At 39.8% G+C, this 57671-nt stretch carries 50 protein-coding genes (1 of these 50 running past the window's edge); 21 read left to right on the forward strand and 29 right to left on the reverse strand.

Going from position 1 to position 57671, the window contains the following annotated elements:
- Positions 1-603 precede the first annotated feature (603 nt).
- The 3 genes from RWN13_RS06220 to RWN13_RS06230 all read right to left on the reverse strand — a co-directional run bounded on the left by RWN13_RS06220 (position 604) and on the right by RWN13_RS06230 (position 5153).
- On the reverse strand, positions 604-2316 hold the full coding sequence (locus tag RWN13_RS06220; RefSeq protein ID WP_314061580.1) for a DNA-binding protein: 1713 nt from the start codon (positions 2314-2316) through the stop codon (positions 604-606).
- Between the two features lie 141 nt (positions 2317-2457).
- Positions 2458-2802: a hypothetical protein gene (locus RWN13_RS06225; RefSeq protein WP_314061582.1), complete on the reverse strand. Its 345-nt coding sequence runs from the start codon at positions 2800-2802 to the stop codon at positions 2458-2460.
- Between the two features lie 11 nt (positions 2803-2813).
- The gene (locus RWN13_RS06230; RefSeq protein WP_314061584.1) at positions 2814-5153 is read right to left on the reverse strand and encodes an ATP-binding cassette domain-containing protein; all 2340 of its coding nucleotides are present in this window, start codon (positions 5151-5153) and stop codon (positions 2814-2816) included.
- A gap of 121 nt (positions 5154-5274) precedes the next feature.
- Between RWN13_RS06230 and RWN13_RS06235 the strand changes: the two genes are divergently transcribed.
- From RWN13_RS06235 to RWN13_RS06260, 6 genes are all read left to right on the forward strand, one after another.
- Positions 5275-5949 (forward strand): response regulator transcription factor, encoded by a 675-nt coding sequence (locus tag RWN13_RS06235; protein WP_314061586.1) that lies wholly within the window; start codon positions 5275-5277, stop codon positions 5947-5949.
- On the forward strand, positions 5946-6995 hold the full coding sequence (locus RWN13_RS06240) for a HAMP domain-containing sensor histidine kinase (protein WP_314061587.1): 1050 nt from the start codon (positions 5946-5948) through the stop codon (positions 6993-6995). Before RWN13_RS06235 ends, RWN13_RS06240 begins: the two co-directional genes overlap by 4 nt.
- 94 nt (positions 6996-7089) lie before the next feature.
- Positions 7090-7476, forward strand: coding sequence for an NUDIX domain-containing protein (locus RWN13_RS06245; RefSeq protein ID WP_314061588.1), 387 nt, complete (start codon positions 7090-7092; stop codon positions 7474-7476).
- A gap of 136 nt (positions 7477-7612) precedes the next feature.
- On the forward strand, positions 7613-9013 hold the full coding sequence (locus RWN13_RS06250) for a potassium transporter TrkG (RefSeq protein WP_314061589.1): 1401 nt from the start codon (positions 7613-7615) through the stop codon (positions 9011-9013).
- Between the two features lie 201 nt (positions 9014-9214).
- On the forward strand, positions 9215-10558 hold the full coding sequence (locus RWN13_RS06255) for a Mur ligase family protein (protein ID WP_314061591.1): 1344 nt from the start codon (positions 9215-9217) through the stop codon (positions 10556-10558).
- A 1-nt stretch (position 10559) separates the two neighbouring features.
- Positions 10560-11234 carry an adenosylcobyric acid synthase gene (locus tag RWN13_RS06260; RefSeq protein ID WP_314061592.1) on the forward strand — a complete coding sequence of 225 codons (675 nt, stop codon included), beginning with the start codon at positions 10560-10562 and terminating at the stop codon, positions 11232-11234.
- A 109-nt stretch (positions 11235-11343) separates the two neighbouring features.
- Here the strand turns inward: RWN13_RS06260 and RWN13_RS06265 are convergent, their stop codons facing one another.
- Entirely contained in the window at positions 11344-12219 is an 876-nt protein-coding gene (locus RWN13_RS06265) for a YitT family protein (protein WP_314061594.1), read from the reverse strand.
- Between the two features lie 181 nt (positions 12220-12400).
- Between RWN13_RS06265 and RWN13_RS06270 the strand changes: the two genes are divergently transcribed.
- Positions 12401-13090 carry a YdeI/OmpD-associated family protein gene (locus RWN13_RS06270; RefSeq protein WP_314061596.1) on the forward strand — a complete coding sequence of 230 codons (690 nt, stop codon included), beginning with the start codon at positions 12401-12403 and terminating at the stop codon, positions 13088-13090.
- A 53-nt stretch (positions 13091-13143) separates the two neighbouring features.
- Here the strand turns inward: RWN13_RS06270 and wrbA are convergent, their stop codons facing one another.
- From wrbA to RWN13_RS06295, 5 genes are all read right to left on the reverse strand, one after another.
- Positions 13144-13755 carry an NAD(P)H:quinone oxidoreductase type IV gene (wrbA, locus tag RWN13_RS06275; RefSeq protein WP_314061597.1) on the reverse strand — a complete coding sequence of 204 codons (612 nt, stop codon included), beginning with the start codon at positions 13753-13755 and terminating at the stop codon, positions 13144-13146.
- Positions 13756-13944: 189 nt separating this feature from the next.
- Positions 13945-15150, reverse strand: a complete 1206-nt coding sequence (locus tag RWN13_RS06280; protein WP_314061598.1) for an NAD(P)/FAD-dependent oxidoreductase — start codon at positions 15148-15150, stop codon at positions 13945-13947.
- A gap of 366 nt (positions 15151-15516) precedes the next feature.
- The gene (locus tag RWN13_RS06285) at positions 15517-16692 is read right to left on the reverse strand and encodes an MFS transporter (protein ID WP_314061600.1); all 1176 of its coding nucleotides are present in this window, start codon (positions 16690-16692) and stop codon (positions 15517-15519) included.
- A gap of 90 nt (positions 16693-16782) precedes the next feature.
- Entirely contained in the window at positions 16783-17376 is a 594-nt protein-coding gene (locus RWN13_RS06290) for a GNAT family protein (RefSeq protein WP_314061601.1), read from the reverse strand.
- 153 nt (positions 17377-17529) lie between these two features.
- A complete protein-coding gene (locus RWN13_RS06295; protein ID WP_314061602.1) occupies positions 17530-18105 on the reverse strand; it encodes a hypothetical protein in 576 nt (191 codons plus the stop codon).
- A 345-nt stretch (positions 18106-18450) separates the two neighbouring features.
- On the opposite strand from RWN13_RS06295, the gene RWN13_RS06300 reads away from it, so the two are divergent.
- On the forward strand, positions 18451-19479 hold the full coding sequence (locus RWN13_RS06300; RefSeq protein ID WP_314061604.1) for a serine hydrolase domain-containing protein: 1029 nt from the start codon (positions 18451-18453) through the stop codon (positions 19477-19479).
- 108 nt (positions 19480-19587) lie between these two features.
- Positions 19588-20565, forward strand: a complete 978-nt coding sequence (gene manA, locus RWN13_RS06305) for a mannose-6-phosphate isomerase, class I (protein WP_314061606.1) — start codon at positions 19588-19590, stop codon at positions 20563-20565.
- 408 nt (positions 20566-20973) lie between these two features.
- Here manA and RWN13_RS06310 read toward each other — a convergent pair whose 3' ends face one another.
- The gene (locus RWN13_RS06310) at positions 20974-23061 is read right to left on the reverse strand and encodes a KUP/HAK/KT family potassium transporter (RefSeq protein WP_399553640.1); all 2088 of its coding nucleotides are present in this window, start codon (positions 23059-23061) and stop codon (positions 20974-20976) included.
- 489 nt (positions 23062-23550) lie between these two features.
- Between RWN13_RS06310 and serC the strand changes: the two genes are divergently transcribed.
- The 6 genes from serC to RWN13_RS06340 all read left to right on the forward strand — a co-directional run bounded on the left by serC (position 23551) and on the right by RWN13_RS06340 (position 32367).
- Positions 23551-24636 carry a 3-phosphoserine/phosphohydroxythreonine transaminase gene (gene serC, locus RWN13_RS06315; protein WP_314061608.1) on the forward strand — a complete coding sequence of 362 codons (1086 nt, stop codon included), beginning with the start codon at positions 23551-23553 and terminating at the stop codon, positions 24634-24636.
- Position 24637: 1 nt separating this feature from the next.
- Positions 24638-25819 carry a 3-phosphoglycerate dehydrogenase family protein gene (locus RWN13_RS06320; RefSeq protein WP_314061609.1) on the forward strand — a complete coding sequence of 394 codons (1182 nt, stop codon included), beginning with the start codon at positions 24638-24640 and terminating at the stop codon, positions 25817-25819.
- Between the two features lie 2 nt (positions 25820-25821).
- The gene (locus RWN13_RS06325) at positions 25822-27066 is read left to right on the forward strand and encodes a DUF1015 family protein (RefSeq protein ID WP_314061611.1); all 1245 of its coding nucleotides are present in this window, start codon (positions 25822-25824) and stop codon (positions 27064-27066) included.
- 89 nt (positions 27067-27155) lie between these two features.
- A complete protein-coding gene (gene proB / locus RWN13_RS06330; protein WP_314061612.1) occupies positions 27156-27965 on the forward strand; it encodes a glutamate 5-kinase in 810 nt (269 codons plus the stop codon).
- Positions 27966-27983: 18 nt separating this feature from the next.
- Positions 27984-29228: a glutamate-5-semialdehyde dehydrogenase gene (locus tag RWN13_RS06335; protein WP_314061614.1), complete on the forward strand. Its 1245-nt coding sequence runs from the start codon at positions 27984-27986 to the stop codon at positions 29226-29228.
- Between the two features lie 451 nt (positions 29229-29679).
- Positions 29680-32367, forward strand: coding sequence for a YfhO family protein (locus tag RWN13_RS06340; RefSeq protein WP_314061615.1), 2688 nt, complete (start codon positions 29680-29682; stop codon positions 32365-32367).
- 62 nt (positions 32368-32429) lie between these two features.
- Here RWN13_RS06340 and RWN13_RS06345 read toward each other — a convergent pair whose 3' ends face one another.
- From RWN13_RS06345 to mprF, 4 genes are all read right to left on the reverse strand, one after another.
- The gene (locus RWN13_RS06345; RefSeq protein WP_314061616.1) at positions 32430-33188 is read right to left on the reverse strand and encodes an ABC transporter permease; all 759 of its coding nucleotides are present in this window, start codon (positions 33186-33188) and stop codon (positions 32430-32432) included.
- Positions 33185-33952, reverse strand: a complete 768-nt coding sequence (locus RWN13_RS06350) for an ABC transporter ATP-binding protein (RefSeq protein WP_314061617.1) — start codon at positions 33950-33952, stop codon at positions 33185-33187. Before RWN13_RS06350 ends, RWN13_RS06345 begins: the two co-directional genes overlap by 4 nt.
- The gene (locus tag RWN13_RS06355) at positions 33936-34883 is read right to left on the reverse strand and encodes a MetQ/NlpA family ABC transporter substrate-binding protein (RefSeq protein ID WP_314061619.1); all 948 of its coding nucleotides are present in this window, start codon (positions 34881-34883) and stop codon (positions 33936-33938) included. Before RWN13_RS06355 ends, RWN13_RS06350 begins: the two co-directional genes overlap by 17 nt.
- Positions 34884-34958: 75 nt before the next feature.
- Positions 34959-37535 carry a bifunctional lysylphosphatidylglycerol flippase/synthetase MprF gene (gene mprF, locus RWN13_RS06360; RefSeq protein ID WP_314061620.1) on the reverse strand — a complete coding sequence of 859 codons (2577 nt, stop codon included), beginning with the start codon at positions 37533-37535 and terminating at the stop codon, positions 34959-34961.
- Positions 37536-37770: 235 nt separating this feature from the next.
- Here mprF and proC point away from each other — a divergent pair, with 235 nt between their 5' ends.
- Complete coding sequence (proC, locus tag RWN13_RS06365) at positions 37771-38577, forward strand: pyrroline-5-carboxylate reductase (RefSeq protein ID WP_314061621.1); 807 nt, start codon at positions 37771-37773, stop codon at positions 38575-38577.
- A 167-nt stretch (positions 38578-38744) separates the two neighbouring features.
- Positions 38745-39512: a helix-turn-helix transcriptional regulator gene (locus tag RWN13_RS06370; RefSeq protein WP_314061622.1), complete on the forward strand. Its 768-nt coding sequence runs from the start codon at positions 38745-38747 to the stop codon at positions 39510-39512.
- Between the two features lie 17 nt (positions 39513-39529).
- On the opposite strand, the gene RWN13_RS06375 is transcribed toward RWN13_RS06370, so the two are convergent.
- Positions 39530-39754 (reverse strand): hypothetical protein, encoded by a 225-nt coding sequence (locus tag RWN13_RS06375; protein ID WP_314061623.1) that lies wholly within the window; start codon positions 39752-39754, stop codon positions 39530-39532.
- Positions 39755-39886: 132 nt separating this feature from the next.
- Here RWN13_RS06375 and RWN13_RS06380 point away from each other — a divergent pair, with 132 nt between their 5' ends.
- From RWN13_RS06380 to RWN13_RS06390, 3 genes are read left to right on the forward strand one after another with little or no spacing between them, the layout of a single operon-like run.
- Positions 39887-40615: an ATP-binding cassette domain-containing protein gene (locus RWN13_RS06380; RefSeq protein WP_314061624.1), complete on the forward strand. Its 729-nt coding sequence runs from the start codon at positions 39887-39889 to the stop codon at positions 40613-40615.
- Entirely contained in the window at positions 40615-41292 is a 678-nt protein-coding gene (locus tag RWN13_RS06385; protein ID WP_314061625.1) for a methionine ABC transporter permease, read from the forward strand. The genes RWN13_RS06380 and RWN13_RS06385 overlap by 1 nt, the downstream gene beginning before the upstream one ends.
- A 12-nt stretch (positions 41293-41304) precedes the next feature.
- A complete protein-coding gene (locus RWN13_RS06390; RefSeq protein ID WP_314061626.1) occupies positions 41305-42120 on the forward strand; it encodes a MetQ/NlpA family ABC transporter substrate-binding protein in 816 nt (271 codons plus the stop codon).
- 48 nt (positions 42121-42168) lie between these two features.
- Here RWN13_RS06390 and RWN13_RS06395 read toward each other — a convergent pair whose 3' ends face one another.
- From RWN13_RS06395 to RWN13_RS06440, 10 genes are all read right to left on the reverse strand, one after another.
- Positions 42169-42654: a Dps family protein gene (locus tag RWN13_RS06395; protein ID WP_314061627.1), complete on the reverse strand. Its 486-nt coding sequence runs from the start codon at positions 42652-42654 to the stop codon at positions 42169-42171.
- Between the two features lie 152 nt (positions 42655-42806).
- The gene (locus tag RWN13_RS06400; RefSeq protein ID WP_314061628.1) at positions 42807-43745 is read right to left on the reverse strand and encodes a metal ABC transporter substrate-binding protein; all 939 of its coding nucleotides are present in this window, start codon (positions 43743-43745) and stop codon (positions 42807-42809) included.
- Positions 43732-44589 carry a metal ABC transporter permease gene (locus RWN13_RS06405; protein ID WP_314061629.1) on the reverse strand — a complete coding sequence of 286 codons (858 nt, stop codon included), beginning with the start codon at positions 44587-44589 and terminating at the stop codon, positions 43732-43734. The genes RWN13_RS06400 and RWN13_RS06405 overlap by 14 nt, the downstream gene beginning before the upstream one ends.
- Positions 44589-45380: a metal ABC transporter ATP-binding protein gene (locus RWN13_RS06410; RefSeq protein ID WP_314061630.1), complete on the reverse strand. Its 792-nt coding sequence runs from the start codon at positions 45378-45380 to the stop codon at positions 44589-44591. The genes RWN13_RS06405 and RWN13_RS06410 overlap by 1 nt, the downstream gene beginning before the upstream one ends.
- A gap of 128 nt (positions 45381-45508) precedes the next feature.
- Positions 45509-46540 carry an aldose epimerase family protein gene (locus RWN13_RS06415; RefSeq protein WP_314061632.1) on the reverse strand — a complete coding sequence of 344 codons (1032 nt, stop codon included), beginning with the start codon at positions 46538-46540 and terminating at the stop codon, positions 45509-45511.
- Positions 46537-48345, reverse strand: a complete 1809-nt coding sequence (locus RWN13_RS06420) for a sugar-binding domain-containing protein (protein ID WP_314061633.1) — start codon at positions 48343-48345, stop codon at positions 46537-46539. The genes RWN13_RS06415 and RWN13_RS06420 overlap by 4 nt, the downstream gene beginning before the upstream one ends.
- 24 nt (positions 48346-48369) lie before the next feature.
- Positions 48370-48795: a hypothetical protein gene (locus tag RWN13_RS06425; protein ID WP_314061635.1), complete on the reverse strand. Its 426-nt coding sequence runs from the start codon at positions 48793-48795 to the stop codon at positions 48370-48372.
- 4 nt (positions 48796-48799) lie between these two features.
- Entirely contained in the window at positions 48800-49645 is an 846-nt protein-coding gene (locus RWN13_RS06430) for a carbohydrate ABC transporter permease (RefSeq protein WP_314061637.1), read from the reverse strand.
- Between the two features lie 12 nt (positions 49646-49657).
- A complete protein-coding gene (locus tag RWN13_RS06435) occupies positions 49658-50557 on the reverse strand; it encodes a sugar ABC transporter permease (RefSeq protein WP_314061639.1) in 900 nt (299 codons plus the stop codon).
- 135 nt (positions 50558-50692) lie between these two features.
- The gene (locus tag RWN13_RS06440) at positions 50693-51967 is read right to left on the reverse strand and encodes an extracellular solute-binding protein (RefSeq protein ID WP_314061641.1); all 1275 of its coding nucleotides are present in this window, start codon (positions 51965-51967) and stop codon (positions 50693-50695) included.
- 176 nt (positions 51968-52143) lie between these two features.
- Here RWN13_RS06440 and RWN13_RS06445 point away from each other — a divergent pair, with 176 nt between their 5' ends.
- Positions 52144-53055, forward strand: a complete 912-nt coding sequence (locus tag RWN13_RS06445; protein WP_314061643.1) for an ArsR family transcriptional regulator — start codon at positions 52144-52146, stop codon at positions 53053-53055.
- Between the two features lie 144 nt (positions 53056-53199).
- On the opposite strand, the gene RWN13_RS06450 is transcribed toward RWN13_RS06445, so the two are convergent.
- The 4 genes from RWN13_RS06450 to RWN13_RS06465 all read right to left on the reverse strand — a co-directional run.
- Positions 53200-54945: a glycoside hydrolase family 2 TIM barrel-domain containing protein gene (locus RWN13_RS06450; protein WP_314061645.1), complete on the reverse strand. Its 1746-nt coding sequence runs from the start codon at positions 54943-54945 to the stop codon at positions 53200-53202.
- 242 nt (positions 54946-55187) lie between these two features.
- The gene (locus RWN13_RS06455; RefSeq protein WP_314061646.1) at positions 55188-55817 is read right to left on the reverse strand and encodes a fumarylacetoacetate hydrolase family protein; all 630 of its coding nucleotides are present in this window, start codon (positions 55815-55817) and stop codon (positions 55188-55190) included.
- Between the two features lie 93 nt (positions 55818-55910).
- Positions 55911-56219 (reverse strand): thioredoxin, encoded by a 309-nt coding sequence (gene trxA, locus RWN13_RS06460; protein WP_314061647.1) that lies wholly within the window; start codon positions 56217-56219, stop codon positions 55911-55913.
- Between the two features lie 184 nt (positions 56220-56403).
- On the reverse strand, positions 56404-57671 hold the 3' portion of the coding sequence (locus RWN13_RS06465) for an endonuclease MutS2 (protein ID WP_314061648.1). It continues 1096 nt past the right edge of the window; the window shows 1268 of its 2364 coding nt (coding positions 1097-2364); its start codon lies off the right edge, out of view; the stop codon is at positions 56404-56406.

Genomic DNA, 57671 nt, shown 5'->3' on the forward strand with positions numbered 1-57671 from the left:
GTTCTGCTACATTTTAGTCTTTAGATTGGCAACGAACTCACTTGTTGTCACTGATTGATAGCATTTAACTCAGCTAATTTCTTCATCAAAAAATTTGAGCTATGTTGCAAGTTTTGCTACATTTTCAGCCCCATTTAACTATGCCTTGACCCGTTAATATTGATGAGATCACTGATTGTCAGCTTTTAACTCAGCTAATTCCTTCATTCAAAATATTGAGGGATGTTGCAGGTTCTGCTACATTTCATTCCCATTTAACTATGGGTTGACCAGTTAATATCGATAACATGATACATTGACAACGTTTAAGTCAGCCAATTCTTTCATTCAAAATATTGAGGGATGTTGCAGGTTCTGCTACATTCTCTTATCCCATCTAACTATGACATATTGATAACATGATACGTTGACAACGTTTAAGTCAGCCAATTCTTTCATTTTAAAAATTAAGCTATGTTGCAGGTTCTGCTACATTTCTGGTTCGCAAGATATCTTGAAAAATCAGACAGCTAACTGTTTCCCCTATAGTTTTACCCCTTTTCTCCTCATCTTTCTAACATAAAAAAGAAGTGATTGGAATTTCTCAATCACTTCTTTTGGTTCTTATTTTAGTTCAAATCCTTCAATCACAAATTTTTCCACATACCCTTGGACTTGATCATCCACCATCTTAGCAGTAAAACTAACTTGATCGCCTTTTTCTAAAAATCCAGCAACTTCATAATCACTTTCATTAACGATATACAGGGTCCCATCATCTAATACAAATTTGATGATTGTTGCCTCAGTTGTAACCATCGGAGCAGTTATTCGAGCTACCTTTCCACTTACTTCTACTTCCTTAACTTCAGAAGTCGCACTAACGTTGGTTTTCTTTTCACCTAGTTTCAGACGGTAGGTCTGCAAGGTCTTTTCAACATTATCTTCCATGGCTAAAATATCACTGTCTGTGGCATTAACATACGCAATCTTTTTAAAGATGCCGTTTTTATCTAACATTGACACTACCCAAGTTGGCACACCATCAATATTATAAAGCAAGGGCATGTTGCCTTCTAATTTTTTCTCGGGAAAAACAAGGTCAACCAAATTAATCAAGCCTTCGCTATCCATCATGTTTTTCTTACTGTAATAAGTAATCTCGCCGGTACGGGCATTGATAAAAGAATACCCGATAGCCGAATCGTCAGAACTTGAGGGGGAGGTAAAATCTGTAAAATACAACATCTCTCCTTTTTCATTGAAGATCGGTGTCACTTCATCCTCTGTTCCATTCTCTGTTGCTAATTTAACGCCTTTTTTCGCCATCCGACTGTTTAACCAGCCATTTTCATATTTGCCGTAAACACTGTTCATTTCGCTAGCCATCTCTGGAGAAATTGGTGCATCAATAAATGCTGGCACATTGTTTAAATCGTAAACGTCTACTTTCCCACTTACAGTATCTAAGACAGCAATTTTCATCTTACGATAATTGGGATTTTCTGAAATCCCCCGTGGTTTATAGAGGGTTTGAACGTAATAAGCATGGCCATCATCAGCTATTTCCAACTGAGGTTCGCCGATTGATTTATATGTGGCTGTTGCAAAATAGATTTTCCGTTCCACATCTTTGAAGAAATAAGCACTAGGGATATACGTCATATCTGTTTTAACTGGCTCAGGTTGAGCATAAACATCGGTTGCTGACATCTTCAAATAACCTTCCGATGCCCCTCCTTTTAACCAACGCCAAAAGCCTTTGAACTCAAGAGGTGCAATATAGACTACTTCATCCTTCACTTTTTGGACTTGTAAATTTCCTAAGTTGTAAAATTGTTGATTTTCAAATTGGTTCATTGATTTTTTCATTTTATTCCGCACGGTTTTCGGTGGAATCGTCACCGGCGTGTCTTGTTTATCAAGTTCTGGCGTATCTGTTCCTTCAACGAGATTTAAGGTGCCATAAACTTGTTTTTTACTGTAAATATCATAACCTATTGAGGCTCCTATTAATAAAACAAAGCCGGCAATTAAAATGGCCATTTGCTTACCCAAGCTTTTCTTGCGATCAAGGACTAAGTCATCTACTTGATTGACTAAAAAGACAATGCCAAGACCCAGTAATCCCAACACAATATTTGTCATTAAATAATTAAATAAAGATTTACTTGGTAAAACAATCCAAATATAAACGCTGTTTACCAGTGTTATTGTCACAAGTAACCCGATTAGGAGTTGCCATTGCCGCTTGTTTAGTGAGCCTTTCTTTCTAACTACATAGCTCCCAACAATGATCACCAATAATATGCTGCTTATTCCTAACTGACTTAACATAATAAGTCTCCTCCTCCTAAAATTCTGCCAAACGGTTTACAGATAAACCCCAAAAAATCAAGTAGCTAAAGTAGCTACTTGATACCATTCTAGCGGTTTTTAGGACAGAACACAATCAGTCTCAAGTCTATATTTTCAGAGTCATACAAAAACTAATGACAGTTCTTCCTTTAATCTAACTAAAATTTCGGCTTTTTCCATGACTATCGCCACCGGATCTCCCCAATCATAGAAGATCAACAATCCTCGCTCCCTCTCTTTCATCATGAGTTGCAAGCGTTCAATCAAGAGACTAGCTTCCGATTTTCTCGCTCCCATTGGCGGGTAGTAATCAAATAGTTGATCCTTAATCGTCTCTAGCACATCTTCCTGTTCATAATAATACCGAATAAAAGTAACAGGCTCATCCATCATGATGCTTTCGACCTCTGGAATCGCTGAAACAGTGGTATTTAATTCTTGCAACAACTGCTTTTCATTAATCACACGACTTCCTCCTAATCGGCACCTAAGGCCTCTACTGGATCCTTTTTAGCTGCCATTCTAGCTGGCAACATGCCCCCTAGCATTGTCAGCAGAATGCTAACCAGTCCTAATAAAAGAGCATGAATCGGGTTCAATTGAGCAATATTACTCATTTCAGTCATATTTTCTAATACCAGGTTCACTGGAATGGTTAGTAAATAAGCCACGCCAATCCCCAAAAGTCCAGAACAAGTCCCTATAATAAAGGTCTCTGCATTGAATACTCGCGTTATATCCTTTTTCCGAGCTCCTAAAGCCCGCAGAACGCCTATTTCTCGAGTCCGTTCCATCACTGAAATATAAGTGATAATCCCAATCATAATCAGAGAGACCACTAAAGATATAGCAGCGAAGGCTACTAGCACAATCGTAATGCCATCTAGCACACTGCCCATTAATGACGTCACAGTTGCTGCCATATCACTGTATTCTATTTGTTCAGACTCTGGCTTACCATTGTTCCAATCAGTCAAATAACTTAAGACCTCTTCCTTGGCAGCAAAATCTTTTGGGTAAATGGTGATTAGGTCAGGACTGTCACCTTCCCCTAGTTTGGTCAATAACTGCTCTTTCGTAAGAGCACTGACAGCCGATGGCATGGTCCCAACGTTGCTCATGCGCCGACTAGGTTCCGGCAGGGCTACTGCCACAAAAGCTTCTCCCGTCATGACGTTATAATCAGCTTCACGCTGAGCCTTAAGAATCGCTGAATCTCTATTCAGATTAATTACCTCAGCGGCGAATTCTTGAGAATACTTTAGACCTTCACTTACTCCAGAAATCTCCAAACCTTCCTTTACGCGAATGATACCTGCTACCGTTAATGGGATGACTCCTTCTTTTTGAAAAGCAATCTGCTCATCAATCGCTTTAAAATAAGCCCCTTCCTGCTGGTAGTAGTCATCATTTGGAATGACGTTAATTTCATAACCAATTACCGTGTCAAAGGTCAGATCATCAGCCGACAGTCCTAAGGCCAGTAGTAATTCACTGCTTAATTGATTGTTCTCCCCAATGACTAATACTAGTTCATGTTTATTTGTCGGATAATTTCCTGCCAGCAAATCAAAATTCTCTTTTAAAAAATCACTTTGAGGGCCTTCATTAGGACTAGGATAACTGGTAAAGCCAATGGTTTCCTGATTAACAGCCTTTACTTCGCCTTGCTGACTAATTAAATTAAAGCCACTATTATACACTCGATTAACCCCAGCCACTTCTCCAGTCAATTTACTTAAATAAGTCAAAAACTCATCGCTTAGCTGATTGTCATGAGGGATTTCCTCCTCCGTGGATTTGTCAGCATAGATTAACTGACCGTCCCGTTGCTTCTTTAACGATTGAGACGGCTCATCCCCAAACTGAGGCGGGCCAAAATTAGCTGTTGTTGCTACTTTTGAAATCGTAATTGGGTAGCCGGATAGCGTATCGTTTTCCACAGAACTGATCTGTTTATCAAAGCCATTGGACAGTGATAAAACTAAGGCGATGCCAATAATTCCTATACTGGAGGCAAAGGCAATCAAACCTGTCCGCCATTTTTTAGTCGTAATATTTTTTCCTGACAGCTTTAATGCGTTCCAAAAACTCATGCTCGTTCGCCGCATCTGATAATCATGAGACGGCTGTATGGCTTCAACTGGAGCGGAGTCATGAACCACCTGACCATCGCGAAACTCGATTGTTCGCGTCGCATATGTAGCTGCCAATTCCGGATTATGGGTGACCATAATTACCAGCTTATCTTGTGCAATTTCAGCAATTAAGGTCATAATTTGTTCACTGGTTTTCGTATCCAAGGCTCCCGTTGGCTCATCTGCTAAAATAATGTCTGGATCGTTCACCAAAGAACGAGCAATCGCTACACGCTGCATTTGCCCACCTGATAATTGGTTAGGCTTTTTATGGACATGATCTGACAAGCCAACTCGCCCTAGAACAGCCAAGGCGCGACTCTTTTGCATCTCTTTGGGTACCCCGCTCAATGTCATCCCCATCATGACGTTATCCATAACAGACAGGTGAGTGATTAGGTTATAACTCTGAAAAATAAACCCAACACTGTTATTTCGATAAGCATCCCAATCTCTATCTTTAAACGTCTTGGTTGATTGTCCATTAATCTTTAAGTCTCCTTCATCATACTGAGCCAATCCACCAGCAATATTAAGTAGCGTCGTTTTTCCTGAACCACTAGGACCAAGAATCGCTGCAAACTCATTTTGGCGAAATTTTAGATTAACACCAGCCAAGGCTGTTTGTGTAAACTCACCAGTGGTATAATGTTTGTATATATTATTCAATTCTAACATCGCGATCACCCTTCCAAAAGTTGTTAATCATGAGTTTACTTTTCCAAGGTAAACTCAAGGTTAACAAATGAAGAAAAACTCAAAGTTCAGACTTAAGTCTGACTTTCGCAAGGAGATACTTATGGAAACTATTTTAATTGTTGAAGACGATCCTCATACTCAGGAACTCATGAGCATTTATCTGCGAAACAACGGCTTCCAGACAATGATCGCTCACAATGGCACACAAGCTCTGACTATTATCGATCAACAAACTATCGCCTTGGCCTTAGTCGATATTATGATGCCTGAAATGGACGGGTACCAATTGACGGAAGCCCTACGCCAAGCCAATTATCAGCTGCCGATTTTGATGGTTACTGCTAAAGAGACCCCAAGTGAAAAGAAAAAAGGATTTTTAGTGGGGACCGATGACTACATGACCAAACCTGTTGATCAGGAGGAGATGTTATTGCGGATTAGAGCCTTATTGCGCCGCTCAAAAATCATGGCTAAAAATCGGATTACTTTAGGGGAGGTGACAATTGATGCCGACTACTTGCAAATCCGCAAAGGTCAGGAGATTATTCATTTGCCCCAAAAAGAATTTTTCTTACTCTTTAAATTATTGTCTTATCCAGGAAAAATCTTTACCCGTTTACAATTAATGGATGATATCTGGGGATATGACAGTCAGACAGACGCTAAAACCGTCAATGTTCATATCAATCGACTACGGGAAAAGTTGGCCCACTTTACAGAATTTACGATTATTACGGTTCGTGGTCTAGGCTATAAGGCGGAGCGGCATCTATGAAAAAAAAGAATCGTTTTTCTTTAACCCTCGGTCTCGTCTTTTTTGTCTTTTTTATGTTGATTGCCAGCTTTATCATCATAGGCAGTTTTATTCTTATCTTAGTTAAAACAAACTTAATCGGATATATTCCACGTTTCTCTAATCGCTATCGCTTTTTTGGCCCCTTTATCATTATTTTTGTTTTTAGTATTATCATGGGAACAACCTTGACAGCTTTATTTAGTCATAAAATCTTGCATCCATTTAAGCGTGCCATCAATGCCATTAACCAAGTAGCTAATGGTGATTTAGAGACCACCCTTCACTATGAGCGGGGCCCTTATGAGTTAATTGAATTGAGCCATAGCTTTAATCGAATGACCAAAGAATTAAGCGGCATTGATACCTTGCGAAGTGATTTTATCAATCATTTTTCCCATGAGTTTAAAACGCCCATCGTGTCCATTCAAGGGTTTGCCAAACTGCTAAAGGATCCTGCTATTACGGAGCAGGATCGCCAGAGGTACATCGATATTATTATTCAGGAATCGACTCGTTTAACAAGTTTGTCTGCTAATGTCCTAAATTTGACAAAAGTTGAAACCATTGAAATATTGCCCGAGAAAAGCAACATTCAACTGGATGAACAATTGCGTCAAGTAATTTTGCTGCTAGAGCCAAAATGGCAAGTAAAACAAATCAGCTTTCATCTTGAGTTGGTAGAGTGTCAAATCAACTCAAATGATGAGCTCCTGCAACAGATGTGGATTAACTTGATCGATAATGCCATCAAGTTTTCCTCAAAAAACAGCCTGATCACGATCACACTAAGGAGTGACACTCAGGAAGTAATGATCAGTATTCAGGATCAAGGACTTGGGATGGATTGCGAAACCCAAGGCCAAGTCTTTAATAAGTTTTATCAAGGCGATCGATCTCACACCATTGAAGGAAATGGTCTTGGACTTTCCTTAGTTAAACGCATCATCACCTTGTGCCAAGGGCGGATTGAACTCGAAAGTACCCCACATCAAGGCAGTACTTTTACTGTCTATCTGCCGAAATAAAAAGGAGGTCTTTATGTCAATCGATGAAACTGAAATCTGGGATTTATATAATTAAAATCGCTCTAAAACAGGTGAGTCACATCTGCGGGAAGTCTTGCCTAAAGATCGTTATCACTTAGTCGTTCATGTTTGTGTATTTAACCAACTGAATCAATTACTAATTCAGCGACGTCAAGTCGATAAAATTGCCTATCCCGATATGTGGGACCTCTCTGGGGCAGGCTCAGCTCTTCAAGGAGAGACAAGTCAAGAAGCGGCTGAACGTGAGATTGCTGAAGAGCTTGGACTTGTGATTAATTTGGCGGGCAAACGACCTCGCCTTACCCTTAATTTTCCTGAAGGTTTTGACGACTATTGGATGATTTATCAGGAAGTCGACCTCGCCAGCTTACATCTACAAACCAGTGAAGTTCAGGATGCGCGTCGGGCAATAAAAGAAGAAGTCTTAGCATTAGCCAAAGCCGGAAAATTCATTCCTTAGTTTTTCTTAAGCAGTCTTTTCGACTTAAAGGATTACCCTTTGCTTAAATCATGAGTCTTCATTTTTTTAGAGGTGATTGCCATTTTGACCGCAAATGATATACTTAGTAGACCAACTATTGAAAGGGACCTAAAACATGGCCAAACGTCGTTTTTTTTACGGGTATAAGCGTGATTTTGCTCGCTTTCTTTCTACCCATCTGTCCAGTATCCAGTTAATTGTCATTTATTATCTTATTTTAACGGTTATTTCATTTATCCTATTAAAATTGCCTTTTTTCCGTCATACAGATGTTCACACGAGTTTACTAGATGATCTTTTTATGGCCATTAGTACGGTTAGTGTGACTGGTTTAAGTACGTTTAATATTAATGAGGTCTTTAATGACCGGGGAGTTATCTTACTTGAAGTCCTTTTCCAAGTCGGTGGCTTGGGAATCATGATGGTCTCAACCTTCTTTTTTATTGTCTCAAGGCGAAAGATTTCCCTGAAACAGCGCCAATTGATCATGACTGATATGAATCAACCTAAATTAAGTGGAATCGTCCGCTTAATTCGAACGACTTTAGGGATTTTATTATGGATTCAATTGATATTTGGCGGAATTTTCTCCGTTCATTTTTATCTATCTAATCACCATGCCACTATTCGAGACGCGATTTTTTATGGCTTTTATCAATCCATTTCTGCAGTCACCAACTCTGGTTTTGATGTAACTGGGGCTTCCTTGACCCCTTATGCTAATGATTATTTCTTTATTATCTGTATCATTATTCTGATTATCATTGGCGGGATCGGCTTCCCGGTTATTATGGAAATAAAAGAATGGTTATTTTTCAAAAAGAAACGCCGTGGTTATCCTTTTCGCTTTTCTTTATTTAGTAAATTAGCCATTGGGGCCTTCTTGATTCTGTTTATTGTCGGCACTCTATTAATTTACTTATTGGAACGCCAACACTTATTTGCAGATATGGGAGAAAGCCAACGGTGGATCACTTCCATGTTTTATTCCATGACCACCCGGAATGCCGGCTTACAGATGAATGATCTAACTACCTTTCAAACTCCAACCTTATTGGTTTTTTCAACTTTGATGTTTATTGGTTGTAGCCCCAGTTCTGTTGGTGGGGGTGTCCGGACCACGACTGTGGCGATTGTCGTTTTATACATGTTCTCCTTTATTAAAAGTGAGGAAAATATTAGTATTTTTGGTCGACGAATTTCAGAAGAAGATATAAAAAAAGCCATTGTGGTTTTTAATTTGTCACTGTTAATGTGTTTTTTCTCGGTGATGACCCTAGCTGCAACTGAAAAACATTCTCTGATTTCAATCGTTGTGGAAGTCGCTTCAGCTTTCGGAACAACCGGTCTTTCAATGGGGATTACGGGAGATCTATCTGTCATTGGAAAAATCATCATCGCAGCCTTGATGTTTATCGGGCGAGTCGGCATGCTTTACACCTTAATGCTTTTTGTGCCAAAGGAAATGCAAGATAAAGGGTATCTTTATCCGACTGAAAAAATTATCATTGGCTAATTTAAGGAGATGATTCACAGAATTAATGTGAGTCATCTCCTTGATTGCTTGAAGCAAAACGCTAAAAAATAGTCTTTTTCTTAAGACTGCTCGCCTTGGTTGCAAAAGCATTAAAAAACAACAAAATTTATGGTATGATGAACTGGATATAAAATTAAGTTTTCAATGAAGATGATTCATTGTTAGCAGGAGGAATAATGAATGACCTTACGAAGTCAGTTAGCCACGTTTGTGGGAAAATCAAGTCAATGGTTTTTACAAACCTTTCTGAAAGGTGGCAGTAGTTTACCTGGAAAGCTTGCCTTAAAAATTGACCCCAATATTTTAGATAGTTTAGCCAAAGATTTTGAGGTCATTGTCGTCACTGGAACGAATGGAAAAACTCTGACAACGGCTTTAACCGTCAATATTTTAAAACAGGAATTTGATAATGTTCTGACCAATCCAACGGGTGCCAATATGGCCCAAGGTATTGTCTCGACTTTTCTTTCTGCCAAAAATAAACGGGGACAGAAAAAATTTGCTGTCTTGGAAATAGATGAAGCCAGCTTGAGCAAAGTGACCGAACATATTAAGCCTAAACTCTTTTTATTTACAAATATTTTCCGCGATCAAATGGATCGTTACGGGGAAATTTATACCACTTATAAATTGATTGTCGATGGCGCTGCAAAAGCTCCAGATGCTACTATTTTAGCCAATGGGGACCTGCCAATTTTTAATTCTGTCGAGACAGTAAATAAACATGAATATTTTGGCTTTAATCATGAAAATGACGGCGAGCTTATGGCTCATTACAATACTGATGGCGTTGTTTGTCCCAACTGTCACCATATTCTCCACTACAAAATGATTACGTACAGCAATCTTGGCAACTATTATTGCCCGAATTGCGACTTTAAACGGCCTGAGCTGGATTACCAGTTGACCTTACTCGATAACATGACTAATACATCTGCTGAATTTGTGATTGATAATGAGCGCTACAACATTGAAGTCGGAGGATTATATAACGTCTATAATGCCTTGGCCGCTACAGCTGTTGCTGAACATTACCGTGTGGCCCCAGAAAAAATCCGAGCTGGTTTGGCTTATGATGAAAAAATCTTCGGCCGTCAAGAAGTCATCAACATTGATGGTAAAAAATGTACACTTGTATTAGTAAAAAATCCTGTTGGCCTTAATCAAGTCATAGATATGATTGACCTGGCACCAAAACCATTTTCACTTGTCAGTTTACTCAATGACAATTCGGCTGACGGCATTGACATCAGCTGGATTTGGGATGGGAATCATGAAGCCTTTGCGGAGATGGGCATCCCCCAAGTGCTGACAGGCGGTATTCGCCGCAAAGATATGACTTTGCGAATGAAAGTAGCTGGCATCCCTGAGTCGCAAATTAAAGAAGTGGACAGCTTGATCCATGTCATTGACGAAATCAAACAGTTACCAACTGAGCAAGTCTTTATTTTAGCCACCTACACTGCGGTGCTTCAACTCCGCAAAGAATTAGCCAATCAGGGCTATATCAAAGGAGGAATGTAAGATGAGCTTAGAAATTAGAGCCTGTCATCTTTATGGCAACTTGCTTAATACTTATGGGGATAACGGTAATATGCTCATGATGGCCTACCAGGCCAAGCAACTTGGCGTCACTTTCACTTCAGAAATTATTAGTGTTTATGAAGAGTTTGATCCAGACAGTTATGATTTTGTCTTTTTTGGTGGTGGCCAAGACTTTGAGCAACTGATTGTCTCAAAAGATTTGCAGACCAAAAAAGAGCCACTTACTCGTTACATTGAAGAAAATGGCGTCATGCTTGCTATTTGTGGTGGTTATCAAATGTTGGGGCACTATTATATGGGAGCCCATGGTGAAAAAATTCCCGGGATTAGTGCCTTGGATCACTACACCTTAAGCCAAGACAACAATCGTTTTATTGGGGATGTGGAAATTTACAATGAGGAATTCAAAGAGGCCTATGAAGGATTTGAAAATCATAATGGAAAAACCTATCTCGGCAAAGGTGAACGTCCTTTAGGCGTTGTAAAGGAAGGATACGGCAACAATGGCGAAGATAAGACAGAGGGAGCTATCTATAAAAATACCTACTGTAGTTATTTCCACGGACCCCTTCTAGCAAGAAATGAGCATCTGGCTAAACGCTTGATTCAATTAATCTTAGTCAAAAAATACGGTGAAGATTACTTAACGAAATAGCTATTTTTTAGTCAGTTAAGCCCTTAAGAACTCTTTTTTCTATTTAACTTGATCACCATATTTGATCAAATAAAAAAAGACTGGCGTTTGCTAGCCAGTCTTTTTTGCTCTATATTTCATTTGGATTGTCTTCATGCTCAAAAAATTCCCTGGTAAACCCTTCGCCAATCACACTCTGGGCATCGTTAATGATGACAAAAGCCAGTGGGTCAATGTCGTCGATAATTTTTTGAATGGGTAATAACTGTTGGCGACTAATCACGACGTATAACATTTTTTTATCATTTTTTTTATAGTGTCCGGTCGCATTAATAATGGTGATGCCTCGCTCCAACTGGTTGCTGATGGCTTCGGCAATTTTTTCGTGTTTTTCGGAAATGATCGTCACCGTTTTCTTTGGGTTAGCACCTTCTAAAATGAAATCCAATAATTTAGTGGATACCGCTAAGGAAACAATGGTGAACATCATGCTTTCCAGGCCGATAACAAAAACAGAGGGAACTACCACAATCAAATCAAAAAATAGGAGGGCATAACTGGTATTCCAGCCTAAATACTTATTAGCTAACTTAGCCAAAATCGCACTTCCTGCTGTAGTTCCATTGCCTTTCATTATCAAGCCCATACCAACCCCCATCAAGGCACCAGCTGCCATTGAGGCAATAATAACTTCACTTGTTTGGACAACTAATTGATCAGTTAGTTTCAAGAAAAAAGACATGGCGATAACCGCATACAAGGTAAAAAAAATGGTTTCACGATCTAAAAACTTATAGCCAATTATTAATAATATTGTATTAAAAAAAACATTGGTTATGGCCGGTGAGATGCCATTGGTATAATAAAGAATCATCGTCAGACCGGTAACCCCGCCTTCACCCAAGTTATTTGGCAATGCAAATGAATTCACCGCAATCGCAAATATAAAGGACCCCACCGTAATTTTTATCAGATTAAATAATAGCGTTTGATAGTTTTTTTTCATTTTTAAGCCCGCCTCCCCGTAAAAAAAGACGCACTTTCACGTCCTCTTACACGATACTAAATCTTCAGGATTTTTGCAACTCATCCGGTTGAATTTTTATGCAAATTATCGACCTCTTTCGCTATCCACCAATCCCTAACTTATGCTAAAATGGAATCACTAACCTAGATGAGGTGTTCATATGGCTCAAACCATTGTTGAAAAATTAAAACTAAACAATTACCACAATAAAACTATTTTAAACGTCCCGGCTGATAGCGATTATTTTACTAGCCTAGAACCAACTAACCTGAGTGATCAATTGACGGGCAGAATGGAAGACTTGATGATTCTTTTTGTCTATTCAAAAGAAGAAATGTTTCAACAAATAAAAGAACTGACCCTTTCTCAATCCTTTAATAAAAATGGTTATTTCTTTATTGCCTATCCGAAAATCGGCAATTCTAAATACCCCAACACCGTTCATCGTGATGAGATTTTTCCTGCTTTGGGAATTGATCCAAGTGGTGATGGTTATCTTGCCGATACCGATTTCAAATTTTCGCGTATGGTCAAATTAGACGATTACTTTACAATCGTTGGCCTAAAGTACTTGCCTATTCGAAAAAAAAATACCGCAACTAGCCAAAAAGTTAAAGACTATGCTACATTTGTTCCTGAATTACAGCAACGCTTAGAAGCTAATCCAGATATTCTCAACCTTTTTAACGAATTAACTGTCGGATATCAACGTAATTGGGCACGCTATATTTATAGTGCAAAGCAACTTACCACTCAAGTGAAGCGTTTCGAAGAGATGCAAACAATCATTCCTTTAGGCTACAAAAGTAAAGACCTGTATCAGCAATCTCAAAGAGAGCAAACAAACTAAGGTCCCGTATCGTTTATTAAATAAGAAAAAGACGACAAAGTGTCGTCTTTTTCTTATTTTCCTGCTAGGTAAGCTTTAGTAACTGTTAGTAAGCGTGTGACCTGATCTGATGCTGCCGCTTTAACGTTGTCACCATTTTGCATCGCACCTTCACCATCGATCGTAGCACTAGTACCATAAGGATTACCACCTGCCGCAAATGTTGACGCATTAACATATCCAGCCGGTACGATAACGGCTCCCCAATGTTGCATCACCGTGTAAATACCTTGAATTACCTGTTCTTGCCCACCGTTAGGGTTTTGTGCAGAAGACATCGCCGTCACAAATTTATTGGCTAATTTTCCTTGAGCCCACAGACCACCTTGTAAATCCATAAATTGTTTCATCTGACTAGCCATCATACCAAAACGGGATGGTGAACTGAAGACAATTGCATCCGCCCATAATAAATCCTCTGATGTTGCTCCTGGGATATCACGGCTTTCTTCAACATTTTTTCGCCATAAGGGATTGGAATCAATGGCCACATCTGGCGCTAACTCCTGAGCTTGGCGGATTCTAACCTCAGCTCCAAAATTCTCTCCAGCTTCTTTTGACCATCTTGCTAATTGCGTATTGCTTCCTGTTGAACTATAAAAAACGACTAATAAATTTAATGACATATGATATGTCCTCCTTATATATACTTATTTTTTGTAAGTAACTTACACTTATTATACTAACATTTTGTAAGTAAGTTATCAAGTCTTTTGTCTCCCTTCTTTTTATTTGACAAAAATCCGTTGTTTTAGAGTGATTTCCACGAAAAAAAGCTTAAGACATTTGTCTTAAGCTTTGACTCTGTTCTAACATTAGTGCCAAAAATCGAAACGGCCTTTTTTCATCAATAGTGACGGCGTCCCAACTTGCAATAATGATTTATCAACAATTCCCTTTTTCATAACAGAGGCTGTCCAGCCTTTCCAATCTTTGTTAAAGGAATGACCAATCCCTTCGTTATTTCCAAGAGAGGCTACCGTCCCTAGGGATTTAAAGGTAAAATTCTTTAGCTCTTTGCCTTGAATGGCTAATTCCATATTTTCAACCACTTGATCCGCTTGACCAAGGGCAATTTGAGCCGTTGTTGGATAAGGACGACCGTTAGCTTCATCCATAACCGCACTCACGTCACCAATCATGAAAATTTCGGGATGACCTGGAACTGTTAAGTTAGGGGCAACCATTACCCGGCCACGTCGTTCTTCAAAGCCTGACTCACCAATTACGCTACTTCCACGAACACCAGTGGTCCAAATAATCGTGCTAGCTTCGACTTCTTTTAGTTCACCCGCTTCTTCATAAACAACTGAATCAGCTTTAATTTCTTTAATAGGAGTTCCAACGATAAAATTGACTCCTCGTTTTTTCAAAACTCCGACGCCATAATCGGACAAATTACTTGAAAACATTGGCAATAACGTTGGCATTGCTTCAATGCAGGTAATCTTAATTTTATCAATTGGAAATTTATAACTGTCAGCCAATTTTGGCAAACGATTAGTAATTTCACCTAAATATTCAATACTTGTAAAACCAGCACCACAAACGACGATACTTAAGTCTTTTTCATCTAAAGACTGTTGATAATTGCGAATGTTTTTATCTAATTGGGCTTTAGCAGCTTCTGCTGTTTTAATGTCAACAAGAGGCCAACCAAATTCGTCAACACCTTTGATGCCAAATGACTCCGACTCGAAGCCTAAGGCCACGACCAAATAATCGTATTCAACTGTTGCGCCTTTTTTCAACTGAACTTGCTTGTTTTCTTTGTCAATCAGTTTCACAGTGCCTTTAATAAATTTTACTTTGCTATCATTAATAACATCTTTTACATCAAAACTAATTTTTTTAGCTGGCTGAGTGCCAGCTGCCACCTCGTGTAACTGGGTTGCTTCATAATGATAGTCATTTTTGTTGATTAGGGTAATATCCGCGTTAAGATTTTTTTTCTGTAAGCCTTTAACCGTTCTTAGACCTGCGTAGCCTGCTCCTAAAACAACAATTTTTGTTTTACTCATTTCATCGGTTCCTCCCAAATGTTAGTGCTAAATTACAATTTAAAGACGGTTTTTCGAAACCACTTTTGTTCACACAATTACTATTAAAACATATTTCACAAAATAACCATAATAATCTGTTTGAGAATTTTTCACCATCCTCTTACATCCCTTGCTTTCCTTTTCATAATAACATAGCCATCGGCACTTTTGAATAAGAGTCAGATTTTTTCCGCCAAATCAATTCGTCCCATTTTCAACCGAAAAAACTTTGTGAAGTTTATTTCTTAATCTTCAATCGTTTCAGCCCAACAATTGAGAAAGTCGAGCTCATTTTTCACACAAAAAACTCTCTTCTGAGTAAAATAATCAGAAGAGAGGACCCATTTACAATTCATTGATCATCCGATCAGGTTGCTGTTTCCACAGTAGTGTTAAACCAAATGACACGGCTAAAATCACTATTACCACAAAATACGGATAGTGGCTGTCAACGTCTAATAAGGTCCCTGACAAAATAGGTCCTACAATATTGCCAACACTAGTTAAAGCCGAGTTGATACCACTGACCGTTCCTTGATTCTCACCAGCATTTTTGGATAAAAAAGTCGTGATTGCTGGTCTAATTAGATCAAAGGCTAAAAAAACCACAAATGTGGAAATCAAGACGGTCCAGTAACCTGTTGCAAAAACGATTCCTGCCACGAAAATCGCACTTAAGAGTAAACAAATACGGATCAATCCCACTTCACCCACCCGTTTAACCATGGCATCAAAGAAAACCAGTTGCGCAATTAATGCCAAAACACCACTGACGGTTATAACTACAGCAATATCGGTGACTGAAAAACCGAAATTTAAATCAACATAAATACTGTAAATCGACTCAAACGCCGCTAAACCGAAGGCATTGATTAAGATAATTAAAAAGGGAAACGCTAAAATAGGTGTTAGCATGACTTCTTTCATACTAGATTTTGGCTTATTGTGGACAGCTTCAACACGTGGCGGTTCCTTTAAGAACGCCCATGCAAAAACAAAACCAATCAGCCCTAAAAGACTGGCCACAAAAAAAGGCAGGCGAGTTGAAATGTCACCAAGAAATCCACCGATTCCAGGCCCGATAATAAAACCGCCACTAATCGCTCCCGATACCCATCCCATGGCTTTTGGCCGTTCTTCAATGGTCGTCACATCCGCCACGAAAGCCATAACTGACGGCATAATCAAGGCAGCACCCAAACCACCTAAGAGACGAGAGACATATAAAATCGTCACCTCTTGTCCGATACCATATAAAAATTCAGATACGGCATACACCAACATACCGATCACAATCATTTTTTTCCGACCAAATAAATCGGAAAAACGACCTGCAATTGGCGAACAGACTAATTGAGCAACTGCAAAGGCTGCAACTAAATAACCCATCGTTTGTCCAGATAACCCCATTTCACGCATAAAAGTTGGCATTACTGGAATAACCAAGCCGATTCCTAAAAAGACGACAAATAAATTGGCAATGACAATTAACAACATACTCATCGTTTGTTTGTTCTTCATTCAAACACTCCTAACAATAGTCTAATCTTACATATTATGCCTGTTTTCAATCTTCAGAGCAAGAAAAAAAGACCCATTTTCAGTCTTTTCTTAATTCCCTTCTGTTATTTTTAGATAATCACTGGCCAAAATAGCATAAAATTCACTGTTCACCCACTGATCATCAAATCTAAACACTTCTCGTTTTGTCCCTTCATAGACAAAACCACTTTTTTCATAAACATGACGGGCACGGGGATTAAACGAAAAAACTTCCAGTTCTAAGCGATTTAGCTGTAAAAAATCAAAGGCATATGCCACTATTAGTTTTGTGGCAACTTGACCAATCCCTTGATTACGTCCTTGTTCACCAATTAAGATGCGAAAATTAGCGCTATTACTATTTTCATCCCACTCATTGATTACCACTTCCCCTACCACTTTCGATAGTTCATGATAATAAATCGCTAAATCAAGACGGTCATCCTGCTGGTTGCGACTGTTGTACCAAGCCACCGTTCGTTCAATTTCCACAGTTGACATGGCTTCCTGAGCCTCTTGGCTAGTTACGGCGCTACCAGTTAAGCGATTAACTTCCGGTTCTTGTAAAATGTCTAATAACTCTTTTTGATCCCTTGCTTCAAAGGGTCTTAGCAAAACAGTGCCACTTTCTAAATAAGGCTTTGTTTTAAAATCTGGTTTCACTTAATTCATCTCCCTCTATTCCAACTTTATTTTATGATAGGCGACAGCTCTCCATTTGTCTACCAAAAAAACTCTTTTCATCTTGGCTGAAAAGAGTTGATCAGTTTCATTAATTGCTTTTATCCTGAGTCATTTCAAAAGCCACCCTAACGACTAATAGGCGATAGTTGTTGCGTCCCAAGTCATAGGATAGCCAAATTTCGCTAGCTCATTTAATTCCAAATAACTGGACAATGCTCCTTCGTAGATAAATTCCATCTCTGACAAACTCGTCATATCTTGAGGCGTCATAAAGCTAACCTTCTTTGGCAACACAATAGCTGTGGCTTCCTGTAAAACAGTTGCAGCAAATTCTGAACAAAAATAGTGATTAGGCCGATCCATTTCAAATCCCCATGATAAAAAAATCAAGCCAAGAAAATTGTATTTTAACTCATGGCGCCGCTCTTCAAACGCTTGCAGCATGGTCTTCATCTGATAATACTCGGCTTGCGTCACTGCCATGCGATAGATTTGACAGTTGGCAGTGGTAAATAAACCTGATCCCATGTCTTCCTTCACAAAACCGCCTACTAAGGGATTATGAATCTGCTTGCGTCCAAAACTATAAACTTCTGTTAACTCCTGATCGAATCCAATTGACACATGATTGTATTTATTTTTTGTGTAAATCCCAATTGACCGTGATAACAGTGATGTCGTTGATGAGTGAATAAAATAGATGTACATACGCTTCCCTAACCTTTCAAAACGTCCCCTAGTCGAACCTACTTGCTTCATCAGTTGCCGGTGACAGCTCCGTCTCTAATTGATACCTTTATTCTATTTTAAATCCAACAGAAAAACATCACACTTTGGTCTGATTTTTTTCTAAACTTTTTCCTATTTTAAATCCTACATTTTTTACATTAATTAACCTATGACAATAGTAACCGTTAGAATTAGTAACTACAACCTTTTTTTTCTTACATTTTTGTCAGTTGACGCTTTCAACTTTACTTCTAACTAACAACGTTGGCTTATTTTTGATACAATAGAGAAGAATAGACTACTTAATCAGCGGAAGGAGTTCCAATGTACCCAAAAACTAGACAATTAATCTTAAACTATCTACGAGAGGGTGTTTACCCTGGCGTCTCCTATGCCTTTATTAAAGACGGCCTCTCTGAACAAGCGACTTACGGCTATGCCCAACTTGAGCCCTCCCGCCCCTTAACATCTGAAACACTTTTTGACATGGCCTCACTTACAAAAGTAATCGCCACAAACTCCTTGATCTTACAGCTAATTGAATCTGGCTATCTAAAGCTAGATAGACCACTTCAAACTTATTTGCCTCAATTCAAAGATCCAATTGTAACTATTCGCCAGTTACTGACTCACACTTCGGCTATTAATGCCTATATTCATAATCGAGATGCCTTGAATCAAGAAGAGCTGAAAACAGCACTTATGTCCTTACAATCCAGCAGTGATATTGGTCAAAAGGTAGCTTATACAGATACTGGAACCTTGCTTCTTGGGTTTTTACTCGAAGAAATTTATGACCAACCCCTTCACCAACTCTTTCAGGAACGGGTGCTTGAGCCTTTACATATGGTTGAGAGTACCTTTACGCCACGGGGGCAAAATATTGCGGCAACGGAAGATCACCCAACTCGCGGCCTGATTTGTGGTCAAGTCCATGATCCCAAGGCCTTTGTCTTAGGAGAACACTGTGGCAGCGCTGGGCTCTTTTCAACAATAGGTGACAGTCTGATATTTGCACAAATGATCTTAGCTGGTGGCCAGACTTTGACCGGTGAGCCCTTTTTACAAGATGCTACCGTTGACTCTTTGTTTGCCGACTGGACTTTAGGAAAACTCAAACGTTCCTTAGGATGGGATATAAAGGAGACAAAAAATGACCATCGTCCCTTACTATTTCACACTGGTTATACTGGAACCTTTATGATTCTGGATAAAGAACAACAAGAAGCTTTTGTTTTTTTATCCAACCGAGTTCATCCTATTGATAAAAAAGTCGACTATTTAAAGAAAAGAGATCACATATTAGAGTTATATTTACAGGAGAAAGCACAAGCATCTTCAAATCTGCTATAATGTTTGGGAAGAGGATTTCCTTGACTGCCTATCTTTTTTGCTAGTCTTGGACTGATCCTCATAATACTGTCTCAGCAATCAACATGAGGCAAATTGGGAGGAATACACGTGGAACAACCATTATTTTTAGCACCTGTCTTTCAAGAAAAAATTTGGGGTGGCGATAAACTTCATACTGTTTTTGGCTACGATCTGCCTAACAATAAAATCGGCGAATGCTGGGCTATTAGCGCCCATCCTCATGGTACTTGTCATGTGGCAAATGGGCCTTACAAAGGACAAAAATTAGATGAACTTTGGGCCAACCATCGGGAGCTCTTTGGTAATGCTAAAGGAGAGGTCTTTCCTTTGCTAACTAAAATTCTTGATGCAGAGGATGATTTATCTGTACAAGTCCATCCAGATGATGCTTATGGCTTAAAACACGAAGGCGAGTTAGGTAAAACGGAGTGCTGGTATGTGATTGAAGCCGATGAAGGTGCTGAAATCATCTATGGTCACCATGCAAAAACCCGTGAAGAGTTGCAAGAAATGATTGAAAGCGGTCAATGGGATGACTTATTGCGACGCATTAAAGTCAAAAAAGGAGATTTTTTCCACGTCCCTAGTGGAACCATCCACGCTATTGGAGCAGGTATTATGATTTTGGAAACCCAACAAAGCAGTGACACAACTTACCGCGTCTATGACTATGATCGCAAAGGCGACGACGGTCAACCACGGGAGTTACATATTCAACAATCCGTTGATGTCACGACCGTTCCTCATGTTGATCCAGAATTGCATATCGTTCAACACAACCAAGGTCAATCTAGTATCACTGAATACGTGCGCACGCCTTTCTTTAATGTCTTTGAATGGTTAGTCGACGGCACATTAACGGTCTCTCAGGGAGGCTTATACACTCTTGTCAGCGTGATTGAAGGAGCAGGCCAGTTGATTATCGACACTCCTGATACAGTTAACTCAACAACTACCTATGAGTTAACCAAAGGGACTCACTTTATTTTGCCAAATCAAATCAAAAACTGGCGTCTAGAAGGAACGATGCAGATTATCGCATCAGAACCTGGCATCGACGCCTAATAAGAAAAGCTTCGCGAATCGGTCAACCTTGAAAGAAAATAGGAAAATATTTAAGTGATGCTACTACGCGTTGCGACCTTGTCCTAAACTTCTAAGCAGGTAAACCTGCAAGAGTTAAGGCTCTACGCGTTGCGACCTTGTCCGCTATCGCTAAATGCTCTTCGATGTCCCTTATTTCTAAGCCAATAAATTGGCAAGAATAACGGCTAAAGCATTAAGCATAGAGGCTTTCCGAACCTTCAATTCTTAGTGCTTTAGCACTTAGAAATTGATGAGATCGAAGCGGAGTGGTTGATGAGCTAAGCTAGACACCCACTAGAATATAGAGGAAGTGATATACGTTCCTATATTTTAAAAAAGCTACTGCCAAATTCATGCGTGAATTTAGCAGTAGCTTTTTCTAATTATTTAAACTTCAGTTAAATCATCTGCGTCATCTTCTTCGTTCATATCATTCTCTTCAGAAGAGAAATCATGAACTTGGACTTGCGTCAGCGGTTCGCATTTCACTCGATTACGGCCAGCCAAGCTTAAAGGCACATGCTCAGTAATCACGTCGCTATACTCTAAACCATACCAGCGAGCCGGTGAGGTTGTAATGGATTTAATCGCCAGTTTTGCTTGCATAATCATTCGATCCAGATTGCTTAAATCAGTCACTCGAGATAATTCCTCACGAATGAGCACAAAACAGAAATCTCCCACATCACGACCAGGGGTAATGGTGTATTTTTGTGGTTGTCGAGGTAGTTTTCCTTGATCCATTAAATCATGGACAATGTGACGTAAGTAAAGGTTCACGTCTTGATTCATACGGAATCCTAATCGCAGTTGAACATTGACGATATAATCTGTGTTCATCATATCCACATGATATTCTTTCGTAAATGGATCATCGGTTACAAATACGTTGACGAACCAATAAACTTTGGCTTTTTTAGGTTTTTTGTCTAAAATGGAATACATAATCTCCCGACCAATTTTATGTTTCTTCAAGTTATTTGTTAAGAAAACCACGTTAGTTTGATACAGTTGAACCGTGTCATCTTTCCGCAACTCGTCAATCTGGTCAACGTAGTCATAAAGAGAAACTCGGTTGCTCATCCGTTCTTGGATTAGCGAGCCCTTTTCCCAAATGACCATAACGGCAAGAATCACTAAGGCAATTAAAACTGCTACATAGCCGCCATGGAAAAACTTGGTCGCACTGGAAATAAAGAAAATACTTTCGATTAAGGTAAAGAAGACAAAGACACTGCCTGCCACAATCTTCGGCACGCCTTTTTGCAACAGATAAAACAAGAGTAAGATTGTCGTCATTAACATGGTTACTGTAATTGCCAGACCATAAGCGGCTTCCATGTGGGCTGAGGTTCTAAAGTACAACACAATGGCCACACAGGTCACAAACAAAATGGTATTCACTACTGGAATATACAGTTGACCTTTTTGATTACTTGGATAAATAATTTTGAATCGTGGTAAGAGACGTAATTTAACCGCCTCTGACACTAAGGTGTAAGAACCCGAAATCAATGCTTGAGAGGCAATAACAGCTGCCACAGTAGCAAAGGCAACACCAATCACCGATAACCATTCCGGCATCATTCTAAAGAACGGGTTCAGCATTTCAATGTCTTGGTAGTAACCACTGTCTTTGACAGAGATAATCCAAGCAGCTTGGCCAAAGTAATTAAGCAATAAACAAATTTTAATATAGGGCCAACTGCCTAAAATATTCATTCGACCGACATGCCCCATATCAGAGTACAAAGCTTCGGCACCAGTTGTTGCCAAGAAGACACTACCAAGAATGAAAATTCCTGCTTTATTTTCAGAACTTGTGAGTAATTGAATGGCATAATAAGGATTTAGAGCCTTGATCACACTAGGGTTATCAAAGAAATTCCAGAGTCCCACAGCCCCAATAAAGGTGAACCAGCCTAACATAACGGGGCCAAAGGCACGCCCAACCCTTTCAGTCCCAAAGCGTTGAATCATAAATAAAATACAGATTATCGCAATCGTAATGATGATAATCACGTTTTGATCATTGCCGAAAGTATTGAAAAATGTCGGGATTCCCCGTAAGCCTTCAATCGCTGTTGTGATGGTCACAGCAGGGGTTAAGACCCCATCGGCTAGTAAGGCTGCCCCGCCAATCATGGCAGGAATAATTAAGTACTTACTGGCTTTTCTGACTAGGGTGTAAAGTGAAAAAATTCCGCCTTCACCATGGTTGTCTGCCCGTAAGGCAATCATGACGTATTTGACAGTTGTCAATAGTGTTAACGTCCACACGATCAAAGATACGGCACCAATAATAAAGTTCTCCGAAACGTTTGCTAATCCGTTATTACCTTCGATAATAGCTTTCATTACATATAGCGGGCTCGTTCCGATGTCACCGTAAACAACACCCATTGCCACTAAAGCTCCACCAATTTTAAATTTATCCATATGTGGATTGTGGTGGCCTTGACCCTCTTTTTTCATTTTCTCTCTTTCCTCCTGCGGAGACATCCGTCTTTTTTTAGCCATAAAAAGGGACCTGCATATTAGACTAAGGCCCAATACACAGGTCTTGCTATTTCATTTTAGACCAGCACCTTATATGGTACTTGTTGTTGGCCTAAACACACATCAGCTATTAAGGTCTAAAAGACTTTAAAAAGACTGCTATGTCAGCTACTCCCCTATGATTATCAATTACTGATAGAGCTCATTATATGCTTTTTACAGGAAAAGTCAATCAACTTTTCTGCTATTTTTCAGAAATTAAATTTTCTTAATTTTCTCATTCGTTAATTTTTCAAAAAAAAGGGATGTTGACGCCTTTTATACACTCTATCAAAAACAAATTCAGGCCTTCACATAAAAATAATTCTTTTCAATTTTTAATCTTTTTTTAATCTTGAAACTCTGGTATAATAATTACCAACTTCTTTCTGAAAATAAGAAGAAAATACTGAGAGGTGTGTTTACATGAAAGAGATTTACAATTTTTCTGCTGGTCCAGCCGTTTTACCAAAATCAGTCCTTTTAAAAGCCCAATCTGAACTTATTAATTACCGAGACAGTGGTATGTCGGTGATGGAATTAAGCCACCGCTCCTCCTTATTTGAAGAAATTATTCAAGAAGCTGAATCCCTCCTGCGTGAGTTAATGGCTATACCTGATAATTATCAGGTGCTGTTCTTGCAAGGTGGCGCCAGCTTACAATTTACCATGGTTCCCCTCAATTTAGCTAAAAATCAAAAGGTTGGTTACATTAATACTGGAACCTGGTCAGAAAAAGCGATTAGTGAAGCAAAAAAAATCTCTGGATTAGATGTCCAAGTTTTAGCTAGTAGTCAAGATGACAACTATGCCCATATTCCTGACTTAAATCTTGAGATCCCTCAAGATCTGGCTTACTTGCATCTCACAACAAATAATACAATTGAAGGAACTAGTATTTATGACTTACCGAAAGCGGGTAAGGTTCCTCTGGTGGCAGATATGTCCTCTAATATTTTATCTACCAATTATCAGGTGGCTGATTTTGGCCTAATCTATGCCGGAGCTCAGAAGAATATCGGCCCTGCTGGCTTAACTGTTGTGATTGTTCGCGAAGATTTATTAGGCAAGCAAACCGTGCCCAGTGCCATGCTGGACTACGCCGTTCAAGCCAAAGCCAACTCCCTGTATAACACACCACCCACTTACGCTATTTACATTGCAAAATTAGTGTTTGAATGGATTAAGGAACTAGGTGGCGTCGCTGCAATGGAATCCCGCAATCAAGAAAAGGCCCAAATCCTTTACGATTACTTAGAGGAATCAAACTTGTTTAGCTCGCCGGTCGCTGTTGCCGATCGTTCTTTAAACAATATTCCTTTTATCACGGGACAACCTGAATTAGACAAACAATTTGTGACAGAAGCAGAAGCAGCCGGCTTTGAAAACTTAAAAGGCCATCGTTTAGTCGGTGGTATGCGAGCCAGTCTTTACAACGCCTTTCCAATTGAAGGGGTTCACGCCTTAATCGACTTTATGACAAAATTTGAGCAACTACACGGAGGAAAGTAAGATGAGTTTTGAAATTCAAACCTATAATAACATTGCCGAAGAAGGCTTAAAACGTTTCAGAAACATGGCTTATACAATTGATACCGGTCTTGAACCTGACGGCATCATGCTACGGAGTCAAAATTTACACGATACAACCTTCCCTAGTAGCGTCAAAGGGATTGCCCGCGCAGGTGCGGGTGTTAACAATATTCCTGTTGACGCTTGTACAGCTGAAGGTATTGTGGTCTTTAATACCCCAGGGGCAAATGCCAATGCCGTAAAAGAATTGGTCCTTGCTAGCTTATTACTTTCTGTTCGTCCAATTTTAAAAGGTGCCACCTGGGTTCAAACATTAACTGGTACGGATATTGAAAAACAAGTGGAAAAAGAGAAAAAACAATTTAGTGGCTTCGAATTGGAAGGAAAAAAATTAGGCGTCGTTGGCTTAGGTGCTATTGGGGCGATGATTGCCAATGATGCTTATCGCTTAGGCATGGATGTTGTGGGCTACGACCCATTTGTTTCAGTTGATACCGCTTGGAATATCTCACGTCGGGTGAGACGCGCTTTAACTCTTGATGAGGTCTTTCGTGAGTGTGACTTTATAACCATTCATGTGCCCTTAAATGAGAAAACCCATCACCTGATTAGCACAAAAGAGCTCAGCTTAATGAAAAAAAATGCAACCTTGCTTAACTTTGCTCGAGGTGAACTAGTTGACAATCAAGCCTTAGTTGAAGCCATTCATAATCAAGAAATCAAAGAATACATCACAGACTTTGCCAGTGAAGAATTACTCCATCATGAGCATATTACGGTCTTGCCTCATTTAGGTGCTTCAACTAGTGAAGCGGAAATAAACTGTGCAAAGTCTGCCAGTCGTAATTTAAAACTCTTTTTGGAAACAGGTAACATTCAACACTCCGTTAATTTCCCAGCTGTTGAGTTAGCTTTTCACTCACCTTATCGTTTAGCTATTTTCCATCGAAATGTGCCGAACATGTTGGGGGCGATTTCCAGTACTGCTGCGGATTTAGGCATGAACATCGATAATTTAATTAACCGCAGTCGCGATGAAATTGCTTATACCCTCTTGGATTTATCAGAGACTGATTTGTCTAAAATTGAGTCTTTGCAAACAGCTGTAGCTGCATTAGATGACGTGATTCGCATTCGCATCATTCAACAGGAGGTGCTTTAATCATGGTAGTCCTTCGACCTTTTAAAGGCATTCGTCCCGCAACGTCTCTTGTGGCTCAAGTAGCGACCCATCCTTACGATGTGCTAAATTCTCAGGAAGCAGCTGAGTTAGCGAAAGACAATCCCTATTCGTACCTCCATATCGATAAAGCGGAAATTGATTTGCCAGAGGGATTGTCTCCTTACGATGAACAAGTCTACCAAAAAGCGGCCAGTAACTTAAAAGACTTTTTGGGTAAGGGCTGGTTTATTCAAGATGAGGTGCCAACCCTCTACTTATACGAGTTAACCATGGAGGGGCGAGCTCAGACTGGAATCGTTGCAACGACTGCTATTGATGATTATGCTACAGGTCATATTAAAAAGCACGAATATACTCGTCATGAAAAAGAAATTGACCGAATCAACCACATTGATTACACAGATGCCAACACTAGTCCGATTTTTTTAACTTATCGCCAGAAGGCTGATATTAAGAAAACCATCGAAAACTGGCAAGAAACTCATGAGCCGATTTATGATTTCAGCAGTTTTTATGATGTGGGTCATCGGGTCTGGGCGATTACTGATCCCCAAGTGATTAAGCAATTAGAACAGGCCTTCCAAAGGGTTGATTACTTGTATATTGCTGACGGTCATCATCGGACAGAGTCAGCAGTAAAAGTTGGCCTTAAACGTCGCGAAGCCTTTCCAGATGCTCCTGCTGACAGCCCCTTTAACTTTTTCTTGTCGGTTATTTTTCCAAAAGAGGAGCTGGCTATTTGGGACTACAATCGAGTCCTACAAGTGCCAATCCCAACGGATTTATTAGCACAGTTAGGCCAGTCCTTTGTGGTGACTCCTCTGACTGACTCCGCCTATAAACCTAAAGAAGCCGGTCATTTCGGGATGTATCTTGGGGATAAGTGGTATGATTTAGCTATCAAGCCCCATTTAATCCCAGCAGATGCTGTGGGCAAGTTGGATGCAGCTATCCTACAGCAGTATGTTTTTGACGCGATCTTCGCGATTACTGATATTCGGACAGATAAGCGCATTGACTTTGTTGGCGGGATTCGGGGAATTGAAGAGCTAGAACGTCTAGTTGATTCTGGTACCTTTAGTTTAGCCTTCTCACTTTACCCCACTTCAATGGACCAATTATTAGCTGTTGCAGATGCTGATCAAGTCATGCCGCCTAAATCAACTTGGTTTGAACCAAAATTATTAAGTGGCCTCTTTTTACATGATTTAGAATCACCGATTTGAACAAAAGGATACTATGATGATATACTATGAGGATAATGGTTGGGACTTCGGTTCCAACCATATTCATTAGATACAGGGAGAGGTTTGTAGTGAGGGATAAATTAATTGAAGCAAAACGGATTGTCATTAAAGTTGGAACGAGTACACTGATGTACCCCAATGGCAAACCTAATTTGCAGGCAGTCGACGAATTAGCATTCACTTTAAGTGACTTGGTGAATCAAGGTAAAGAGGTTATCTTTGTGTCATCTGGTGCCATCGGTATCGGATTAAACCAATTGAACATGAAATGCCGCCCCTCATCAATTCCTGAACAACAAGCGGTAGCAGCTATTGGTCAATCGGAGTTGATGACCATCTATAATCGTCGCTTTCGTACGTATAACCAGCAAATTGGCCAGGTACTGTTGACCAGAGATGTTATTGATTACCCGGAAAGTCGCCAAAATGTGATCAACACCTTGGAGCAACTAATCAGCATGCAGGTGGTGCCGATTATCAATGAAAACGACAGCGTCTCCGTTGACGAATTAGACCATCTGACAAAGTTCGGTGATAACGATTTTTTATCTGCCGTTGTAGCTCAGCTAATCAACGCCGATCTTCTAATTATGCTATCGGATATTGATGGTTTTTATTCCGCAAACCCGACGACTGATCCAACAGCCACTCTCTATCAGCATATTCCTCAATTAACTCAACCCTTATTTGACCAAGCCGGCGGTAACGGAAGTGGCAGTCAATTTGGAACTGGTGGTATGTTAAGTAAATTAAATGCGGCCAAATTAGTCTTAGCTAATGATCAAGCCATGGTCTTAGCCAATGGTAAGCGGCCTAAAATCATGTTTGATATTTTAGAAGGCCGTAACGTTGGTACCTTATTTTCAACCATAGACTAAACCGAAAGGAGCACCATTATGACACTGTTAACTTTAGGTAAACAAGCAAAAGCTGCCTCCTATGATTTATCACAAGCCAGCACCCAGCTTAAAAATGACTTGCTCATCGCCATGGCCCATGCTTTAGAAGCTCAGTCAGAGGTTATTTTAAAGGCCAATGCTCGGGATTTAACCAATGCCTCAGATAATGGCATTGAAGAAACCATGCTAGACCGTCTTCGTTTGACTGAAGAGCGTATTCAAGCTATGTCCGATGGCATGCGCCAAGTAGCCAACTTAGCCGACCCCATTGGTGAGGTCGATAAGATGTGGAAAACTGACGATAACTTAACGATTGGCAAACGTCGGGTGCCACTTGGCGTCATCGGGATTATTTACGAATCACGGCCAAATGTCACCACAGATGCAGCCGCCCTCTGTTTTAAAACAGGGAATGCCGTTATCCTAAGAGGTGGCAAGGAAGCCTTCTTCTCTAATCAAATTCTCGTCACGATTTTGCAAGAGGTCCTTGCTGACAGTCCTCTTTCGTCACACGCCATTCAGTTTGTCAGTGATACCTCCAGAGAGACAGCTCGGGAACTCATGCAACTAAACGATTATTTGGATGTCCTGATTCCCAGAGGTGGGGCCAATTTAATTAAAACAGTTTTAGCCACTGCCACTGTGCCAGTCATTGAAACAGGAACAGGTAATTGCCATATTTATGTGGATAAAGCTGCACAATTAGAGATGGCGCGGGATATTGTTATCAATGCCAAATGCCAGCGTCCCTCTGTTTGCAATTCTGCTGAAACCCTACTGGTTCACGAAGCAGTTGCGGCGGAATTTTTGCCTTTAGTAGCCAAGAGCTTAGCCCCCTTTAAGGTTGAAATTCGGGGCGATGAGCGAACCCGTCAGTTATTGCCAGAAGCTAGACTGGCCACGGAAGAAGACTGGTCAACGGAATTTCTTGATTTTATTCTTGCCGTCAAAATTGTCAGCTCGACTGATGAAGCCATTCGCCATATCAACACCTATAACACCAAACATTCTGAAGCGATTGTTAGTGACAATTATGTTGACACTCAAACATTTCTTAATAAGGTTGATGCTGCAGCAGTATACGTCAATGCTTCCACTCGTTTTACTGACGGTTTTGCCTTTGGTTTTGGCGCGGAAATTGGCATCAGTACCCAAAAGCTCCATGCTCGCGGACCAATGGGACTTCATGAATTAACCTCGACAAAATACATTATTTACGGTGACGGTCAAATTCGTCACTAATCAAAAAACGCCAGTCAAAAACGAGGATGCTGAAATAGTCCGAATTTTCTTAACCGAAAATTCGGACTATTTATTTTTTCCCACTAGTATAGTAAATACTAATAAAATGTGAAGGTTCATCTCCACTGGGAACGCTTATTTCAATCCATTTTTGGAACTGAATTTTCCTGTTTTTTCTGTTTTGTTATTTTATGAGTTTTTCAGCAGCCTCTCAAAAATAACTGGAGTTTTTTGACTTGCCTAATTTCTCTCTTTAAGTCCCTCATTGACTTAAAGAAAAAGCTCAAGTACAGACAATCACCTGTCACTCTTTTCATCTTAATAAATGAATTTTTAGTGTCTTTTCCCCTTGACCTTTTTCTTTCTGAGATGAGTATGCTAAAATTGACTTTAGCAATATATTTTTAGTACGTAGATGTTAATGTTGAAATACAATTTAGGAGACCAATCGATGAAAGAAAAATTGCGCGCTTTATTAACAAAAGAAAAACGTTATGGCTTGGCCGCCTTTTTTATTCCTGTCCTGATTATGGGGATATGTTACGCCATGATTGGCATTTATTGGGGAAGTGACCGGAGTGTCCTTGCCAGTGATGCCTTCTCACAATTTTCCAATTTCCACGCTAGCTTTAACAATGTCTTACATGGGAAACAAAGTATCTTCTATTCATGGAATGCCTCTTTGGGGTTAAACTATTATGCGCTGATCTCCTATTACTTAGGCGGAATTTTTACACCGCTAGTTTTTTTCTTCAAAAATAGTCAGATGCCTGACGCGCTTTATCTCTTAACCTTGCTTAAAATCGGCGCCGCCAGCTTAGCTTTCTGGTTTTATGCTAAAAATACTTTTAAAATTAACAAGTGGTCTCATGTGGCTCTGGCAGTTGGCTATTCTCTTATGTCCTTTGTCACGGCTCATTCAGAACTGATTATGTGGTTAGATACCTTTGTCTATCTGCCCTTGATTTTCTTGGGGATTAATCGGATTATAGATAAACGGCAACCTACTCTTTTGTTTGTGTCCTATTTCTTACTGTTTATCTCGAATTTCTACTTTGGTTTTATGGTCGGTATTTTATCCTTTATGTACTTCTGGGCCCGAACTGCTACAGATTGGCAAAAAAATAAAGGAGCCATTGGTCATTATCTGACAACGTCATTCTTAGCCGGCATGGCTTCCATGGTTATGATTTTACCAACGGTCCTCGACTTACGATCCAATGGTGAAACCTTAAGCGAGGTCGTTAAGTGGAAAACTGAAGCCACGGCCTTTTGGGATATTGTCATCAAGAACATGGTAGGGGTCTATGATACTACCAAGTATGGCTCGATTCCTTTTATCTATGTTGGCTTGCTGCCCTTGATTTTTTGCCTGTTTTATTTTGTTAGTCGCAAGATACCATTAAAAAATAAAATTGCCTATGGCTTGATTTTTGCTGTCATTACTGCCAGTTTTTATTTAGTCCCTCTCAATTTATTCTGGCATGGCATGCACGCACCGAATATGTTTTTATTCCGCTACAGCTTCACTTTTTCTTTCTTAGTACTGATGCTAGCAGGCTACGGATTAGAACAATTTACCAAAGACGATAGCGCAGTCTTTACCAGTTCAACCATTGTCTTAATTGGTGTCTTTATTATGGCATACGTGGTTCGCTCAAAAGACAGCTATGACTTTTTAACAGACCGAAACTTTTTAGTCACCATCTTATTTTTACTGCTCTACTTGGTTGGGATTATTTTTTATCAGTTCTATCATCCCTACAAAGACAAAAAAACCAGTCGACTTCAATCTCACCAACTAGCCTTGCTATTACTTATTCTCGTTTCCTTTGAAGCGACGATTAACACTCACGCGATGCTTAATGGTATTTTGGAAGATTGGCGTTACGCCTCCCGCAGCCTTTACGAAGATCCGTATAATGATTACAGTGATGCCATCACTACCACAAAAGAAAAAGACAATGGCACCTTCTATCGGATGGAAACACTGGATCCGGTCTCGTCCAATGACAGCATTAATTACGGCTTTAGCGGCATTAGCATGTTTTCATCCATTCGCAATCGAAATGCCTCTACTGTTATGAATGATCTGGGATTCCGGTCTCGTGGCACAGGTTTGAATATTCGTTATCCGAATAACACCTTATTAATGGATTCGCTTTTTGGTATTAAATACAATCACGCGAAATTAAATCCTCAAAAATTTGGGTTTGAACGAAGTTATCAAAACGATAGTTATCAAATGTATCAAAATCAGCACGCCATGTCCCTGGGAGTCTTGACTGATCAAGCTATTTACAAGGTCAAGTTCCCTGCTAATGATAATCTCGCGGCTCAAACAAATCTGGTCAATCAGTTAGCTGGTACTGATGAAACCTTCTTTACCTTTGCTACACCTAATATAACGACTACAACAAACACAACTGTTACAGAAAGCAATGGCAATATCACCTTTGCAGAAATTGAACCAAATATTGCTAAAATAGTAAACTGGGAAATTGAAGTGCCTGCTAATAAACAAGCCTACTTAAGTCTTTTTCCAACTAATTTTGGCGAACTAAAAAGTTCCACTGCCGAAATCACAGTTGGGGGACAGAGCTGGAAAACACAAGTCGATATCACTGGTCAGTACTACAATTTAGGTTATTATAAAGAAAACACAATCGTTTCATTCTCAGTCGCCTTTTATGGAACAACCTCGTTAACGTTGATGAAGCCCCCGGTTATCCTCTTGGATATTCCTAGCTATGAGAGAGCCTTCGACGCCATTAACCAGCGAGATGTGCCCTTCAATACGAAAGGCCGGATTGCTACTGCACAGGTCGAAGTAACCTCTGATGATCAAGTCTTAATGACCACCATCCCTTACGATAAAGGCTGGACAGCTTATGTAGATGGTAAAAAAGTAGCTATTAAGCCACTAAAAAAAGCCTTTATCACTATTCCATTAAGCAAAGGCAAGCATGATGTCAAACTGAGCTTCTTGCCCCAAGGCTTTATCTTGGGACTGATTAGTCTAATCGTCTCTGTCGGGTTCTTCATCGCTTATCTTTATCTGTTAAAAAAAGCGCCAATGGAATTAGAAGAGACACCAAAAAAAAGATCTAGAAAAAAACAAACAGCCTCCCTTCAATAACCAAACTACTATCACTGACTGAGGCCTGGTTTTATAAATAAGAACGGTAAAAAGAAGTTGGACTAAGCATCCAACTTCTTTTTTTGCCAACTCATTGTCATTCCCAATAAATCAATCAAGATAAACAAGCTAAATCCAATGCCACTTAACACCAAGATACCACCATACATCATGGGATAATCCATCCGCGTCCAGGCATCCATAATAAAATAGCCCATACCGTACTTCGTCCCATAATTTTCTGTGAAAAATAAAACGGAAATAGCCGTTCCCAAAGAGATGCGACTAGTGCTTAAGACTGCAGAAAAACTGGCCGGTAAGGTAATGGCTTTAAATCTCTGCCAAGAACTGGCTTGCATGCACTGATAGATGTCATACAGATGCTCTGGAATAGCTTGGACAGCATCTCGAACAGACAAGACAACTTGCGGAAAGACAATCAAACTAATTAAAATAATTTTAGACAGTTCCCCTAAACCAAACAACAACATAATCATCGGTAACAGCGCCAATTTAGGAATCGGATAGGTCAAATAAATAAGCGGATCTAAGAGATTATTCCACAGCTTGGAACGTCCCATTAATACACCTAATCCAGAACCAATCACTAAAGCGACTCCCATGCCAATAAAAATCCGACGCAAGCTTACCATAATATGCCAACCTAACTGCGCCTTGACTAAAGTACCAAAGGACTGATAAACAACAACAGGACTTGGTAAAATTGCCTTATTAACTCCTAAGCTAGCAAGCAGCCAAATCAGATGAACAACAACTAAGGCTAACAAACTACCACAGATGCGTTTGAACAAAGGGCTCATTGACTTGCCAACTCCTTTCGCAAAGCTTGCACTGCCTGATAAAACCCAGGAGCTTCACGCCGCCTTGTTAAATCAGCCTCAAATCCTAGTGGATTATCAACCACCTTGACTATTTTGCCTGGCTGACCTGACATTAGCATAATCTTGTGCCCTAACAATAAGGCTTCCTCAATGTCGTGGGTAATAAAAAGGGTGGTTTTCGGGTGTTGTTGCCATGTTTCACAAAATAATACCTGAGCTTTTTCGCGGGTAAAGGCGTCCAGCGCAGAGAATGGCTCATCCATTAAAAGAAAATCGCCTTTAATACCAAAGGCCCGTGTAATCGATACCCGTTGTTGCTGGCCTCCGCTCATCTGATTCGGGTAGGTGTTTTTTAATTCGCTTATTTCCATGGCTGAAAACAAGGCCCCGAGCTCTGCTAGTGTATCTGCCGAAAGTTTCTTTTTCTTTTGGCTTATTTTCACAGCACTAGTCACGGCTTGCCACCCTGTCTGCCATGGTAAGAGACCATAGTTTTGCGGAACTAAGCCGATTAAGTGGTGGTTTGCCTTATAAGGCTGGCCCCCCAATTCAATTTTCCCCGCTGTTACTGACTGTAAGCCAGCCACCACTCGTAACAAAGTGGACTTCCCTGTTCCCGATGGCCCAATGATCGTATAAATCGTCTCAGCTGCTAGTGTGACGTTTAACTTCTCCAGTATCACTTGCTCCCCGACAGCAACACTGACTTCCTTAAACCTTAAAGAACTAGTCAAAATAGACATGACTGATGACATCTTCCACTTTTAACTCTTTTTTTAAGAGGCCTTCTTTTCTAGCCCAATTAAAGGCTGATTCTATGTCAGTCACTTTAACTTGCTCAAGTTTGCCATAATCGGGAATCTCAATTTGACCTTTTAAGGTTTCGGGGAAACCTACCTCTTCAATAAAGAGATTGATGTAGTCCGACTTATCGGCTGTTTCAATATAGGTTGCCGCCTGGTTATAAGCATCAAACATCCCGCGAATCGCTTTGCTTTCCTTGTCGATGAAGCTTGCAGTAAAAGCAATTGCAAAGGGATTGATGCCGATATCCCTTGTGGATTGGACCACCGTCATTTGGTTAGCCTTGGCCATCGTTACGAAAGGTTCAGGTAACACAGCCCCTGCTACTCGTTTATTCGTTAGCAGTTCCAACCGAGCAGGAACTTGAGGCACTTCATTCACCACAATATCATCCCGCCTTAAGCCCGCTTCTCTCAGCATCATATCCACTGCATAAGCGGTACCTGTTCGAGTAGAAAAGGCCACTTCTTTGCCTTTTAACTGGGCAACCGTCTTTGCTTCCTCGTTTGTGACTAAATCAAATTGATCATAAGGAGCGGCCACGACTTTAACATCTAGACCACCCTGACGGTAAATAGCCATCGCCACCAAATCCGTAATGACACCATCCAACTTTCCTGCTTGTAAAGCCGCGTCACGGTCATTAGCACTCTTAAAGACTTCCAGATCAATCTTCACGCCATGCTCCTTGGCATACCCTTCTTTTTGAGCAATAATAAATGGCATATTATCTGTTGAAGGCATTACCCCCAAACGAATCGTATGCTCTTCTTGAGTCTCTGCCTTTTCCTGCTTCTCTTCTGGCGCACAGCCACCTAAGACAAGTGCTACTGCCATTATGGCAATCACACCACTTAACCATTTCCTCACGTTTTAACCCCTCTTTCATCATTAGTAACTGCCGCCAAAAATGGCAGCCCACTTTTCTTCCATCACTGATATTACCTATTCAATCATTATTCCTTCCATAGGACGAGGTCGTCGCCGTTTTCCCCGGTCAATTAACAAATAAAGTTGCATCATCAAAAATAGCTCATTGCTCTTCTGATAGGATAAGTAACGGGGTTCCCAATCAGTAGCAAACTCTGCTTTAAAACTGCGAACGTCTTGAAAACTGATCACCGACGAACTGTAAGTGTAAAAGGCATTGACGATTCGTTCTTTCATAAAAGAAGTTTCCGCATCTCCCACATTGGCCAAAGGCGCTAAGCCCACATCGAAGAACTCACCACCTTTTGACTGGTAAGCATCAATCCCATGAGTCACCATAAACGCCCCTAATTCTGATGGGGCTGACGGTTTAACCCGCAACAAATCATAGCCCATTTCCTTGGAACCATTAATCGGCTTAAGGGAAATAAATCCCACTGCCTCTCGCTGCTTGTAAGCTACCCCAACAGGTGCCTGATTCAGGTATTCCCGCTTAAAACGGCCATTGGAAAAGTAACGTTCGCCATTGTCTTTCACCCAATTATCAGATATTTTTTCTAATTCCACAAAAAGTTCATTGGAAAGAGGTGGCTCATACCATTGAAAATGATAGCCTAAGCTTTCCAGTCGTTTTGTTTCTGTTCGATTAGTTGAGATGGTTTGTCTCTCATCTGCCGAACGCAATCGCAGTTTTCCTTCTTCCCCTAACTTCATAAAATCAAAACCTAAGTCATGAAGCAGAAGGGCATAATCATCAGTCACCCCATAAAAGACAAGTTGGTAGCCTAAGCCATCGGCATAACGAATAAACCCCTTGGTTCCCTCTTTAAAATAAGCGGAATCGCCTACTGGGTTTCCCAAAACAAACAATTTACTGCCTTGAAGCTCAAAAGTAAACATAACTTTATCCCAATGATCTTCTCGGAAATAATAATTACGCTTATCTTTTAAAAATAATAAATGACTATACGTTGTTCCGCCGTAACGTTCCAACAACCAGTTAATACGACTTTCATCAAAATACAAGCCGGCTCGATCCGATGAACCAAGATAATGGTATAGCAGAAAAATCGTGATGGCTGCCAGAATTAAACCAGCGAAACCCTGAACCCAAACAGCCTCCGAAGGAAATAATAAAAAGTTAGCTGGAATCTCACCGTGTTCTAAACGGTTTGTGGAATAAAAACCCACTACCGAATACAACATAAATAGCGCCCCATATAGAATCCCATCAAAGGTCAACGATTCCCAGGAAAAAACCAACTGCTTACGGTAAAACTCCTTGCGAGACCAATAGATACAGACAATCAGAAATGCATAAAAAATGATTAAACTCCATGAAACCGTACGAGCCACTGTGTTCACAATACAAAAAGCTAAAACAATAATGGTTGGTAAATAAGCTTTTTTGACTCGATTCGCCACGCCGCGAGCCAAACCAATTAATAAAAAACCAATCATCATATTTAAAGTCTGATCTAAAAAATTAAAAGAAAAAGGCAATAATTTGCTAAATACTTGACTCAAATTGGATAAGTTGGGCACAGTTGATAATAACGCCATGGTAATTCCCGCAAAATAGACCATGCAAACCAAAATAAAATGAGCCGTTTTTTGTGCAAATACTTTTGGTAAATCATCAAAAAACTGATTGATTTTCGCACTGGTTTGATGCATAAAGGAAAATAAACCAGTTAAAAATGGCACAATATAATAAAATATTCGATAATATAGCAGCCAAGCGACGGCCATTTCCTGCGGTAAACCTACTTGACCCAAGCCAACAATCATCAAAACATCAAAGGTCCCCATTCCACCTGGAACCATGGAAATCATGCCGATGAATGTGGCAGCTACAAAGAGAGGATAGACTTGCCACACACCCACCGAGACATCTAGCAGTTGCCCAATGACCAGAAACGTTCCGAGTGCCCCAGCCCATTGTCCAAAGGAACCCAGAAAGAGCTTTAACACACGGTTTAAGGGAAAATCTGCAAAGAGCCGCTGACGACGCAAACGGGTGAACCAAAAGAGCCCAGGGGCGTATAAACTTCCTCCTAGTAGCCAGATCCAGTAACTCCTGTATGGATTGCCTGTTCGAATGAAAAAGACATCAATAAAGGTCACGGCACAAAGCAAGGATAGGCCTGATAACATAAAAATCGCTACTTTTGAAACAGTGGTTACTACTTTTTTAGTTTCCACTTCCTGACCATAAAAACGGGCCCTTAAGGTTGCGCCGATGACGCCACCAAAACCAGCTAAATTATTTAAGGTATTAGTGGTCCAAGCTGAGGTCAAGAGGGTTTTCCGAGACAAACGTGGTTTGCCATTTTCTTCTAAAATTTCCACAGTGACCCAATCGTAAACCAGCATTGGCAAAACAGCCGTTAGGCCAATGGCTGTCATTGACAGTAAAGTTCCCTTGCGCTGAGAAGATAAAACAGCCTTCAAGTCTTCCCAGGTCATTCCTTGTAAAATCGACGTCATCTGATTCACAACAAAAAGCAATACAGAAAAGAGAAAAATCACCTTTAGCCAATTGCTATGTTTGCGAATCCAACTGCCGATGGTTCGTAATGTTTCTTTCATCGTCTCACTCCAGTTTATTCCGTTATCCTAGCCTCTAATTAACAGGCTGGTGCACTTACAGGTTTCTATTGAGTCAACCACGTAACTACTTTTTCAGAATGTCTATAATCACTCTATAGTTTACCACAATATGAGACAAACACGGGAAAACATCTTGCTCATCGACGGAATTATTTGCACTCTGTCGGTGATACGAGTAAGATTAGATGTATCATTGACGAAAGAAGTGATTTTCATGAAATTAGGATTTATTGGCGCTGGCAATATGGCCACCGCCATCATTAAAGGCTTACTGACCAAAAAGTTTCTGTTGGCCTCTGACATTTATATAACGACTTCCAGTATCGAACATACCGAAGCTGTTTCTAGATCATTGGGAATTCAAGGAGCTGATTCAAATGCCGACTTAATCAAGACAGTTGATATAGTCGTTATTGCCGTTAAACCACATATTGCTCCCATCATCTTAAATGAGCAACGAGAACTCTTAAAGATACAAAATCCAGTGTTGGTATCCATTGCATCAGGCTTAACCTTAGACAATTTAGCTGAGTTAACTTCACCTGAACAAAAAATCGTTAAAGTAATGCCAAATATGAATGTGACCATTGGCCAAAGTGTTTCTGCTATTTGTGGCAACCAATTAGCGACTCAAGAGGAGATTACCATGGTGACTGATCTGTTTAATGTAGTGGGCACTACTTATCAAATTGCCGAAAAAGACTTTCGAAACTTTACAGCTTTGGCTGGTTGTTCTCCCGCTTTTACTTACCTTTACATTGACGCTATGTCACGTGCTGGTGTCAAAAATGGATTGCCAAAGAACATGGCGACTAAAATTGCAGCAGAAACTGTTAAGGGTAGCGCCCAAATGGTCTTGGATTCTGATGACACCCCTTGGGATCTGATCGATAAAGTCTGTTCTCCTGGCGGCACGACCATTGCCGGACTGGTTGCCCTAGAAGAGGATCATTTTATGGCAACAGTGATTAAAGGATTGGAAGCCACTATTAAACGTGATCAAGAACTAGAAAATGCGTAATAAGAGAAAGTCCCCTTTCTCTTATTTCTTTTATAAATAAGATTCGTTTTCTGAGAAAGACTGTTACAACAATGATGCAAGAGATACTTGCTACCATTTTCACGATAAATTTAGTAAAGTTAATTCAGGCGATAGAAGACTATCGACGATTCAATGAGGAGAGAGACATGACCATAGGTGAAAAATTACAAGCACGGCGAAAAGAACTAAATTTAACTCAAGAGGCAGCGGCTCAGCAACTCCATGTCTCGCGACAAGCAATCTCCAATTGGGAGACCGGTAAAAACTATCCCGATCTTGAAACCATTATTGCCATTAGTGATGTCTACACTGTTTCTTTGGATACCTTACTGAAGGGAGATACATTAATCGTGAAAGAAATCAACAAAACCATCTATACCAGTTTTATTAAAAAAGGGATCCTCTTTCTGGGGCTATTAAGTAGCGTGATTTGCCTAGTAGTAAACCTTGCCATTGATCAGCGCTTAACATGGTCTTTTATTCCACTCATCAGCATCGGCTGCATCAATCTGATTTGGTTAACCTTTGAGCGAGCGACGAATCAACGACTGATTAAGGCATGGCTCTGTCTCAGTCTGTTAACGCTACCTTATCTCTGGTTACTGGAAAGAATTTTAGTTAACAGCCAATATATTGGCAGCCAGGGATTCTTTAAACTGGCTGCCCCCATTAGTCTTATCTGGTTAGCTTTGCTTTGGTTGTCAGTCATTATCCAGCTTAAGAGGAAGTGGCACTGGAGCTATTCCGTCGCCTTGTTTTGTTTGACAGCCATCGGTGGTGGTTATCTGATGAACATCGTACTGAATCAAACAGGCAATCACCTAACGACTATGATCAACACCATTACATTAGGAAGCCTGTCCTTATTCTTCTTTTATTTGGGAAATGTTAGTCAGTCTCGTCGATCTAAGTAACAGAAACATTTACTTGTTCAAGGAAACTTCCTTGGGCAAGTTTTTTTATCCATAAAAACAAAATTGTCTTTATAAATTTTTTTTACCTGTGCCCCACTTTGATTTTCTGCTTGGATAAAGCTGATTCTAGCAATCTTTCTAGTAGCTATTCCCAATAATTCAATAAGTCGTCTGATGACTATTTTCTCTGAAATACAGTTCAACACTTTGAAATTTCCAAGTAAATCAGCGACAATGGTCATGCGCTACCTCGTCGTATAATGGACGTCTCACTAGCGACTGCCATAGTTAATTTCACCTGAAGTATATAAGTCATTGTTTTGACCCGGTTGCGCTAATAGAACTGGGAATTTAATTCTAAAGGAGTCCCAACTGTGATTCAATTTGAACAGGTAACGAAAACCTATGACCTAGGTAACCCTCAGAAAAAAGCCTTATCAGCAATCTCACTAGAAATTACTGCCAAGGAATGTTTCGGGATTGTCGGTCCCAGTGGCTCCGGCAAGTCAACTCTTTTGCGCTTAATCAATCAATTGGAGACACCAGATACTGGCCATTTAATGTTAGACGATGAAGATGTCTCTCGTTTATCTGCAAAAGAGCAACGACTTAAGCGTCAATCGATTGGCATGATTTTTCAGCAGTTTAATTTACTCAATAATAAGACAGTCTACGACAATGTGGCATTGCCTTTGAAACTACAAGGGAAGATCAAACAAAAGCGTGTAATGGAGATCATGGACTTTGTTAATATTGATAACTTGGCCAATCAATACCCTCAGCAATTAAGCGGTGGCCAAAAACAACGAGTTGCGATTGCCAGGGCCTTATCTTTCGACCCTCGGATTTTACTTTGTGATGAACCAACCTCAGCCCTTGATGAACAACATACTGAAGAAATTATTAAGTTGCTAAAGGAAGTTCATCAACATTTCCACACTACGATGGTCATTGTGAGTCATGAGTTTTCTGTCATTCGTCATTTATGTACCCGAGCCGCGATTTTAGAAGAAGGCCAGTTATTAGACGTGATTCCTGTGTCTCCTACTGAACCAACTGTCTTTGATAGCTACTACCACCGAGCACTGGAGAGTTTAAACTGATGACCCTTTATTTAGAACGACTCACTTATTACCAGCCAGAAATGACGAAGGCCCTTTGGGAAACAGGTTATATGCTAACTGTTTCCACCTTAGCTGCCATCCTGTTGGGTTTACCTTTAGGAACCTATCTTTTTTTAACAGGCAAGCAAGGCGTGTTGGCCAATCCCTTCCTTTCGATGATTTTCAATAGCTATGTTAATATCGTTCGTTCCTTTCCCTTTTTATTGTTTGTGATTGCTTTAATCCCTTTGACACGCTTTTTACTCGGTTCCTCTTTTGGGACCTATGCCGCAACCTTGCCTTTAAGTTTAGTCGCCATTGCCATTTATGCTCGCTTAGTGGAACAGGTCTTACTCGATGTGCCAAATGAAACCATCGAATTAGCCCATTCACTTGGCGCGACAAGCAAACAGTTAATTTGGAACTTTTTATATGTCGAGGCCCGTTCGGGATTGATTCTTAGTCTGACCTCCTTAATGATTAGTATGGTTTCCTATTCAACAGTCATGGGCGTGATTGGCGGCGGTGGTATCGGCGATTTTGCTATTCGTTACGGGTATCAGCGTTATGAGTACGACATTATGTACACCACTATTATTATCATGATTACCGTTGTGATGTTAATTCAGTTACTCGGCAGCAAATTTGCAAAAAAAATAGATAAACGAAAGAAATAGGAGAGTCTACCCATGAAAAAGAAGTTAGTTTTGTTAAGCCTTATTAGTGCCCTAATCCTTTTAGTCGTCGCCTGTACACCAAAAGAGAAAGAAAAAGCCACAAAAAAAACCGTTAAAATTGCGGCTCATTTGCCAACTATGGTCGATATTATTAAGATTGCCACCCCTGTCATGGAAAAAGAGGGTTATAACCTTGAATTGGTCCAAGTGAACGATAATATTCAATACAACGAATTGCTAAACAATAAAGAGGTTGATGCCAATTTTGCCCAGCATCAACCTTTTATGGAAAAATTTAACGAGGAACGACAGGCGAATTTAGTTGCCGTTCAGAAGATTTACGATGCCAAAGTGGGGTTTTATGCGAAGGAGGCTCAAACCATTGAAGAGATTCCTGATGGTTCTAAAGTCGCTCTCCCTAGTGATGTGTCGAATGAAGGCCGTGCTTTGGCAATCTTAGCCGATGCCGGGCTGATTACCTTAAAAGAAGGAGTCGGATTCGCAGGCACCCTCAAAGATATCGAAAAAAATCCGAAAAATTTTCAATGGTTATCGGTTGATTTATTAAACCTATCAGAAACTTATGACGAAGCCGGGGTCAGTTTGGTTTACAACTACCCAGCCTATATCTCCAAAATTGGCTTAACACCAGCTGATGCCTTAATTTTAGAGAAAAAAATAGACCAGCGCTTCGCCATTAATCTGGTAGCTCGGGAAGACAACCAAGATTCAGCAGAAATCAACGCCTTAAAAAAAGCGATGACCAGTCCTGAAGTCAAAGCCTATTTGGAAAAAGAACACGGTGATACCACGGTTCCTGCTTTCTAAGACAAAAAAAGTTACAAGCAACTGCTTGTAACTTTTTTTGTCTTAGAATTATAAACCAGGTTCACGACCTAATTTAGCTGTCAACATCCAGATTTGTTTTTCAACAATTCCTTTAAAGTTAATAAACATGTCTTCCGTCACGTTATCCCCTTCTTCACCGGCAGCCTCAATACCTTCTGCGTAAAGCGCTGAAAGATAACGATAGCCATCGACTAAACGCTCCATGCGTTCAGAAATCGTTTTGTCGTAAGAACCAGGCTCATCACTTAATTTTGTCTGTTCTGCAAACTCACTTAATGTTGAATAGGGAGCACCACCAATTGTGATTAAACGTTCTGCAACTTCATCTAACTGATCATTAATCCCATCCATAAAAGTATCCATTTGTGGGTGTAATGTTAGAAAATCATTACCGCGCATATACCAGTGTGTTTGATGAATAATCACTGAAAACTGACTTAAATCTGCCACCAATTGATTTAATACTTCTTTGGTTTTTGCACCTGCAACTTTTGCTTCTTTCGTATAACTCATACTAATAGTTCCTCCTTTTGTTGAAAAGATTCAACCAATTATTTGTACCTTACTTCTTTATGTTAAATCTTTCTCAAACAAATAGCAACTCTTGTGCATATAACTGAGACTATTTCTCATTTAGTTAGAATCTTTCTCAATCAGTGACGTTATTATTTCCGTTCGGCCTGCAATCCATCATGAATCTTCGTTAAATTCCATTCCATCATTTTATAATAACTATCGCCAACTTCACCCTTTTTAGCAAGAGAATCAGTGAATATTTTTTCATAAATTGGAATACCTGTTTCATTAGAAACACTTTCCATACTACGAGGATCAACGCTAGTTTCAATAAATAGACTCGGTACCTTAGTCTTATTGATTTTATCAATGATCTGGCTCATTTGATCCGGTGTCCCTTGACTTTCCGTATTGATTTCCCAAATATAGGCAGCCTCTAATCCATAAGCTTTAGAGAAGTACTTAAATGCCCCCTCACTAGTCACAAGTAAGGCCTTTTCCTTAGGAATTTCCTTAAATTCTTTTTTCCCTTTTGTATCCAATTCTTGTAGTGTTTCAATATACTCTTCTGCATTTTGTTTAAAGTAGGCCTCATTAGCAGAATCTTTCGCTGCCAGGGCTTTTTCAATATTCCTTACATAAATAATCCCGTTTGAAATATCCAGCCAGGCATGGGGATCTTGTTCTGACTCTTTGCCATCACCAGTCAAAAACATAGGCTCAACACCTAGACTAGCTGCAAAAAAATCAACCTCTGCTTTTTTGTTGGAGGTCTCCATCAATTTGGCAAACCAGCCACTTCCCCCTGTTTCCAAGTTTAAACCATTGTAAAAAACTATGTCTGCTTCCGTTGATTTAGCAATATCCACTGGCAGTGGTTCGTATTCATGAGGATCCGTCCCCACTGGGACAATGCTGTGAACCTCTACTTTATCCCCTCCGACAATTTCAGCCATATCAGCCAAAATTGAATTAGTCGCAACGACTTGCAACTTATCTGACGATTTCCCATCTTCTTTATTTTGACCACAAGCTCCTAAAAAAATCAGAGCTAAAACACCGACGACTGTTAATTTAATTTTCTTCATGGACAACCACCTCTTTCCGATTAAATACAATCCCTTGTTTAGGAGAAAAAACAAAGGCTAAAATAAAGAATATCGCAGCTGTTAAGACAATCGCTGCTCCTGATGCGACGTTAAAACTATAGCTGAAGAATAGTCCAATAACTGAGCTAACTGTGCTTAAACTCGCTGATATGACAATCATACGGGACAATTTATTAGTCAAAAGAAAGGCTGTTGCCGCTGGTGTCACTAATAGTGCCACCACTAGGACAGTACCAATCGTTTGCAAGGCAGTCACCGCTACCAGAGTCAATCCAAACATTAAACCATAGTGAATCAAATTAACATTTAAGCCATACGCTTGTGCCATAGTTGGATCAAAGGAACTAACCAGTAACTCTTTAAAAAATAATAGGACGAAAACAAAGACAACGACTGCTACAATTGCAGTAATCATAATATCACTTTGTCTAACAGCCAATACATTACCAAATAAGATATGATAAAGATCCGTTGAGCTCTTAGCAAAGGAAATCAAAATAATCCCTAGGGCAAAAAACGAGCTAAAGACAATTCCGATGGCAGTGTCGCTTTTTAATTTACTTTTTTGTGTCACAAAACCGATTAAGAGTGCTGCCATAATGCCAAAAACCGACGCTCCGATGATAAAATTGGCTCCCACCATATAAGAAATTGCCACTCCTGGTAAAACCGCATGAGAAATCGCATCTCCCATTAAAGACATCCCCCTAAGAACGATAAAACTACCAATCACACCAGAGATTAAGCCCACAATAATACAGGTGATTAAGGCATTTTGTAAAAACTCATACTTAATTAAGCCCTCAATAAAATTTCCAATCATTAGTCCGTCACTCCTTTAATGATAATCTCGCCCATTGTATTCCCATAGGCCTGTTGAATAGTTGCTGTTGTAAATGTATTCTCAACTGGCCCATAACTAACCAGTTGTTTATTCATTATAATTAATTCATCAAAATAGTCCGTCACCTTATGTAAATCATGATGCACAATCACAATCATCTTCCCCACAGATTTCAATTCTTTTAATAAATCAATAATCACCTTTTCACTGGTCATATCAATCCCGACAAAAGGCTCATCCAAAAAGATAATTGCCGCATCTTGAGCCAGGGCTCGAGCAATAAATACCCGTTGCAATTGCCCTCCTGAAAGTTCACCAATTTGACGCTTGCGAAATTCAGCCATCTTGACTAGCTTCAAGCAATCTAAAACTTTTTCTTTATCGGCCTTTTTAGGGCGTCTCAATATTCCCAGTTTGGGATACGTGCCTAAAAGGACAACTTCTTCCACTGTTATGGGAAAGGTCAAATCAATCGCACTGCGTTGCTCAACATAAGCAATGTGTTTTCTTGCCTCTCTGATATTCACACTACCAACAGATGTACTCCCCGACACAGGCTTAACTAAGCCTATCATCCCTTTCAACAAGGTTGACTTACCCGCACCGTTAGGACCAATAATCCCGGTAATTGCTCCGGGTTTTATTTCTAAGGTCACGTTTTCAATGGCTTTTTTCCCCTGGTAAGAGACACTTAAATCGTTAACAGTTATATTTTTACCACTGAATTCATGATCAGTGGCGACTAAATTAATTTGTTCGTATGCTTCCATTATCATTACCTCCTGATTTTTAGGTACACCTAAACTTAATATAAGTCTAGCAGAATAATGCGGTTAGGTCAAATTAATTTATCGCAAAAAAAGCCACTATTTTCATTTTCTGAAAATAGTGACTTCCTTTATTTGACTAATGACACCTGAAAAAGGGTTTGGCTTTCAAAGATTTCATTTGGTTGTAAAACGATTGAACCAAAGTGGGGGTGGTTAATCCCATCCGGTAGTTGCTGGGTTTCCAGCGTCACACCGCCATGTTTGACTTGAAAACTATCCTTCATCCTGACTGGCTCATCAATCATGTTACTCGTGTAGACAACCACAGCTGGAGCATCAGTAATCATTTCCAATTTAATCAGTCGCTGACTATCCATTAGTGTCACTTGGGGCTCACTGGCTTTATTTAAGAGAAACGGATGATCATACCCATCTACTAGACGGTTTTGTTCATAATCACTTCTTAACCCCTGACTTATCGCAACAGCCTGCCTAAAATCAAAAGGAGTTCCTTCGACTTGTCGTAGTTCGCCTGTAGGTATTAAAGTATCAGTCAACACACCATATTGGTCGGCATCTAGCGAAAGCAAATGATTGCCAATCTCTTCAGTTCGTTCCTGATTCAAATTGAAATACACATGATTGGTCGGATTAACTAAAGTTGTAGCATCTGTTTTAGCCCGATAATCAATTATCCACTGATCATCGTTAGTCAAAGTATGACTAACAGTCATGTCTAAATTGCCGGGAAAACCATTGTCACCATCCTTTGATAACAGGCTAAAATGAAGGGTTACCTGGTCTTCCTGTTCAGCAATACGTGTTTGCCAAATTCGACTGTCAACACTCTTAGCGCCACCATGCAAACAATTCTTACCTTCATTGTGAAACAGCGGATACCGTTGCCCCTCAAGCGTATAGCTACTGCCAGATAATCTCCCCGCAACACGGCCAATAGTGGCGCCAATATAGCTGTCCTTTTCAGCATATTCCTCGGCAGAGTCAAACCCTAAAACTAAATTACGTCTTTGGTTATTGACATTCAGATAAAAATTAACGATTCTGGCGCCAAAATCTGACAATTCCAAAACCGTGCCACGGTCATTTTCAAGGGTGTATAGACTTGCCTCTTTGCCAAATTTTCTTGTCTGTACGTTCATTTTTCAGCCTCACTGTATAGTCTTTCTGGAAAATATTGTAAATTTATTTCTTTAATCTTCGCCAACTCACATTTAGGTGTCCGATCATATGCTAGTAAGCCGTTAATCTCTTGCTCTACATCTGTCAGTTGGGTGTAACAATAACCATAAAGGGCTTTTGAGCCATAGAGTGCCGACATTATTCGTCCGTACTCACTGACAAATTCATTTGCACCACTGACCGATGTGTAACCCCAACCATCTTGTTCACCAACTTGATAACCAATGCCACCAAATTCCGTTAGCATGATTGGTTCTCCTTGATAACTATAGCCCTCCGCGTAAATCCCCCACTTACCGGGGGCCTGATTGATTAAGTTATCAGCAGTTGCCAAAGTATCGATAAAATGGTCGTACTTTTTAGTTTCAGTAGCGCTACCATGACTGTAATTGTGAATCGCACAAATATCAGTGACGGTCATTTCCCAGCCGTCATTGGAAATCACTAAACGAGAGCGATCCAGTGAATGAATCAGATGATAAATCCCTTCTGAAAAATGTTGCTGCTGCTTATTATGATGAATATCCGGGACGCCCCAGCTCTCATTTAGTGGGACCCATGTGACGATTGACGGATGATTGCGATCACGTTCAATAATTTCAAACCATTCATTTGTTAAACGTTCCACAGCTTTTTCTGTATAGACTGGCGCTGATGCACATTCTCCCCAGACCAAAAATCCCAGTTTGTCCGCCCAATATAAAAAACGTGGATCTTCAACTTTTTGATGCTTGCGGCAACCATTAAAGCCCATTTCTTTAGCCAGTTCAATGTCTCGCTTATAATCCTCATCTGTCGGCGCCGTTAAAAGACCTGTTGGCCAATAGCCTTGATCCAAGACTAAGCGTTGATAATAAGGGTAATTATTAAGAAAAATCATGCCTTTTTCCGTATGGATTTTTCTAAAACCAAAATAGCTCTCAACTTGATCCAACACTCTGTCATCTGAATCAATCAATTTTAATGAAACATCAAACAAATTAGGGGTTTCAGGACTCCAAGTCCACCCATTATCGTGAAAATTACTCCTGAAAATCTTATTTTGGTACAACTCAACTGAACGAGTGACTTCCGAGCTAGTTATAAGTAGCAAATCTGAGGCAATCGCTTCCCCTTGAAAACTAATTTGATAGCACACTTGTTTGCCTACGGCTTCAGCTGGAAAATTAAGACTGATCCCCACTTTTCCGCAGTCCACATCTGGCTGAAACACCACTTGTTTTATATGACTGGCCGCTACTTCCTCTAGCCAAACCGTCTGCCAAATCCCTGTGGAATTAGTATACCAAATGCCTCGCGATTCTTTCTCCCAAAATTGTTTCCCTCGAGGAATCGTTTCATCTGAATGGGGATCATATACTTTTACTACGAGGATTTGTTGTCCCTCTGTCTTTAGATACGCCGTCACATCAAAGGAAAAAGAGGTGTGCCCTCCGATATGACTACCTACATAACTTCCATTCAGAAAAATATCCGCCTGGTAATCCACGGCACCAAAATGTAGCACAACCTTTTTCTCACTGAAATACTCGAAGGCTTTACGATACCAGACAGTATCATGAACTTCTCGTTGATTAATTTGACTAAGTTCTGATTGATAAACAAAAGGAACATTAATCCTTTGTGGTAATGGTACCAGACCTTTATCCCATTTTTTTTCGATTCCTTGATTCTCATCGTCAAAGGCAAATTCCCATTCCCCATTTAAATTAGTCCACTGCTTTCGTTGAAACTGAGGACGTGGGTATTCATTCCGTTTATTCATCATATTCTCCTTACTCGCTGCACTTTATAGCGAGCGACTATATTCATTTGTTCTTATTTTTTTGATTGCTTGACCTTTTGCCACAAGCAACACAATACTTATAACAGCTAAAATCAACCCCAGAATATCCATGACTAGTAATGAAAAAAGTGAGACGACTATCAACCAAACTAGCCATTTTCCAGGGATCTCTTGCGCTTTTAAATAACGCTTAGCAAGTACCAGATTAAATAGACCTAAACCAATTAAGACAGTCCCAAAAAGACTAATAAAAATAAAGGCACTACCAAAAAGCGAATCCATCGCTTTGGCACTTTGATAGGTCATATCTGGCAACTGACTCAGCTGATGTCGCTTAAACAAGCCATAAAAAAGAATGGTAATAACCCCATCTATGATTTGCCAACACCCTAAAGCTCCTACGACACGACGCTCCATTGATAATTTCATTTGCTTACCCCTTTACGCCAGAAGATAAGGACATGGACTCCAAAAAGTATTTTTGAGCAAATAAGTATAATAGAAAGGTTGGTACAATCGCAACAAGTGCTCCCGCCATCAATAACGTTGGCTGAGCTTGATACATTCCTTGAAGTAATTGCAAACCAGGTGTAATCGGCATTTTATCGATATCATTGAAAACAATCGAAGGCCATAAAAAATCATTCCACGAACCGGTAAAAGCAAAAAGTGAAACGACTAATAAAATCGGCTTAATAACAGGTAAAATCACTTTTAAGAAAATCGTCATTTCACCTGCACCATCGATTCGCGCAGCTTCATCAAACTCTTTCGGAATATTATCCATAAATTGTTTGACTAAAAAAATGTTCATAACCCCTGACGCTCCAGGCACAATCATCGCTAATGGGGAATTAACCCAACCAAAAGTGTCGACAATTTTGTAAAGTGGAATTAAATTAACCACACTAGGGAACATCATTGTCGCCATCAAAAAGGCAAATAACTGATTTTTCCCTTTAAATTGCAAACGGCTATAAGCAAAAGCTGAAAAAGAAACCACCACCAACACCAACATCGTATGGCTAACAGAAATGACCAGTGAATTGGTAAACCACTTAATTAATGGGGTACTGGCATTGTTGAAGAGTAATGATGTGTAGTTGGTCATGACCCATTCGGCTGGCAAAAATTTAAAGCCGCCAGTCATAAACTCCATTTCCGACTTAAAAGAGGTGACTCCCCCCCACAATAGCGGAACAATCCAAATAATGGCCATTAGGAATAAGAATAGAAATGCGGCAATCTTTGGGTAACTAATTCTTCCTTTGTTTTTCATCTTCTTATCCTCCTAATCCTTATTTCTTAGTAGCTTAAATTGGATACCGGCCACAATCATAATACAAAAACCTAATAATACAGCCATCGCTGAAGCAATTCCGGCGATTGATTGACCTGAACCAAAGGCATTTTGCTGAATATTCATCAACAGAACTCGTGTTGAATTGGCTGGACCACCGGCTGTTAACATCAGTGGCTGCCCGTACACATTAAATTGGGCAATCGTTGTAATAACCACGGTATATAATAATTGCCCTTTAATGCTTGGTAACGTAATTTTAAAGAACTTCTGCACTGCCGATGCTCCATCAATATCTGCAGCTTCATAAAAATCTTTGGAGATACCGTTTAGCGCAGCCTGATAAATAATCATATTGCCGCCAATCGTCCACCAAACCGTCACCACTACAATCGCCATCCAGGCGTATGGCTGGGTGCCTGTCCAAACAATATCTAAATTGAATAAGTTATTGATCGGCCCGTATGTCACATTAAACATCAGCGTCCAAATAATGACCACTGCTGAAATAGAAAATAATGAGGGCAAATAGAACAAAGATTGGAATAGCTTGCCTAATTTCGGTTTTGCATTGAGGGCCGCTGCTAATAACAACGGAACAATGATACAAAATGGAACTGAAAATATCACAAAGAAAAAGGTATTCTTTAAGCCATTATGAAACTGTTCAAAAAAAGTGGAATCTTTTTGAAAGAGTATCTCTTGGAAATTTTTAAATCCCACAAAGGTTGGCGCATTTACCAAATCCCAATCTGTCATCGAAATATAAATACCAAAAACAACTGGAATCAAGAAGAAGATGACAAATATAAGCAGATGTGGGGCAACAAATAGCCAAGGCATTAATCGTTTATTTATTTTGCTTTTACTAATAGAACCTGTACTTTCCATCCTAATTTCCCCTTTTCATTTAATAGCCAGTCAGCGTGCTCTAACTCGACATTAACCAATTTTATCGTAAGAATTATCACATAATACCAAACAATTTCTTGGTGTAAGCACACTCACACCAAGAAATTCACTTGTCTATTTGCCAGATGAATCTTTTGCCACTTTATCAGACACTTCTTTTTGCATATTCTTAACAGTTTCTTCTACAGGCACTTTACCAAAAACAGCATCCAATCCGTTAGCATCAATAAACTCTGACACATAACCATTGTACTTGTAGTCAAAGATTTTTAATGTCCCTTGTTGCTCAGGAGTTGACAGGTAAAATGATTGAGGCATTTCCAAGTACTCTTTGTCGTCAAGTAAACTTAGGCTTGCTGGATTTTGTCCCGCCTTAGCCCATTCTAAAGAATTATCACGTAACCAATCGATAAAGGCTAGTATCCCTTTTGTTTTTTCATCTGAACGCTCTTTATTTTTAAACATCACGAACTGATGAGAAGAGGACCAGTTAACAGCTTTACTTAAATCATCGGATAACTGAGGAGAATTTGTAAAGCCCCAGTCAATCTTAGCGTCTTTAATATTATTCTGAATCCAGATTCCTTCAGGGAAGAACAATAATTTATTACTGACAAAAAGTTGCGTTGGATCTTCACCGTCTTTTGTCGTTAAGCCTTCTTTTGAAAGAGAAAGCCATTTGTCGAAGGTGTCAATTGCAGCTTGATTATCAAGTGTTGGTTCCGTTCCGTCAGCACTTAATTCACCACCATTTTGAGCATAGAGAGAAAGGAAATTAGGTTTCATCCAAGTAATCGCCAAACCACGAATGTCATCCTTTTTCGCTGCCTTACTGGCTTCTTCAATCTCATCAAAGGTTAAAATATTATCATCTAAAGCCGTCGGCAAGTATTTTTCCAATAATTCTTTGTTATAATACGTTCCCCAGCTATGTATATCCAAAGGCAAGCTGTAACGGCTACCATCTTTTTCGCCTAACTTCCAAGCTTCCGGCACATAATTATCTGCTTTTATTTCTGGGAAATCTTTCAATAGTTCATCATAAGTTAACAACATATCATTGTCCTTATACTGAGTAATACGTTCCGCATGAACAATGTTTAAATCTGGAATATTTTTACCTGAATTAACGACTGTTGGTATTTTGGTGTACATATCACCTTCTTTAAGGGAAACATTTTTAACTTTAAACTCAGGGTTTGTTTTGTTATAATCATCAATCATTTTTTGCATATTGGAGCCGTCTGCTCCAGTAAAAGGATTCCAAAAAGTGATTTCATTCTTTTTGCTCGCTGAGCCTTTATCATCTTTGCTGCTGCCACACCCAACTAATAACAATGATGCCAATGCAGCCACAGCCGCTCCAATAACTACTTTCTTTATCTTCATAACGCTTACCTCCATTTTTTATTAACATAATAGTTAAACTAACTTTATTATCTAACAAGTAATACTGACTAAAATCAGTGATTTTTTCGATACAACCCCCTTACCTTAACTCTAAAGTTAATGGTATAATAAAATCAAAGATTCTATTTGATTAGAATACATATTGGGAGGTTATTATGGAATTAGATATTAGCAAAGACTCGTTACTCGTGTACGAAGTTTTAGCCAGCGAAACTCGACTAAATATCATCAAGTTATTAGGAAAAGAAAAGCGAAACATTTCAGAAATTGCCTCTGCTCTTAATTTAAGTAACGCCATTATCACTCGACACATCCAAAAAATGGAAAAAGCCAATATCATCAAATCTGAAAAAGTTCCAGGTAAATCCGGTATTCAAAAATTGGTCTTTCTCAGTGTAGACGATATTCACATCCGTTTTCCAGAAAAGATTTACCATGCTTTCAATTTGCATAAGACCGAGTTGAAGCTTGGCCACTTCACTAATTTTAATGTCAACCCAACTTGCGGACTAGCTACTACCAACAATATTGTCGGCAAACCCGATGACCCCAAATATTTTATGGAAAGCGACCGGGTTAATGCCGCCCTCCTTTGGTTTTCAAAGGGATTTGTGGAATATAAAATCCCCAATTTATTGCAGGATAATCAACATGCTGAAATGCTTGAAATCAGTTTTGAATTATCTTCTGAGTTCCCTTTGTCAAATAACGTTTGGCCAAGTGACATCAGCATCTATATTAACGATATTAAGATCGGCGTCTACACCGTTCCCGGTAACTTCTCTGATACAAGAGGTCGTTATACACCAACTTGGTGGAACAATCAATTCAGCCAGTATGGCTTACTAAAACACCTGAGAATTAATTCTTTGGATTCAGGCATGGATGGGGAGCCTTTTTCAGCCGTCACGATCAATGACCTTAAGTTGGATCAGCATTCTTTAATCACTTTAAAATTCGCCGTCGAAAGCGATTCTCCCAACGTTGGCGGTCTAACTCTATTTGGCAAAGGGTTTGGAAACCATGATCAAGATATTCTCGTTAACCTTTATTATATTGATAACTAATTTCCACTCTGAGGCTGGGCTATTGTCCTAGCCTCGAATATTTTCTCCCACATTGTTCCTGCTTTTCGAGAGTGCTCGGAGCATGTGTTTGTCTGTAACGAGTTGCCCACCGGGAAAGCAAAACGACTTTATGTCTCAACATTCTTAACTTTTTCGTCTTTCATTCACTTTCTTAACTTTTCTTAAATCAACTTTCGGTTGACGATCAGGCGTTAACAACCCATTAACTTCTTGCTCCACATCGGTTAATTGGGTGTAACAATAACCTGATACATAATCAAGATTTTGGATAGCCTGATGAATCTCATCAAATCGTTTCATAAACGCCTCTTCATCCGCCACCTGATTACCGTATCCCCAGCCATCTTTACTATTAAAAGCGATACCACCGAATTCTGACATAATGATTGGTTGGCCGCCATACTTATAATCTCTAGCAAATGCATAAAAATCCTTATTAAACATTAATTGATTGCTCATTATTTTGTCTCGATCCTCATACCGTTTATTAAACAAAGGAATCAGCTCTTCATAATCGTGTAACGTAATAATATCTGAGATTGTATGAACCCAGCCATCATTGGTAATGACCGGTCGCTCGGAATCAATGGCTTTTGTCAGATAATAGATGCTCTCAGTAAATTTCTGTTGTTTAACGTCCTCATAAATATTGCCAATTCCCCAAGACTCATTAAAGGGTACCCATGTAATAATAGACGGGTGATTATAATTTTGCTTAACAATGCTTAACCATTCATGGGTGAATAACTCGATGGCTTGATCATTGAATTCATACGTCGACGCCATTTCCGACCAAACTAACAGACCATGCTTATCACATAGATAGAGGAATCGTTCATCTTCTGTTTTTTGATGCTTCCTAACTCCGTTATAGCCCATTTCTTTAATTCGCATAATATCCAATTCCAGCGCTTCAACAGAAGGTGGCGTCAAACCAGATTCTTGCCAGTACCCTTGATCAAGAATTAACCGCTGATAAAGACTGTGGCCGTTTAATAAAATTGTCGAGCCCTCAATGGCGATGGACCGCATTCCGAAATAACTATCAACCAAATCGACTGATTGATTGTCCACTAGAAGTTCCACTTTTAAATCGTATAGATTAGGCTCATCTGGCGACCATAAACGCATCCCCCAAGCTGTGTCCAACCTATCCACAACAGATAAACTTATCTGACTTAGTTCTTGGGGCAAGGAACTAGTTGTTTGACTAATCAGATTCCCTTGAAAAGAAATAGTCGAAATTAAGTGATAGTTTTTCTGACGATCAAAATGATTTAATTGAATATCACAGGCCAATGTCTGTTGACTCACATCGGGTGTTAATTTAATCTCACTGATGTGATTAGCTGCTACTTTCTCTAACCAGACTGATTTCCAAATACCTGTAGTTTGAATATACCAACAACCGAAGTTATCTTTCAACCATCGTTGTTTCCCTCTTGGCTGTGAGCATAGCATAGTGTCTTCTACTCTAACTACCAAACTTACTTTATCTTTTTTGCCACTGATTTGAAAACTAAACCGACTGTAACCACCCCGGTGATCGCCCAGCTTCTCACCATCAATCCAGACTTGGCTGTAATGATCGGCTCCTTCAAAGTGAAGTAAGTAGTCTTGACCTTCTTCTAATTCCACTTCTTTTCGATACCAGACTATTGAAATAAATTCTTCTTGATGAATGCCACTTAGCTCTGTTTCATATGAAAAAGGCACGTTGATGATATCACTGCCGAGCCAGTTTTTATACCACTGTTCTTTCACCCCACTGTCAGTTTCATCAAACTTAAACGACCATTCGCCGTCTAACATGACCCACTCTTTTCGTGTCAGTTGCGGTCGTGGATGCGTGCTACTCAAGGTACTCATCTTCTTCCTCCTTATTTAACTATAAAGTAAAACAAAAAATAATACTTTTACTAAATTATATACTAAACAGCTGTTAAAAATAATATATACCAGTTCATAACGGTTGTCAAGCGCTTTCAATCATTTAACTTTATCGTTAACCCCGAAGTGAATCAAGGTATAAAAAAACGGAAGAGTTTAACTTTAAAGTTAAACTCTTCCGTTTTTTTATACGGATAAAACCAAAAATGCTTTATCCTCAGTTATTTTAAACTGATGACACATTCACCTAAACAGCCGTCATTGAGATACATACTAATCTTATCTCCATCTGTTAGCCCACCTACTCCGGCTGGGGTCCCAGTAAAAATGATATCTCCTGCTTTCAGATCAAACTGCTCCCAGCAATTAGCTAACAACTCTTCTAAATTAAAAATCATTAACTGCGTATTTCCCCTTTGGACAATTTGATCATTAATTCTCAATTGAAAGTTTGTCTCACCAAAATCACCTAGACTAGAATAAGGCACTCCCTCTGTCAAAACGGCACTATTCTTAAATCCTTTCGACCTTAACCACGGCAACCCCTTAGCTTTCAATTGACTTTGAAGGTCTCTCAGAGTTAAATCCAAACCTAAAGCGACGGTTCCCACCAATGTTTCTAATGGCTGATTTGGCAAATAATCAGCCTTCATTTGAATAACTAACTCCACTTCATAATGAATCTCCCCTTGATCCTTAGGAAGAATAATACGCTGATCTTGGCCACAAACCACCACACTGTGGGATGGTTTCATAAACCAAACCGGCTCTTTAGGTCGTTGGTTATTTAATTCCTCAATATGAGCTTGATAATTACGACCCACACAAAATACATTACCAATTGATTCCACTTAATCCCTCCATCATGACTTTATCTGGAAAATCAAAGAGGATGAGACCTTTGCCCCACCCTCCTTTTTAGTCCTATGTTGCTACTGATTAAATTAAGCGTACTTACTTAAAATAGAGGTCAATTGCTCTTTACGATGAACACCGACTAAGGTTTCAACAACTTCTCCATCTTTTTTTACAAGTAAGGTTGGGATACTTTGAATCCCAAATTGAGCCGCTGTTGCGGGATTTTCATCCACATCCATTTTCGCAAATGTTACACTGTCCATCTCACCTGCTAATTCATCGATGATAGGTCCTTGCATGCGACACGGGCCACACCAAGGTGCCCAAAAATCAACTAAAACCACGCCACTGTTTGTATCTGACGCAAAGCTATTATCCGTTACTGTTTTTACCATAGTTATTTCCTCCTATTTTGAAGAGTTTTTTAAGCTGGGGCCTCATTGATCCATCCCACTAAGGAATGTTTTTTTGAAGTCGAGCTAGAAAACTCACCTATTTCAACTGAGTTACTCTCTTTACACTATTGATTATAACAAAGCTTTTTCCTTTTCTCTAATAATTGGATTGCGCAGTCTTCCATTACTTAAATTGAACAATGGTTGCGCCACTGCCACCTTGGTTATGAGGTGCAAGTTCAAACTTTTTCACACTGCGATGATTTTTCAAATAATCGGTAATTCCCGTTCTAAGGGCTCCGGTTCCTTTGCCATGAACAATTGTCACTTGAGAATAACCGGCTAAAATAGCAGCATCTAAATACTGGTCAACCTCTTGGAGAGCATCCTCATACCGTTGCCCCCGTAAATCTAATTGAGTAGAGACTCGTGGTCCGCCATTACTGCGAACAGCGATAGTCTTCTGCGGTACTTCTTTTTCCGGTTCCAACAGTGTCATACCATCTTCACTGACATTCATCTTTAAAATTCCCAGTTGAACTTGCCACTCATTGTTGCTTGTTTTTTGAAGTAATGTGCCTCGCTGGCCAAAGGCTTGAACCATCACATCATCACCCGCTTGGAATTTTTTCTTCTCTTTCGCTTTTTGCAAAACTTTATTTTGTTGCAAATGGTTTTCGTCCTGATACAACTGGGAAATTTTCGACCGCGCCTCAATCAGTTCATGTTCTTTCACATTACCACTACCACCAGCCAATTGCATCTTGCGAATATCATTAATAAGGCCTTCTGCTTTTTCTTCCGCTTCTCGGATAATTTCATTGGCTTTTTGTTTAGCAACTGCTAGTTCTTTTTCCCGTTCTTCAAAGAAATAACCATAGGCATTTTCTAGTTCTCGATGCAAGCGCTCCGCTTCATCAACATAGTGCCTAACTTCTAAATACTCAGTTTCAGCCATTTTGCGACGGCTTTCTAAATCAGCAATCATTTCGTTTAAATCCTGACTTTCACCATCAAGTATTTGTTTGGCTTCTTCAATCACACTATGATCAAGCCCAAGGCGTTTGGAAATTTCAAAGGCATTGCTTCGACCAGGCACACCAATTAATAGTTTGTAAGTGGGGCTTAAGGTGTCCACGTCGAATTCCATGCTAGCATTAATGGTTCCTGCACGATTGTAACCATAAACTTTTAATTCAGGATAATGAGTCGTCGCCATCACATAAGCACTCTTTGCACCTACATTATCCAAAATGGAAATGGCAAGGGCCGCGCCTTCTTGAGGATCTGTCCCGGCTCCTAACTCATCAAACAAAACTAAACTGTCACTGTCAACTTTAGTCAAAATATCAACAATATTAGTCATGTGAGAGGAGAAGGTACTTAAATTTTGCTCAATCGATTGCTCATCGCCGATATCTGCATAGATACCATTGAAGACTGCAATCGAAC

It is taken from the genome of uncultured Vagococcus sp. (genome assembly GCF_963518325.1).
In the GTDB taxonomy this organism is placed as follows: Bacteria; Bacillota; Bacilli; order Lactobacillales; family Vagococcaceae; genus Vagococcus_D.

Coding starts and splice junctions, on each gene's coding strand:
- RWN13_RS06220 (WP_314061580.1), bottom strand. CDS start 2,316: ATGTTAAGTCAGTTAGGAATAAGCAGCATATTATTGGTGATCATTGTT.
- RWN13_RS06230 (WP_314061584.1), bottom strand. CDS start 5,153: ATGTTAGAATTGAATAATATATACAAACATTATACCACTGGTGAGTTT.
- RWN13_RS06235 (WP_314061586.1), top strand. CDS start 5,275: ATGGAAACTATTTTAATTGTTGAAGACGATCCTCATACTCAGGAACTC.
- RWN13_RS06240 (WP_314061587.1), top strand. CDS start 5,946: ATGAAAAAAAAGAATCGTTTTTCTTTAACCCTCGGTCTCGTCTTTTTT.
- RWN13_RS06250 (WP_314061589.1), top strand. CDS start 7,613: ATGGCCAAACGTCGTTTTTTTTACGGGTATAAGCGTGATTTTGCTCGC.
- RWN13_RS06255 (WP_314061591.1), top strand. CDS start 9,215: ATGACCTTACGAAGTCAGTTAGCCACGTTTGTGGGAAAATCAAGTCAA.
- RWN13_RS06260 (WP_314061592.1), top strand. CDS start 10,560: ATGAGCTTAGAAATTAGAGCCTGTCATCTTTATGGCAACTTGCTTAAT.
- RWN13_RS06265 (WP_314061594.1), bottom strand. CDS start 12,219: ATGAAAAAAAACTATCAAACGCTATTATTTAATCTGATAAAAATTACG.
- RWN13_RS06270 (WP_314061596.1), top strand. CDS start 12,401: ATGGCTCAAACCATTGTTGAAAAATTAAAACTAAACAATTACCACAAT.
- wrbA (WP_314061597.1), bottom strand. CDS start 13,755: ATGTCATTAAATTTATTAGTCGTTTTTTATAGTTCAACAGGAAGCAAT.
- RWN13_RS06280 (WP_314061598.1), bottom strand. CDS start 15,150: ATGAGTAAAACAAAAATTGTTGTTTTAGGAGCAGGCTACGCAGGTCTA.
- RWN13_RS06285 (WP_314061600.1), bottom strand. CDS start 16,692: ATGAAGAACAAACAAACGATGAGTATGTTGTTAATTGTCATTGCCAAT.
- RWN13_RS06295 (WP_314061602.1), bottom strand. CDS start 18,105: ATGTACATCTATTTTATTCACTCATCAACGACATCACTGTTATCACGG.
- RWN13_RS06300 (WP_314061604.1), top strand. CDS start 18,451: ATGTACCCAAAAACTAGACAATTAATCTTAAACTATCTACGAGAGGGT.
- RWN13_RS06310 (WP_399553640.1), bottom strand. CDS start 23,061: ATGAAAAAAGAGGGTCAAGGCCACCACAATCCACATATGGATAAATTT.
- serC (WP_314061608.1), top strand. CDS start 23,551: ATGAAAGAGATTTACAATTTTTCTGCTGGTCCAGCCGTTTTACCAAAA.
- RWN13_RS06320 (WP_314061609.1), top strand. CDS start 24,638: ATGAGTTTTGAAATTCAAACCTATAATAACATTGCCGAAGAAGGCTTA.
- RWN13_RS06325 (WP_314061611.1), top strand. CDS start 25,822: ATGGTAGTCCTTCGACCTTTTAAAGGCATTCGTCCCGCAACGTCTCTT.
- RWN13_RS06335 (WP_314061614.1), top strand. CDS start 27,984: ATGACACTGTTAACTTTAGGTAAACAAGCAAAAGCTGCCTCCTATGAT.
- RWN13_RS06340 (WP_314061615.1), top strand. CDS start 29,680: ATGAAAGAAAAATTGCGCGCTTTATTAACAAAAGAAAAACGTTATGGC.
- RWN13_RS06345 (WP_314061616.1), bottom strand. CDS start 33,188: ATGAGCCCTTTGTTCAAACGCATCTGTGGTAGTTTGTTAGCCTTAGTT.
- RWN13_RS06350 (WP_314061617.1), bottom strand. CDS start 33,952: ATGTCTATTTTGACTAGTTCTTTAAGGTTTAAGGAAGTCAGTGTTGCT.
- mprF (WP_314061620.1), bottom strand. CDS start 37,535: ATGAAAGAAACATTACGAACCATCGGCAGTTGGATTCGCAAACATAGC.
- proC (WP_314061621.1), top strand. CDS start 37,771: ATGAAATTAGGATTTATTGGCGCTGGCAATATGGCCACCGCCATCATT.
- RWN13_RS06370 (WP_314061622.1), top strand. CDS start 38,745: ATGACCATAGGTGAAAAATTACAAGCACGGCGAAAAGAACTAAATTTA.
- RWN13_RS06375 (WP_314061623.1), bottom strand. CDS start 39,754: ATGACCATTGTCGCTGATTTACTTGGAAATTTCAAAGTGTTGAACTGT.
- RWN13_RS06385 (WP_314061625.1), top strand. CDS start 40,615: ATGACCCTTTATTTAGAACGACTCACTTATTACCAGCCAGAAATGACG.
- RWN13_RS06390 (WP_314061626.1), top strand. CDS start 41,305: ATGAAAAAGAAGTTAGTTTTGTTAAGCCTTATTAGTGCCCTAATCCTT.
- RWN13_RS06395 (WP_314061627.1), bottom strand. CDS start 42,654: ATGAGTTATACGAAAGAAGCAAAAGTTGCAGGTGCAAAAACCAAAGAA.
- RWN13_RS06400 (WP_314061628.1), bottom strand. CDS start 43,745: ATGAAGAAAATTAAATTAACAGTCGTCGGTGTTTTAGCTCTGATTTTT.
- RWN13_RS06405 (WP_314061629.1), bottom strand. CDS start 44,589: ATGATTGGAAATTTTATTGAGGGCTTAATTAAGTATGAGTTTTTACAA.
- RWN13_RS06410 (WP_314061630.1), bottom strand. CDS start 45,380: ATGGAAGCATACGAACAAATTAATTTAGTCGCCACTGATCATGAATTC.
- RWN13_RS06415 (WP_314061632.1), bottom strand. CDS start 46,540: ATGAACGTACAGACAAGAAAATTTGGCAAAGAGGCAAGTCTATACACC.
- RWN13_RS06420 (WP_314061633.1), bottom strand. CDS start 48,345: ATGAATAAACGGAATGAATACCCACGTCCTCAGTTTCAACGAAAGCAG.
- RWN13_RS06425 (WP_314061635.1), bottom strand. CDS start 48,795: ATGAAATTATCAATGGAGCGTCGTGTCGTAGGAGCTTTAGGGTGTTGG.
- RWN13_RS06430 (WP_314061637.1), bottom strand. CDS start 49,645: ATGAAAAACAAAGGAAGAATTAGTTACCCAAAGATTGCCGCATTTCTA.
- RWN13_RS06435 (WP_314061639.1), bottom strand. CDS start 50,557: ATGGAAAGTACAGGTTCTATTAGTAAAAGCAAAATAAATAAACGATTA.
- RWN13_RS06440 (WP_314061641.1), bottom strand. CDS start 51,967: ATGAAGATAAAGAAAGTAGTTATTGGAGCGGCTGTGGCTGCATTGGCA.
- RWN13_RS06445 (WP_314061643.1), top strand. CDS start 52,144: ATGGAATTAGATATTAGCAAAGACTCGTTACTCGTGTACGAAGTTTTA.
- RWN13_RS06450 (WP_314061645.1), bottom strand. CDS start 54,945: ATGAGTACCTTGAGTAGCACGCATCCACGACCGCAACTGACACGAAAA.
- trxA (WP_314061647.1), bottom strand. CDS start 56,219: ATGGTAAAAACAGTAACGGATAATAGCTTTGCGTCAGATACAAACAGT.